The sequence below is a fragment of the Aquabacter sediminis genome, assembly GCF_028863665.1.
Classification (GTDB): Bacteria; Pseudomonadota; Alphaproteobacteria; order Rhizobiales; family Xanthobacteraceae; genus L1I39.
This window is the reverse complement of record NZ_JARBFX010000015.1, coordinates 57,116-97,800: the sequence shown is the minus strand read 5'-3', so window position 1 is coordinate 97,800 and position 40,685 is coordinate 57,116. Positions and strand designations below refer to the sequence as shown.

Genomic DNA, 40,685 nt, shown 5'->3' with positions numbered 1-40,685 from the left:
AGGGCGACGGGCCGACGGGCGTGCCCTTCCCGGCGCCCCGGTCCCAGCCGCCGCGTGGCGGCCGGCTGGGGCGCCGGCCGTTGGGGTGCCGTCGCGCCTCCCCTCGCGCCTTTCGTCCCCTGCTGCCCCCTGCTGCCCCCCTTTCCTCCACTCCGCTTCGGCCGGCGCATGCTCCGGCGGTCCCCGGCCGCCTCTGCTCCGCTCCCCCGTTGCCCCGTTGCCCCGTTGCCCCGTTCCGAAAGCACACCGCGTGCCGAAGGTCGCCTGCGCGCCCAGCCTTCGGCACGCTGTTCCGTCTGGTGCCCTGCGCGCGGCGGCGCTCCCTTTCGGCTGCGCGCGGGAGACGGTCGGCTCCGCCACCACGCCCGGTGCTCGCGCCGCAGCCGCTCCCTTTCGCCCGCGCGCGGGAGACGGTCGGCGCTCGCGACGCCGTGGTCACGTCTGTTGGCCTTACGCTCATGGCCAAGGCCCTGCCGGCCGGGGAGCCGCGGCCGTGAGCGCCCAAAGGCCCATAGCTCCCTTTCTCCCAGGGACCGGAGGGGGAGCGGCTCCGCGCCCCCGAAGAGCGCCGCGTGCGCCATTGAGCCCTCCCGCCGGAGGCGCCCCATGACCCCCCATCCCGCGCCCCCGCCTTATGTGGAACTGGCGGTCACCACCAATTTTTCCTTCCTGCGGGGCGGGTCGCATCCGGAGGAATATGTGGTGGCGGCGCAGGCGCTGGGGCATGCGGGCCTCGGCATTGCCGATCGCAACACGCTGGCCGGCGTGGTGCGCGCTTATGCCCAGGCGAAGGCGGTGGGCCTGCCGCTGGCGGTGGGCGCGCGCCTCGCCTTTGCGGACGGCACGCCGGACATCCTCGCCTATCCCGCCGACCGGGCCGCCTATGGCCGGCTCTGCCGCCTGCTCACCACCGGCAACATGCGGGCGGACAAGGGGGATTGCCTGCTGACCCTGGCCGATCTCCTGGACTGGCAGGAGGGCCTGTGCCTGGCCGTGCTGCCGCCCCGCCGGCTGCCGGAGGCCTTTGCCGGCTTCCTCGCCCGCCTGAAGGAGGCGGCGCCGGACCGGCTCTGGCTCGCCGCCACCATGCCCCGCCTCGGCGATGACGGGCGGCGCCTCGCCCGCCTGGCGGAGACCGGGCGCCGGGCCGGCCTGCCGCTTTTGGCGGTGGGCGATGCGCTCTATCATGCGGGCGAGCGCCGGCCCTTGCAGGACGTGCTCGCCTGCATCCGCGCCCATGTGACCCTGGAAGGGGCGGGGCGGCTGCTGGAGCCCAATGGCGAACGGCACCTGAAGCCCCCGCGCGAGATGGCGCGCCTGTTCCGCGCGCTGCCGGAGGCGGTGGCCGAGACCTTCTCCTTCTTCTCCCGCCTCGGCTTCTCGCTGGACCAGCTGAAGCCCACCTATCCGCGCGAGGCACGGGAAGGCTTTGCCAGCCCCCAGGAGGCGCTCGCCGCGCTCGCCTGGCGGGGTGCCGCGCAGCGCTACCCGCAAGGTGTGCCGGAGAAGGTGCGCCGGCTGCTCGCCCACGAGCTCGGCCTTATCGGCCAATTGGGCTATGCGCCCTATTTCCTCACCGTGAACGAGATCGTCGCCTTTGCCCGCAGCCGGGACATTCTGTGCCAGGGACGGGGATCGGCGGCCAATTCCGCGGTGTGCTTCTGCCTCGGCCTCACCGAGGTGGACCCCATGAAGAGTTCGCTCCTGTTCGAGCGCTTCATTTCCGCCGACCGCAACGAGCCGCCCGACATCGACGTGGATTTCGAGCATGAGCGGCGCGGCGAGGTGCTCCAATTCATCTATGAGCGCTATGGCGCTGCCCATGCGGGCCTTGCCGCCACCACCACCACCTATCGCACCCGCTCGGCGGTGCGCGAGGTGGGCAAGGTGTTCGGCCTGTCGGAAGACACGGTGGGCGCGCTGGCCGGCACGGTCTGGGGCTGGTCCTCGGGCGGGGTGAGCGCGGAGGAGACGCGGCGGCTGGGCTTCGACCCCACCGATCCGCGCCTCGCCCAGGCGCTGGCCCTCTCGCGCGAACTGAACGGTTTTCCCCGCCACCTGTCCCAGCATGTGGGCGGTATGGTGGTGACCCATGACCGGCTGGACGAGACCGTGCCGCTCACCCGCTCGGCCATGGAGGAGCGGCCCATCATCGAATGGAACAAGGACGATCTGGAGCAGGTGGGCCTGCTGAAGGTGGACATATTGGCGCTTGGCATGCTCACCGCCCTGCGCAAATGCTTTGCCTTGCTGGACCAGCGCTATGGCCGGCATTTCGCGCGCATCAGCGACGTGCCGTGGGCGGACGAACGGGTCTATGCCATGCTGAAGCGGGCGGATTCGGTGGGCGTGTTCCAGGTGGAAAGCCGCGCCCAGCAGACCATGCTGCCGCGCCTGAAGCCGGAGCGGTTCGAGGATCTGGTGGTGGAGGTGGCCATCGTGCGGCCCGGCCCCATCCAGGGCGGCATGGTGCATCCCTATCTGCGCCGCCGGCAGGGGCTCGATCCTGTCTCCTACCCGTCGCAGGAATTGCGGGAGGTGCTGGAGCCCACTTTGGGCGTGCCCTTGTTCCAGGAACAGGCCATGCAGATCGCCATCGTCGCCGCCGGCTTCACCCCCGGCGAGGCCGACCAGTTGCGCCGCGCCATGGCCACCTTCAAGCGCGTGGGCACCATCGGCACCTTCCACGACAAGCTCATCGCCGGCATGGCCGCAAAGGGCTATTCCCGCGACTTCGCCGAGAGCTTGTGGAAGCAGATCGAGGGCTTCGGCTCCTATGGCTTCCCGCGCTCCCATGCGGAGAGCTTCGCCCTGCTGGTCTATGCCTCGGCCTGGATCAAATGCCACTACCCGGATGTGTTCCTGGCCGGCATGCTCAATGCGTGGCCGCTCGGCTTCTACGCCCCCGCCCAATTGGTGCGCGATGGGCAGGAGCATGGCGTCGCCGTGCGCCCGGTGGATGTGAACGCCTCCGCCTGGGACCATGGCCTGGAGCGGGAGGCGGGGGATGAACCGGCCACCGCTCTGCCGTCCCGCGCCCGGCTCCATCCCCGCCATGGGGACATGATCGGGGACCTCAACGCCGCCCATGCGGTGCGGCTCGGCCTGCGGCAGGTGGAGGGCTTGCGGGAAGCGGACGGGCGCCGCGTGGCCGAGCGGCGCGGACGGGGCTATGACAGCGTGCGCGACCTGTGGCTGCGCACGGGCCTGCCCCCCTCAAGCCTGGAGCGGCTGGCGGAGGCGGATGCCTTCCGCTCGCTGGGGCTCGACCGGCGCTCCGCGCTCTGGGCGGTGCGGGGCCTGCGCCGGTCCGGCGACAAGGACGATCTGCCCCTGTTCCGCGCCGCCTCCACCCCCCGCGAGCCGGACGTGGACCTGCCCATCCTGCCGCCGGGCGGGCAGGTGGTGGCGGATTATCGCCATCTCAAGCTCTCCTTGAAGGCGCACCCGGTCTCCTTCCTGCGCCCGCGTCTGACGGAGCGGGGCGTCACCCCCTGCGACCGCCTGCCGGCCCTGCGCTCGGGCCGCCGGCTCACCTTGTCCGGCCTGGTTTTGGTGCGCCAGCGGCCCGGCACCGCCAGCGGCGTCATCTTCATGACCATCGAGGACGAGGGCGGCTGGGCCAACATCATCATCTGGCCGCGGGTGTTCGAGACCTTCCGGCCTGAGGTCATGGGCGCCCGCCTGGTGGGGGTGCAGGGCCGGCTCCAGAACGAAGGGGGGGTGATCCACCTGGTGGCTGACAAGGTGGAGGATTGGAGCCCGCTCCTGGAACAGGTGGGGGCCGAGAGCACCCGCATCGCCCCCCTCATGCCCTCCGACGAACTGGGCAAGGCCCGGGGTGGGCGCGCGCCCGGCGGGCGGGCGGCGGAGATCCGGGCGCGGATGGATGGGATGCGGCAAGGGGGGGAAGAGGAGGGCGGAGAGGTGGGGCAGGTTTCGTCGGATCGCCGCCCTCCGAGGGTGGTGGACCCGGCCTCCGTGGGCGCGGCCATGCCGCGCGGGAGGAACTTCCATTAAGGCCGGTGTTATGACCGAGATCACCGCGTCCTCCGCGGTCACTTCACCGCAGTTCAGCGCCCCCCGACAGCGTTGACTTGACCTGGCTCGTCCGCCTTAACTTGGCCATGACCTACCTCCTCCTGTTCATCGCAATCTGCGCGGAAGTGATCGCCACATCGGCCCTGAAGGCGTCCGAGGGCTTCACCAAGCTGTGGCCGAGCGTGATCGTCGCGGTCGGCTATGTCATTGCTTTTTATTGCCTTTCTCTGACGTTGCGGACCATGTCGGTGGGGGTGGCCTATGCCATCTGGTCGGGAGTGGGCATCGTATTGGTGGCGGGCGCAGGCGTCATTCTCTACGGCCAGAAGCTGGACATGCCGGCCATTGTGGGCCTCGGCCTGATCATTGCTGGTGTTCTGGTGGTCAATCTGATGTCGAGCAGCGTATCGCACTGAAATGGCGCGCGACATGACTGGTTTCGAATGTCGATTTCGATAGAAATTTTGTTTCAAGGTGTTTTTGTAGGTAATTTTATTTTGTATTAGGTGGTATTATATTTAATATATCGTCAATAATATAGTGTGGATGGGTGTTTCGGAATTATATTCTTTCCTAGCCGAAGCGGCCTTCCACATAATCCCGCGTACGCTGATCACGCGGCGTGCGGAAAAGCTCCATGGTGGGGCCGAACTCGATGATCTCCCCCAGATACATGAAGCCTGTATAGTCAGAGACCCGCGCCGCTTGCTGCAAGTTGTGGGTGACGATGGCGATCGTATAATCCACCTTCAGCGCGTCAATCAGATCCTCGATCTTGGCTGTGGTGATGGGATCCAGCGCCGAGCACGGCTCATCAAGGAGAATAACCTCCGGCTTGACCGCGATGGTGCGGGCAATACACAGGCGCTGTTGCTGACCTCCAGAAAGGCTGGTGCCGCTCTTCTTGAGGCAATCCTTCACCTCTTCCCAAAGAGCCGCCCGCCGGAGCGCATCCTCCACCCGTCCGTCCAACTCGCTCCGGGAGAGGTCATTGGCCACCCGGATCCCCATGGCCACGTTGTCGAAAATGGACATGGGAAAGGGCGTAGGCTTTTGAAAAACCATGCCAATCTTCGCCCGCAAGGCGATCGGGTCGGTCTGCGCCCCCAGAATGTCCACCCCGTCCATGAACACGTGCCCGGTGGTCCGCTGGTCTGGGTAAAGGTCATACATCCTGTTGAAAATACGCAATAAAGTGGACTTCCCGCACCCCGATGGGCCGATGAAGGCCGTCACCCGCCGATCATAGACCGGCAGGGTCACGTCCTTGAGGGCCAGCTTCGCGCCATAGTAGAAATCGAGATGACTCACATCCAGCTTCACCGCCAGGGATGGTGGCGGGGTCAGCGCCAGCGGGGCGTCCGGCCCCCCTCCCGCGGCCCCTGCGGGGGCCATTCCGGGAGGTGGAAAAGCGGGGCTGTGAAGGGACATGGACCATGCTCCGTGAGCGTCGAAAGGCACCTTAAACCCAAGCGGCACAAGGATCTTTGCGCCATGTCACGTCACTGAACCGTCATCTTTCGCCCGGCTCTGGCCTCTCTCGCCCGCGAGTGCCGGCGCACCCCCGCCGCTTTCCCCTTGGCCCGCCGAAGCGTCCGGCGCAGTTTGGGCCCATGGCTGGCCTGATTCGCATTCTCGGACTCGACCCCGGCCTTCGCCGCACCGGCTGGGGGGTGGTGGAGGCGGAGGGCTCGCGTCTCACCTACGTGGCCTGCGGCACCATCCTGCCCCCGGAAGACGCCCCCATGGCGGAGCGTCTCGCCTGTCTTTACAAAGGCTTGGCCGAAGTGCTCGCCCGCTACCAGCCGGATGAGGCGGCGGTGGAGGAGACGTTCGTGAACATGAACCCGTCCTCCACCCTGAAGCTCGGCCAGGCCCGCGGCGTCGTCCTCCTCGCCCCGGCGCTCGCCGGCGTCTCGGTCGCCGAATATGCCGCGTTGCTGGTCAAGAAGACCGTGGTGGGCACCGGGCGGGGCGAAAAAGCCCAGATTCGCATGATGATAGGCGTCCTCCTGCCGAAGGCGGATCCCAAGACCGAGGATGCCGCCGATGCGCTGGCGGTCGCCGTAACCCATGCCCATCATCGCGGCGCGGCTGCGCTTCTGCGCGCGGCGAGGTAGGATGATGGCCAGGTGTGGCGCACGAGGGATCGTTCATGCTGTGGGGCCATCTGGCTTTGGTGGTGTCGGCCGTTTTTACGGGCGCGGCCTTCTACATCAACGTGGCCGAGCAGCCGGCCCGGCTGATGCTGGAGCCGGCAGGACAGTTGCGGCAATGGAAGCCTGCCTACAAGCGCGGCTTTGCCATGCAGGCAAGCCTGGCGATACTTGGCTGTCTGCTGGCAGCCATCGCTTTTTCCCTCACGCGCGACTGGGCGTTTCTAGCGGGAGCGGTGCTTCTGATCGCCAATTGGCCCTTTACCCTCATCGGCATCATGCCCACCAACCGTCAGCTATTGGCGCTCGGCGAGGAAAAGGCCGGTGCCCACAGCCAGCGGCTCATCGAAAATTGGGGCCAACTGCATATGGTCCGCACCGGTCTCGGGGCGGTGGCGACCGGGGTTCTTCTTTGGGCCTGCTTGAAATGATTGGCTTTTCCGGAGCCCTGGTTTCCGGGGAGGGGGCATGATCGGGAAATTGAAGGGCGTGGTGGACGGCCTCGCGGACGACCTCGTGCTGCTCGATGTGCATGGCGTCGGCTATGAGGTCCATTGCTCCAGCCGCACCTTGCAAAGCCTGCCGCGTATCGGCGAAGCCGCGGTGCTGTTCATCGAGACGATGGTCCGGGAAGACCTGATCCGCCTCTATGGCTTTGCCAGCGAAGCGGAAAGGGAGTGGTTCCGCCTGCTCCAGGGCATTCAGGGCATCGGCTCGAAGACGGCGCTGGCGGTGCTCTCCACCTTGCGCCCCTCGGAACTGGCCGAAGCCATCGCCCGGGGCGACAAGGCCGCGCTGGCCCGCGCTCCTGGCGTCGGCCCCCGCGTCGCGACTCGCATCGTTACCGAATTGAAGGACAAGGGGCCTGCCCTCGGCGGGTTCGAGCCCATCCTGCCCGGCGGGGCGGGCCTTGCCGATGCCCCGGCCGGCCTGCCCAGCGCGGTCAGCGACGCCATTTCGGCGCTCACCAATCTGGGCTATCCCCCCGCCCAGGCCTCCGCCGCCATCGCCGCCGCCGTCCGCGCGGGAGGGGAGGGGGCGTCCACCGAGACGCTGATCCGCCTCGGCCTCAAGGAAATGGCCAAGTAGGCCGCCCTTTGGCGTCAGGCCTCCAAGGCGTTAGATTCCGACGACTCGCAAGCCAAGGACCTCCATGACCCGCCTCATTGCCGGCGAGAAGCGTGCCGAAGACGAAGCCGACGCCACGTTGCGTCCGCAGCGGCTCGCCGATTTCGTCGGCCAGGCCCAAGCCCGCGCCAATCTGGAAATCTTCATCAAGGCCGCCCGCGCCCGCCAGGAGGCGCTGGACCATGTGCTGTTCGTGGGGCCGCCTGGCCTCGGCAAGACGACGCTTGCCCAGATCATGTCCCGGGAAATGGGGGTCGGCTTCCGCTCCACGTCCGGCCCGGTCATCGCCAAGGCCGGCGACCTCGCCGCCATCCTGACGAACCTGGAAGAGCGGGACGTGCTCTTCATCGATGAAATCCATCGCCTTTCCCCGGCGGTGGAGGAAATCCTCTATCCGGCCATGGAGGATTATGAGCTGGATCTCGTCATCGGCGAGGGCCCGGCGGCGCGCTCGGTGAAGATTTCCCTGCCCAAGTTCACCTTGGTGGGCGCGACCACGCGTTCGGGCCTGCTGACCACGCCGCTGCGTGACCGGTTTGGCATTCCGGTGCGGCTGAGCTTCTATACCATTGACGAGCTTGAATTTATCGTCACCCGCGGCGCCCGTGTCTTCGGCATCGGGATCGCGCCGGACGGGGCCCGCGAGATCGCCAAGCGCGCCCGCGGCACGCCGCGCATTGCCGGGCGGCTGTTGCGCCGGGTGCGCGATTTCGCCCTGGTGGCGGGCTCCGAAATCATTGACCGCGCCATCGCCGACCGGGCGCTTTCCGCGCTGGAAGTGGACGATGCCGGGCTCGATGCCATGGACCGGCGCTACCTCACGGTGATCGCCAGCCATTATGGCGGCGGGCCGGTGGGGGTGGAAACGCTGGCGGCCGCCTTGTCCGAGCCGCGCGATGCCATCGAGGAAATCGTCGAGCCCTTCCTGGTGCAGCAGGGCTTCATCCAGCGCACCCCGCGCGGGCGCATGCTGACCGCCGGGGCGTTCCGGCACCTGGGCCTTGCCGAGCCGGTGCGGCCGCCATCGAGCTTGCCTCTCTTCGATGAGGGGGAGTAGGTGCTGCCTTGATCGTACCGTCGCCCCCTTGAGGGCGCGCGAAGCCGCGAGAGAGTTTGCATGAAGAACGACATCAGCGGGGAGCGGGCGACCGCGCCGGGCGAGCTTGAGGCCCATCCCCATCTGGCCGGCCGCCTCATTCCCGGCGGGCACAGCCTCACGCTGCGGGTCTATTATGAGGACACCGACTTCTCGGGCATCGTCTACCACGCCAACTATCTGAAATTCATGGAGCGGGGCCGCTCCGATTATATGCGCCTCCTCGGCGTGGTGCAGGGCGAGCTGTTCGCGGAGGCGGCCAGCGAGGCGCCCGGCTTTCACTTCGTCGTGCGCTCCATGCAGATCGATTTCCTGAAACCCGCCCGCATCGATGACGTGCTGGAGGTTGTGACGCTCTCGAAGGAAGTGGCCGGCGCCTCCATCATGCTGGCCCAAAGCGTCCGGCGGAATGGCGAGGCGCTGGTAAATGCCAATGTGCGCGTGGCCTTCGTATCGCAAGGCCGCGCGCGGCGGATTCCCGATGCGCTGCGCAAGGCGACGTTGGAAGATTCTCTCGCAGCCGGTGGCACCCCGGCACCAACAGCTTAAGCGGTTGTGCCCAGCTTGTTGCGTTGCAGCGATAACGGTGCCTTAACCTTGTTGGTGTGAATTGCGGGGAGGCGGCCATGCTGCTTCGCCGTAAGAACCGTCAAAGTTTGGACAGAGTCAGCCTGGAAAGAGCCGACGGCCGGCGGGCCTGTGCCTGTCCGACCCAACGCCGCGTTGCGCGCGCGGCCTTTCGAATCCGAGGACGTTCGATGAACCCTGCCGACGTGGCACAGAGCGCGCTTGCCGCCCCGGCGGCGGACATTTCCCTCATCGGCCTCTTCCTCCAGGCCCACTTCGTGGTCAAGCTGGTGATGCTGGGCCTGCTGGCGGCTTCCGTGTGGGTGTGGGCCATCATCGTCGACAAGACCTTGCTGTTCGCTCGCAACCGCAAGGAGATGGACCGCTTCGAACAGGTCTTCTGGTCCGGCCAAAGCCTGGAGGACCTCTACCGGTCCTTGGCGGGGCGGCCCAACCAAGCCATGGCCGCCATCTTCGTTGCTGCCATGCGAGAGTGGAAGCGCACCTATGAGAGTGGGGCGCGCTCCTTCGCTGGCCTCAACCAACGTATTGAAAAGGTGATGGATGTGACCATCGCCCGCGAGGTGGAGCGGCTGGAAAGCCGGCTCCTGGTGCTGGCGACGGTCGGTTCGGCCGGGCCCTTCATCGGCCTGTTCGGCACGGTCTGGGGCATCATGACCTCGTTCCAGTCCATCGCCGCATCCAAGAATACCAGCCTTGCGGTGGTGGCGCCGGGCATTGCCGAGGCGCTGTTTGCAACCGCGATCGGCCTCATTGCGGCCATTCCCGCGACCATCTTCTACAACAAGTTCATCACCCAGGCGGGCCGCCAGGCCCAGCGCCTGGAAGGGTTTGCCGACGAGTTCTCGGCGATCCTCTCGCGGCAGATCGACGAGCGGAGCTGACGATGGGCATGTCCGCAGGCGGCGCGGGGGGGCGGCAGGGACGGCGCGGGCGCCGTCGCGGCGGCGCGCCTGTCATGGCCGACATCAACGTGACGCCCATGGTGGACGTCATGCTGGTGCTGCTCATCATCTTCATGGTGTCCGCGCCGCTGATGACGGTGGGCGTACCCATCGACCTGCCGCAGACGGCGGCCAAGTCCATGGACCAGAGCAAGGACCCCATCACGGTGTCCCTGAACGACAAGGGCCAGATCTTCATCGGCGAGAGCGAGGTGAAGTATGAGGAGCTCATCACCAAGATCCAGGCCGTGACCAAGGGCAATTATGACGAGCGCATTTTCGTGCGCGGCGACAAGAAAGTGGATTACGGCGCGGTGATGCGCGTCATGGGGCGTCTGTCGGGCGCAGGATTCAAGAAGGTCGCCCTGGTGACCGAGGCCGAGCAGGGGGGCTGAGCGGGTCGGGATGCGGGTCGGACTTACGGCATCCACCATTGTTCACGGGGCGATCCTCGTCCTGGCCTTGGTGTCGTTCGCGACGCCGAGGCCCTTCGACGTGCCCCCGGAAGCCATCCCCGTGGAAGTGGTGAGCGCATCCGACGTCTCCAAGCTCACAAAGGGAAATGAGAAGGGCAAGAAGGAAGAGCCCCCCAAGGTCATGGCCGAGAAGGTGGACGTGGAAAAGCCCACGCCGGATCCGAACCTGAAGGTGACGGAGAAGGAAGAGGTGGCGCCCACCCAGGCGAGTGCGCCGCCGCCCGCGCCGACTCCCCCGCCTGAGCCCGCGCCCAAGCCGCCTGAGCCGCAGCAGCCGCCCAAGGCCGAGCCCCCGCCGCCGAAGGCGGATGAGGCCTTGAAAGCGCAGCAGAAGCCGGAGGAGGCCAAGCCGACCCCGCCGACCCCGCTGCCGCCGAAAAAGCCGGCACCTCCCAAGGAGCCGCCCAAGCAGCAGGCCGACGCCAAGACGCAGAACAACCAGAAGTTCGACGCCGACCAGATCGCCGCGCTGCTGGACAAGCGTACGCCCCAGCGGCAGGCGGCCACGGGCGCGACGACTTCCCAGATCTCCTCGCTGGGCGCGCCGAAGGGCGATGCGCCAGCGCTCAGCCTGACCGAGCTCGATGCCTTCCGCGAGAAGGTGAAGCAATGCTGGAAGATGCCGCACATCTCGGATGACAAGATCTATGTGTACATCCTCCTGCGCCTCAACCGCGATGGCACCCTGGCGCAGCCGCCGGTGATCACCGACGGGCAGATGAATCCGGACCAGAAGGCGGTGTTCGATGCCTTCGCTCTGAGCGCCCAGCGGGCGCTGATCCAGTGCCAGCCCTATACGATGTTCAAGGCCGAGAAGTACGATTCCTGGAAGGAGCTGGAACCCCGCTTCTTCCCCAACATGTTCGGTGGCTAGCCCCGGCCGGCCCGCTTGCGGGCCGGATCGGCGAACCGTCTGCAGTCGCCAGGACTTGGGTTATGGAGGCCGCAGGGCTTCCACGAGATGGCGGACCCGTCCGGGTCCCGTATCAAGGTGAGACAGAAGGCCAGGCCGGCGGGACGGGGTTCCCCGGTGGTTCGGGAGGCCGATACAGAAGGCGAGGGTCGACGTGCCGAACGAAAAGGATTTCAATCTCTTCCGCCCCAGCCGCCGGCAAGTGGTGCTCGGCGGTTCCGTGGCCGCGGGATCGCTTGGCCTTCTCACCCGCCCGCTGCTGGCCGCGCCCCGGATCGACATCCAGTCCGGCGCGCCGCAGCCCATCCCCATCGCCATCACCGATTTCGTCGGCGAGGTGGAGCAGGGCCGTGCCATTTCCGGCGTGGTATCCGCGGACTTGAAGCGCTCGGGCCTGTTCACGCCGCTGGATCCCAAGACTTTCCTTGAGGTGATCCAGAATCCGGACCTCGCCCCCCGCTTCCCCGACTGGCGCTCCATCAATGCCCAGGCGCTGGTGACCGGCCGGGTCACCCGCCAGGGGGATGGTCGCCTGAAGGTGGAGTTCCGCCTGTGGGACGTGTTCGCGGGCCAGCAATTGCTCGGCCAGCAATATTTCACCCAGCCGGACAACTGGCGTCGCGTCGCCCACATCATCGCCGATGCCATCTACGAGCGGCTCACCGGCGAGAAGGGCTATTTCGACACCCGCATCGTCTTCGTCGACGAGAGCGGCGCGAAGGATCGCCGCGTGAAGCGCCTCGCCATCATGGACCAGGATGGCGCCGACGTGCGCTATCTCACGCGCGGGGATGAGCTGGTGCTGACCCCGCGCTTCTCGCCGACCAGCCAGGAAATCACCTATATGTCGTACGGGCGCAGCGAGCCGCGCGTCCTTCTGCTCAACATTGAGACCGGCCAGCGCGAGGTGGTGGGCAATTTCCCCGGCATGAGCTTTGCCCCGCGTTTCTCGCCCGATGGCCAGAAGGTCATCATGAGCCTGCAGCAGGGCGGCAATGCGAACATCTTCGTGATGGACCTGCGGTCCAAGGCCACCACCCGCCTCACCGACACCAATGCCATCGATACCGCCCCCTGCTATTCGCCGGACGGGCGCCAGATCTGCTTCGAGAGCGACCGTGGCGGGACCTCGCAAATCTACATTATGAATGCGGATGGTTCGGGCGCCCGGCGGATCTCCTTTGGCAATGCCCGCTACAATACGCCGGTCTGGTCGCCGCGCGGGGATGTCATCGCCTTCACCCGCCAGGCGGAAGGTAAGTTTGCCATCGGCATCATGAAGCCGGACGGCTCGGGCGAGCGCGTGCTCACCGAGGGCTACCACAATGAGGGGCCGACCTTCGCCCCCAATGGCCGCGTCATCATGTTCTTCCGCGACCCGGTGGGCGGCGGCGGGCCCAATCTCTTCACGGTGGACGTGACCGGCTATAACGAGTTGAAGGTGCCCACGCCCGGCTATGGATCAGACCCCGCCTGGTCGCCGCTGCGCTCCTAGGACGGGGCGGTGTGTTGCATTTTTGCAGCAGTCGGCCGCCTACGTGCGAACGGCAGAGAACATCGGGCCGCCGGCGGGGTTCTGCCATGAAGACGCCATGTGCGCTGCGCACGTGGGTTTGGAAAGAAGGGCCGATGGCTTTCCTTCAGCGGCGCAGACCCTCATGCGGGCGTCGGGCGGCGCAATAATCTCCTTCCGGCCGGGCGCGTGCCCGGGCGGGAAAAACGCCGTCTCCCTCTTCGGAGCCGTGCGTAAACCCATTGCAAACCATGGCGTGCGGTTGTCTCTCCGGCAGCCCTCGCAAGATCGCTTCCCCGGTGCATCACGGTCTCTGCGGAACCTTCGCTTAACCTTGACGCTGCTAGAGGGAAGCTCCGGTCTGAGTTGAGAAGGGAGTCCACCGGATGCTCAGTTTTGGTTCCGCCCGCGGCTTCCGTTTCGCCGCTCTGTTCGGGTTTGCGCTTGCGCTGGCCGCGTGCGCCAATACCCCGGATCCGAACGCCGCCGGTGCAGGTGCGGGAGCTGCCGGCCCGCCCGGCTCGCCTCAGGAATTCGTCGTCGCCGTCGGCGACCGTGTCTTCTTCGATACCGACCAGACCGACCTGTCGCCCCAGGCACAGTCGACCTTGGACCGCCAGGCCCAGTGGCTGCAGCAGTACAACCGCTACACCTTCACCATCGAAGGCCATGCGGATGAGCGCGGCACCCGCGAGTACAACATCGCCCTCGGCGCCAAGCGTGCCCAGAGCGTGCGCGACTATCTGGTGTCGAAGGGCATCGATGGCGCGCGCATGCGGACCATCTCCTACGGCAAGGAGCGGCCAGTGGCGGTGTGCAATGACATCTCCTGCTGGTCGCAGAATCGCCGCGCCGTCACGGTGCTCAACACCGGCGGAGCGTCCTGAGGCTGCGGGAGCGGTCGCTTGGCGCGCCGCTCCCGGGTCACACTTTGGACGTGATCGAAAGCTAGAGAATCGAGCCGGCCGACCGCTTGCGGTTCGGTCGGTTTACCTTTCTTAATCAGAATGTTAGACCTTCCATCCCGGGTTAGGTCGGAGATGGACAAGCCTCGGCCGCTCTTCAGGAGAAGGGGCCTTGCCGGGCCGCAGGGGCATTCAGCGATGCCGCGGGAATTCGACCTGTTGAAGCCTTCTGTCCAGGCGGGAGTGGCAACCGTGGCAAGCGGCATGTTGGGGAGACCGAAGAGGGAGGCCGCCTGGGCGCGCTGCGCCTCCGGATTGGCTTTTGGTCTCTGCGCGGCCCTCGTCCTGGGAACGGTCGCTGTTCCCGTATCGGTGTCGCCTGCAAAGGCCCAGTCCTCCGGCGGCAACCTGTTCGGCGATCTTTTCAAGCCGCCCGGTACCGTTCAGCAGTCTGACACCCTGTCCGAGGCGCAGGCCGAACTGACGGTGCGCGTGGACCGCCTGGAGAATCAGCTCCGCCAGATGACCGGCCAGATCGAGCAGCTCCAGTTTCGCAACCAGCAATTGGAACAGCAGGTTCGGGCGCTCACCGAGGGTGGGCCGCGCCCCGCCGGCGCGGCAGGGGCTCCCCCTTCTGCCGGCTCCGCCGTCACCGCCCCGCCACGCGGGATCGCGCCCGCAGGAGCGGGCGTTCCGTCTGGGCGCAGGTCAGATGCCTTCGATCCCAGCGAGGTGCCCGGCGCGCCGGGTTCGCCGCAGCCGCTCGGCTCGCCTGCCAGCAGCTCCGCAGGGTTGGTCCGCCCGACCGTTTCCCCCACCGAGCTTACGCCGGGGGCTGCGCCCCCGCCGGCAGGTGGCGCGCAGGTGGCGGCTTTGCCGCCGTCCGGCAGCGCCAGGGACATGTTCGACCTCGCATCGGGCTATATGCAGCGCCAGGATTACGCCGCCGCCGACCCGGCCTTGCGCCAGTTCCTCCAGGCGCACCCCACCGACCGGCTGGTGCCGGAGGCCACCTATCTGCTTGGGGAGAGCCTGTTCCAACGGCAGGACTACAAGGAAGCCGCGGAGAATTTCCTGCAGCTTTCCACCAAATATCCCAATGCGCCGCGCGCCCCTGAGGCCCTGCTGCGCCTGGGCCAGTCCCTCGCCGCGCTGAACGAGCGCGAGGCGGCTTGCGCCACCCTGGGCGAGGTGGACCGCAAATATCCCCGCGCCGCTTCCACGCTCCGTCAGGCGGTGGAGCGGGAGCAGAAGCGTGTCGGCTGCTGACGGCAACCTGCCCTTCGATGCCGCCGAGTTGCGGCAGCTCTTTGCGGCATTTCTTGATCACACGGGCATCGTCCTGGCCGTCTCGGGGGGACCCGATTCTACGGCACTGATGCTGCTGGCCCGCGCTTGGCGATATGGTCTTCTCGACGGGCCAAGCTTTCTGGTCGCGACGGTCGACCATGGATTGCGCCCGGAATCGCGGGCAGAGGCGCTGAAGGTGGCGGCCCTCTGCGCCAATCTGGGGCTGCGCCATGAAATCCTGACCTGGGATGGGGAAAAGCCACGCTCCCGCATCCAGGAGGCCGCACGCATCGCCCGCTACCGCTTGCTGACGCAACTGGCTCGGGAGCGGGGCGCCACCGCCATCGCCCTCGCCCACACCATGGACGACCAGGCGGAAACGGTGCTGCTGCGGCTGGCGCGGGGGTCCGGCTTGACCGGCTTGTGTGCCATGCGCCCGATCTCGCGGACTGGCGAGCTTACACTGTTGCGCCCGTTTCTCGATACGCCCAAGTCACGCCTCGTCGCTGTGGTGGAGGGGGCCGGCATTGACTACGTACGCGATCCCTCCAATGCCGATCCGCGCTTTGCCCGCCCACGCCTGCGCAACCTTGCGCCCGGGCTTGCGCAGGTGGGGCTGGACGCTGCGCGCTTGGCTTTGTTCGCCCAGCGCCTCTCGCGCGCCGAAGCCGCGCTCAATGCGGTGGCCGAGGATGCGCGCCGCAGCGTAAGTGAGGGCCCTTGGACGGAAGACGAGGTCAACCTGAAGGTGGCGCCATTCCTCGAACTGCCCGAGGAGATCTCGCTTCGGCTGCTGATCCAGGCGATCGACCAGTGCGCCACCGAAGGACCCACGGAACTGGGCAAGGCCGAAGACCTCCACCAGGCGCTGCGCTCCGCCGGAACGGGCGGCATGGCGCTGCGCCGGACGCTGGCCGGAGCGCTCGTCACCTTGCGCAAGGGACGCATCGCCATCACCCCGGCACCGCCTCGCGGGGAGGGCGGACAGCGCCGCGCAAGGTCGGTCGCGGCAAATTCACCCGGAGATTGAGGAACCGTCCTTGGCAAGGAAGGGCCCGGCTCCTAGATTAGGGGGCGGACGCAACGGGAGCGACATCGGACGGGTGGCCATTGGCCCGTCTCGGTCGAAGGCGCAGCCGATGTGGACCCCGTGAGGGATCAATGAACGCCAATCTGAGAAATTTCGCCCTTTGGGTGATCATCGTCCTGCTGCTTCTTGCGCTGTTCTCGCTCTTCCAGAGCCCCGGCCAACGCAGCAGTGCGAACGACATTTCCTTCTCCCAGCTGCTGTCGGACGTGGACCAGGGGCGGGTGCGTGACGTGGTGATCGAGGGGCCGAATATCTCCGGCACCTTCACTGACGGCCGCAACTTCCAGACCTATGCGCCCAACGACCCCTCGCTGGTGCAGCGCCTGTATGGAAAGGGCGTGTCGATCACCGCGCGGCCCCCGTCCGACAACGTGCCGTGGTTCGTGAGCCTCCTGGTCTCCTGGCTGCCTTTCATCGCGCTGATCGGCGTGTGGATCTTCCTGTCGCGCCAGATGCAGGGCGCCGGCGGCAAGGCCATGGGCTTTGGCAAAAGCCGCGCCAAGCTGCTGACGGAGGCCCATGGTCGCGTCACCTTCGAGGATGTGGCCGGCATCGACGAGGCCAAGAGCGACCTCACCGAGATCGTGGAATTCCTGCGCGACCCGCAGAAGTTCCAGCGCCTGGGTGGCCGCATCCCGCGCGGCGTGCTGCTCGTGGGTCCGCCCGGCACCGGCAAGACGCTGCTGGCCCGCGCCATTGCGGGTGAAGCCAACGTGCCCTTCTTCACCATTTCCGGCTCGGACTTCGTGGAAATGTTCGTGGGCGTCGGCGCGAGCCGCGTGCGCGACATGTTCGAGCAGGCCAAGAAGAATGCGCCCTGCATCATCTTCATCGACGAGATCGACGCGGTGGGTCGCCACCGTGGCGCCGGCCTGGGCGGCGGTAATGACGAGCGCGAGCAGACCCTCAACCAGCTGCTGGTGGAGATGGACGGGTTCGAGGCCAATGAGGGAATCATCCTTATTGCCGCCACCAACCGTCCCGATGTGCTCGACCCCGCTTTGCTACGTCCCGGCCGTTTCGACCGCCAGGTGATCGTGCCCAATCCGGACGTGGTGGGGCGCGAGCAGATCCTGAAGGTGCATGCCCGCAAGATCCCGGTGGCGCCGGATGTGAATCTGAAGGTGATCGCCCGCGGCACCCCCGGCTTCTCCGGCGCCGACCTTGCGAACCTGTGCAACGAGGCGGCCCTCATGGCGGCCCGGCGCAACAAGCGCATGGTCACCATGCAGGACTTCGAGGACGCCAAGGACAAGGTCATGATGGGCGCCGAGCGGCGTTCGCTGGTCATGACCGAGGAAGAAAAGATGCTGACCGCCTATCATGAAGGCGGGCATGCCATCGTCGCCCTCAATGTCCCGGCCACCGACCCGGTGCACAAGGCCACCATCATTCCGCGCGGCCGTGCGCTTGGCATGGTCATGCAGCTGCCCGAGCGGGACAAGCTCAGCATGTCCTACGAGCAGATGACCTCGCGCCTTGCCATCATGATGGGTGGACGCGTGGCGGAAGAGTTGGTGTTCGGTCACGACAAGGTGACCTCGGGCGCCGCCTCGGACATCGAACAGGCCACCCGCCTCGCCAAGATGATGGTCACCCGCTGGGGCTTCTCTGACCTGCTCGGCCAGGTGGCCTATGGCGAGAACCAGGATGAAGTCTTCCTGGGCATGTCCATGCAGCGTCATCAGAACATCTCCGAGGCGACCGCACAGACGATCGACAAGGAGGTTCGCCGCCTCGTGGACGAGGGCTATGCGGAGGCCACCCGCATCCTCACGGAACGGCGAGAGGATCTCGAGGCGCTCGCCCGGGGCCTTTTGGAATACGAGACCCTGTCGGGCGACGAGATCGTCGATCTCCTCGGGGGCAAGCCTCCCGTGCGAGATACGGTGATCGAGCCGTCCAATCCGCGGGGCTCCGCCGTTCCCACCGCCGGCAAGAACCGCCCCCGGCCGGGTGGGCCGGCCGGCAGCATCGAGCCTCAGCCACAGGCCTGACATCTTTCTCTTGCGAGACCTCCACAAGCGGGCGCCCTGGGCGCCCGCTTTTTTGTATGGTAGCGGATTGCCTGCTTCCGTTGGGCAACCTACAGTTACGGCGTCTTACCTTGAACTGTCTCTTCGCGCGTGCGAAGAGACATGATCGGTTTCGCAGTGCCCGATATCGCGTGAGATGAGGCCCTCCGGGGCGCGAGGCGGGCAGGAGAAGGCTGGAGGTTGCTGCAATGCAAGACGAAACGACGGGTTCGTCCTTTGCGGCTCTCTTGGCCAGTCTGACGCCGGCCCATGTGCTGGCCGAGCCCATCTTCCCGCGAGGGTTGCGCGAACCCAATGGCCATCAGCCTTTCCTTTTTTGGCTGACAGGCCAGTTGCTGCCGCAACGCACTGTGGATTTAACCACGTCGGAGACGGGCGCGGGGACGGCTGTCGCGCAGACGCTAAAGGCTTTGGATGTGCCGGGGCATGTGCTCCTGGCCTTCTCGCCTAGCCAGGACCGCATTCCTCTTCCGATCGCCGACCGCATCCAAATCTTCTCCGCGCCGCCTCAAGAGGCGGTCGAAGACCAGGCTCCCGGGAGCGTGGATCTCCTGCTGCTGGATGGCCGGTGGGGCCTTGCCGCGTTCGCTGTGTTCCAAGCCTGGCGCCCGAAATTGTCGCCGCGCGCTGCCGTGATCCTCCTGGGAACCCGGACCTCGACGGGGGACAGCGAGGTGGGCCGCCTGTTCCTGACCCTCAGTGCCACGCAGCCGGCATTCGAACTCATTGACGGAGAAGGTCTGGGTCTCATCCTTATGGGTGCCGACGCGTCTCGTGAACTCGCCTGCCTCCTGTCTCTGCCTGGCGCGCCCGCCAAGGAGGAGGCGATTCGGCACGTGCGCGACTTCTGCGGTCGCGTGGGGGCGTTGTGGTTCCAAGCTTCGCGGCAAGCCGCCCCGGCGCCGCTCGAGGCCAATGCGCATGCTGCCGAGGGTCTTTCCCTGCGCCTTGATGCGCTGGCGGACGAACTGGAGCGCGAGCGTCGAGCGGGAGCGGCCATGGTGCGCAAGCTCCGCGACACCGCTGCCGCCGCCTCCGAGCGTCACGCCCAACAGATATCGGAGCTTATCGACCGGCTGACCGCCACCGACCGGGACTTGAGTGGTGCACTTTCGGAGTTGCGATCCGTTGCACCTCAGGCGGCGCGCGCCGCGGAACTGGAGCAGGAGTTGGCGGCCGAGCGCCTGCGCATTTCAACGCTTCTGCGCGAGCATGCCGCGGCCATAGCGGAATTGGAGCGCCAGCATGCGGCCTATGCGGGCGCCCTGTCGGATCATGCGGCGTCTGCGCGGGCCGACCTTTCCGTCGAGAGGCTGCGGGCGCAGCGTCTCACCGAACAAGTCTCGGGAACCGAGCGGCGGCTGAACCGGCTGCGCGAGGACATGGCGGACTTGACACTTCGCCTAGAGGCGACCGCTGTGGACGTTGAGGTGGAACGGGCGCGTCGCCGATCATTGGCGGCACTGGCGTCAGGGCGGTATATTGCAGCGCGCCGTGGCCTGCGGGGAGCAATTGGCTTACTCCTGCGGCGGTTCTGGCCGGGAGAACTGGCGCGGCGCTGCCGGATCCTGTCGGATTCGGGGCTTTTCGACCGCGACTTCTATGTGCGGGAGTATCCCGAGGCCGGCGGTCGGCGGGTGGAGCCGGTGGTCGATTTCCTCATCCGCGGGGGGTTCGAGGGATGCCGGCCGAACCCGGTGTTCGACAGCGCCTTTTATCTGACTACCTATCCAGATGTGCGCAGCGCCGGCATCAATCCCCTCTGGCACTATGTTCTCTACGGTGAGGCCGAGGGGCGGTTGCCGAGCCGGCTCTTCGACCCGGTGGAATATCGCGCGACGCATCCCGACCTTCTTCCAGATCAATCCGCGCTTGCCGATTATCTGGCAGTGCACTTCCGCTCGGATGCCGGGATCACCGCGCGGAAGACCCTGGGCGCCCGGATGAGGCGCGCCATGCGTTGGCTGGCGCGCCCCCTGCGCCAGGGCGGAAAGAGTCGGCTTCCGGTCAGCCAGATCGCCGGCAGCTCAAAAGGGGATGCCCGCTTCATCGCCTTCCGTCCTTCCCCCAATCGGCCGGGTGCAGACCAACTCACCTCAGTGGAGGCGGGCACCTACCAGTGGGAGGCCCAAAGCCCAGGCTACACCTATCTTGCGCCTCGTCGCCCCCGGGACCTGGATGAACAGATCGCCGGGATGGCCTCGGCGCCGGTCTTTTCCATCCTGGTTCCGCTCTACAACACCCCGCCGGCGCTGCTGAAGGCGATGATCCGCTCGGTCCAGACCCAATGGTATCCTCATTGGGAATTGGTCCTGGTCGATGACAAGAGCCCCGATCCCCAAGTGAGGGCCACACTGGAGCAGGTGGAGGATCCGCGCGTAAAGGTCCATTTCTCTGCTGAGAACCAGGGCATTTCCGGTGCCACAAACCAAGCACTTGCTTTGGCGAAGGGGGACTATGTGGTCTTCCTTGATCATGATGACGAGCTGACCGAGGATTGCCTGTACGAATTGGCTCTGTGCATCGAACGCGAAGGGGCAGACTTCATCTATTCGGACGAGGATAAGATCTCCAGAGACGGCCAGCTTGTGGATCCGTTCTTCAAGCCGGACTGGTCTCCGGACATGCTGATGAGCCTCATGTATACCTGCCACGTCTCCTGTGTGCGGCGGACGCTTGCGCTGGAGGTGGGCGGGCTGCGCTCGGAATATGACGGCTCCCAGGATTGGGACTTTGTCCTGCGCGTGACCGAGCGGACAGACCGCATCGCTCATGTGGCGAAGGTGCTCTACCACTGGCGGATGATCCCGGGATCGACGGCGGCCAGCTTCGATGCCAAGCCGAAGGCCCTGGACGCTGCGGTGCGCTTACGGCAGGACGCCTTCAAGCGCCGTGGCGTTCAGGGGGAGTGCGAAGCGCTGGATGGTCTGCCCGCATATCAGCGGGTGCGCTACCACGTGGAGGGGAAGCCAAAGGTTTCCATTATCATCCCCTCCAAGAACAATGGCGAGACGTTGCGCAACTGCCTTACCTCCATTCACGAGCGCAGCACCTACCGCCATTTGGAGATCGTGGTCGTCGACAATGGCTCCTCCGTCCCCGACACCTTGTCTTATCTGGAGGAGGTGGCGCTCACCGGTGGCTCGAAAGTGGTGCGGCATGACACGCCGTTCAACTTCTCGGAGCTTTGCAACCTGGGTGCGCGGACGGCGACGGGTGATTTCCTTCTGTTTCTCAATGACGACACGGAAGTGATCACGCCCGACTGGCTGGAGCGGATGCTTGGCTATGCGCATCTGAGGCACGTGGGGGCGGTGGGGGCAAAGCTGCTCTACCCGCAGAATCTTCGGGTGCAGCATGCCGGCGTGATTTGCATCGCCGATGGCCCCAGCCATGCCTTTTTGGGCGCCAATGGTACCGATCCCTGTTATGCGGCGCGCAACGTGCTCGAGAGCAATTGGCTTGCGGTCACCGGCGCCTGCCTTCTGGTGGAACGGTTGAAGTTCGACCGCGTGGGTGGCTTCGACGAGACCTTCCCTGTGGCCTATAATGATGTGGAGCTTTGCTACAGGTTGGTGGAGGCCGGCTACTTCAACGTGGTTTGTCCGGCGGCCCAATTGCTGCATTACGAATCCATGTCGCGGGGCCTTGATCACCAAAGCGGTGAGAAAATGGCGCGCCTGCGGGCGGACAAGCGGCGCCTGGACGCGCGGCATCCACGCTTCTTCATGAATGATCCCTTCTTCAGCCCCAATCTCCATCCCAACGATGTCATGTTCTCCATTCCCGGATGAAAGGGCCTTTGCAACGTGATCCCCCTTTTGGGGGTTACCAAGGGTTGTTCTGGACTGGTACCGTCCTGCCTTGCCGGCAGACCGGTGCGTAAAACTGGCGATGAGATCACCCGCAAGGGTCATCCGAGCGCCTTGTGTTTGCGGTATCGCAGAACGACCTCCATCGCCCGCGCGGCCGGACGGGCGGAGGCAAGCGTCTCGGAAGAAGGGTCAGGCAGCCGGTGGTGTGAGAAGGGGTGAAGGTTTGTCGGGGGGCGTGGATCTCGTGGTTCCATTCAGTCAGGCATCGCAGGATGTCGACTTCGTTTCGTTCGACTTGTTCGAGACGCTGTTGCTGTTTCCCCTGCCTGGACCTGCCCAGATGTGGGAGATGGTCGGCAGCGCCGTAGGCATGCCGGACTTTGCTCTCCTGCGGGGTGGGGCGGAAGCCAAAGCGCTGCGGCGCGCACAGGCGCACGGCCGTCAAACGGTCAGCCATGACGAGATATTCGACTGCCTTGATCTTCCTGCGGCGCCGCGTGAATTCGCCAAGCGCACGGAACTTCTTTATGAAACGGCGCTCTGGCATCCCGATCCCCAGTTGCGGGAAATCTATAAGAACTGGGTCGGAGCCGGCCGCGCGTTGATCATCGCCGAGACAGCGCATTGCAGCGCCTTCATCGCGAGGTTGCTGGCCCGGGTGGGATTGCCCGAGGCTCCGCTTTTTGTCTCAAGTGAAATGGGTGTTTCGAAAGCGGATGGGCGCCTGTTCACGCTGGCGGCGGAAAGGCTCGCAGTGCCGCCTCAACGCATTTTGCATGTCGGGCGGCGGGCCCGGGAGGATCTGGAGCCAGCTGCCGCTGCGGGATTTCGCACCCACCCAGTGGATCGCCTGGCCGATGCCCCCGCCGCCGGCACGGGGGCTTCGGTCCTGAGCTATGGCCTGCGGCGACTGGGACCTGATCGGCGGCAGGACCCCATTCGGTCTCTCGGTTTCCAGATGCTGGGGCCGCTTTATTGCGCCTTCCTGCGCTGGATGGAATGGCATGCGCGTATCAACGCCATCGACACGATTCTGCTGCTGCCGGGCTTCGGGCAAAGCCTTGAGCAGCTTGCATCAACCCTGGGCGTATCCGCTTTGCCTCCGCGGGCGGTGCTGAGGACGTCTGAGTTGGCCCTGATCCTGGCGGGGATATCGGACCGGACCTTTGACGAGAAGATCGGTTTTCTCCTCCGGGAGGCGGAGGGCCAGCCGGTGAGCGACCTCCTGAGCCGGCTTGATGTCCCCATTCCCTCCGAGCGGGTCATGGCGGACCTGGGCCTGGGCGACGACGTGATCATCGGCGTAGAGCAGCACCCGCTCCTGCGACGTTTCCTGATGGCCTATCGCTGGCCCATTCTTGCCGCCGCCCGGCGAAGCCGCAGGGAAATCTTCCAGGCGCTGCTTGCGCAAGGCGTAAAGCCCGGCGCCCGAGTCGCGCTGGTGGCTGCGGACTGGGATGGAAGCCTTCAGGAAGCCTTCGAGCAGGCCATGGACGGCGTCCTGGAGATCGAGGTGTATGGCTATTCCCTCGGCCTCCTGGATCTGCCGGAGACACGCCGCAGGCAGGCGCGCATGCACATCAAGGCCATGCTTGGGCGAGACAGCGTCAGCGGCCCGACCCTTGACCTGCTCGCGCGCCGCCAACGTGAGGTGGATGCGCTCCTACTCGCGCCCGACGGCTTCCACCTTCGCCGGGCCGGGCCGCAAGCCGAGGAGGCGCCCAGTGCCCGAACGGAGCTAGAGGGCCAGCGCCTCAAGGAGGTTGCCCGGAGCTTGGCGGAGGGGACAGAAGCCTTCTCGCGCCTGTTCAACAGCTTTATTGTGGCCACAGGCTATCAGGCAGAACCGCTGGACATTGCCGTGCCCTTTCTGGAGGGCCTTGCGGACCTTCAGGCGGAAACCGAATTGATGCGGGAAGGACTCGGCCCGGCATCGGTCCTACCCGCCACATCTCCCTCTTCCGGAGCACACCTTCAGAGCACCTGAGCGGATCCGTGCGGGTGGACCCGTCTCGTGCGAAGGTCGGTTGATCAGGCGGGCGTGCGGATGACCCAATGCTTGCGCATGGGCTCTGTCACCTGCCAGGTGCCGGTGAAGCCTGGCTCGATCACGAATGAATCCCCCGGACCGGCCTTCACCACCTTTCCGTCATCCCCGGTCACCACACAGCGGCCGGAAACGACGAGGCAATATTCCCATTCCTCGTAATTTACCCGCCACGTGCCCTCGGTGGCCTCCCACTCGCCCGTACACAGGCGCTCGCCTGGCGCATCATAGGTGACCCAGACGCGGGTCTCAGGCGTGCCTTCGATCAGGACGGCAGTGTCCACCGGTCCAATGATGGGCTCGATCAAGTCTCTCTTCAGCGCATGCAAGGTCATGGTGATGCTCCCCGTCTATGGCTCTAAACAGTGCGGGGAAAAGGTTCAACGGCTGCACGGCGGCTTGCGCTGCGTGCGTCAGGCGGCGTCCTGCCGCAAGGCGCTTTCAAGTCGGTTGCCCGCTGCTTGCATGGAGAGGATCTGAAGAGCCTTCTCGGCGATGATCCGGCCCGCCTCGGCAGGGGGCAGGCCGCCCTCGTGGATGTTGGAAATCACCGTATATTCGTAACGGATGTTCGGGTTTCCGCTATAGGCGGCCGCACGTGCCCGCGTGTCTTCGTCTGCAATGCGATAGGCAAGATATGCCGAGAGCGAGCGCGAGGCCTGCGCATCGCCGCCCGGCCGCTCACCGATCAGCGTGACGACAAGGCGCGCCTGCAGCGCATCGCCCACCGGCTCGGACACCTTCACCCTGCCGAACGGCAGCAACAGCGGATCGCCCAGGCTGGCGCCTGCGGCCTGCAGTCGATGCTGAAGCTCCGGCAGGAGACGGGGCACGTTGTGATGGACCGCCTCGGCGCTGAGGCCATCCGAGACCACGACCTGCACGTCCCGGAACTCCGCGGCGAGCGCGGCAAGGGCCTGCGCATCCAGGTCCGCCCCGATGTCCGGGTGGCTGAGATGGGCGTCCCGGCTGTCGGCCCGGGAGGCAATGCGGCGAAACGCGATGCCTTCCAGCCGGGCCGGGTCCAGGTCCGCATAGATGGCCTCGCGGGCGATGGCGAGATTGGCCTTGATGGTCCGCGAGATGCGGTCGGCCGGGCGCGGGCCGGCATTCTCGAAGCCGGGCATGGCGGGTGTCCCGGCCAGGAGCGCCGCGCGGATCTCCGGCTCCGGGCAGAAGAGCGAGGGGTCGCCCCACCGGGGCCCCCGCAGGACGCTGCCGTCCTCATAGCGCGCGAAGATGCCTTTCTCAATCCCCCACGCCAGATAATCGGCCGCTGGGGCAAGGTCGTGGACTTCGCGCAAGGTCTGGTCGTCGTGGCCGGAGGTGTCGAAATAGGCCAGCATCCGGTCGGTAGACAGATAGACATCCATGAAGAAATTGGCGCCTGCGGCGGCCAGCAGCTGCGTCGCCACCTGCTGGCCTTCCATGGTGATCTGCGAATGCAGCGTGTAGCAGGGCGCCATGCCCATGGGCAGGCCGAGAATTTTGCCCATGAAGTGATCCTGGAGATTGGACAGGATCATCTCGAAATTGTCGCGGTGCGTCTCCGGGCCGATGAAGCCGGTGACATTGTTCACCATGAACGGGTCGTAGCGCCGAGCAAGGCCGTAGCACAAGGCCTCGCAAGTGGTCATGTCCAGCCCGTCATGCTTGCCATAGGTCAGTTCGCTGCCTTGCCCGGTCTCGAAATACATGAACTGGCAATCCGGCCCCAAGGGTCCGCGCGCCGCCATCAGGTCATAGGCCTCGTCAAGAAGGGCGACGGTGACGTCGAACTCCTCCGTCAAGGTGCGCTCCGTGCCGGCGAGGCTCTGGAACATGATCTCCACAGGCGCCCCGCGCTTCAGCGCCGCCATCTGCGTCTTGATATGGGAGAGAACGCAGATCTGGGTGGGGACGCCTGTCTCGCGCCGGAGCATGTCGGCATGGGCAAGGAGCGCGGAGACGTTCTCCAGCGTGTCCACGGCAGGGTTAATGCCGATCAGCGCATCGCCCGTGCCCATGGAGAGCCCCGTATAGACGAGCGCCGAGACGGCCGACAGGTCGTCGGTGGGGTGGTTGGGCTGGAGCCGCGAGGACAAGGTGCCAGCTGCGCCCACGAGCGTTCGGGCGCGCGCTGCCCGCTTGGCCTTCTTGGCCACTAGCACAAGCTCGTGCACGTCCATGATCTTTGCCAGCGCGGCGGCCATGACGCCGGTGAGGGCCGGACCGAGCCGGCGCACCTCAGCAGGCGTCGCGCGCAGCAAAACGTCCTTCAGGGCGCCAAGTGTGAGTGGCGCGATCGTAGCGAAGACATCCAGGTCGATGTCGTAGTTGACCCGCATCACGTCATCGACGCGGCCGGAGGCATCGGCGAGGGGGCGGTCATAGAGATGTTGGAGGGTGAGCCCGGACAAAAGGCTGCGCGCCGCCTCGCGCGCTACCTCGTCGGTTGCCGCCAGGCCGGCATTGCGGTCGCCGGCCTTGGAATGGTCCGCAGCCCCAAGCAGCGCCTTCAGGCCGACAAAGGCGAAGGGGCGGTCGAGAAGCGTGATCTCGTACCGCGTATCGGGCGCCGGATGGGGAACGGGAATGGCTGCAAGGGGCGTGACCGAGCGCATGGAGCCTCCGGAGATGCGTGCGCGACCCGCTGGAAGGGGGCGAGCGGTCATCCGCTCGCCTCATCTCCTTAGATATTCCCTTAAGGAAAATCTTTTGCCAATCCCATTTTGCGCGACAGGACGGATCAGGCTTCCTTGAAGCCGTATTCCGGCGTGCCCTGCTCGGCGCCATAATATTTGTAGGGCAGGAACTTACCGGTGAAGGTCATCTTCACCCGGTCGCCCTTGGGGTTTTCCTGGCGCGAAATGTCGATGTCGAAATCGATGGCGGACATGATTCCGTCGCCGAACTCTTCTTCGATCAGCGCCTTCCAGGCCGGGCCGTTCACCATCACCATTTCATAGAAGCGGTAGATGAGCGGGTCCGTCGGGGGCATGGGCATGCCACGGTAGGGAACCTCGTTCAGCATGCGCTCCTCGACCTCGCTGAGGCCGAACAATTCGGCGGCGGCCTTGGCCAGCGGCTTGACCAGCTTCATCTGGCCGAGCAGCGCGCCCACCACCAGGACCGGGGACATGCCGCCGATCTCATCGGTGATGTATTTCCAGGTCCATCCCTTCTCGCGCTTGATGTCGAGGATCTTCTCGGTGAGCTGTTCGCGCTTCATGGGTCACTCCTTGAGGTCTTGCAGGTCTTGGACGGATCAAGCGGCGGCGATGTCGCCGCCGGAAGGAGGAGGGGGAGCGGCCACCGGGCGCACCACGGGTGGGATGCGGTGGTCGTAGCCGGGCGGCAGCGCCGACTTGAAGGTCTTGGAGCGCTCCACCAGGAAGTCGATGAGATGGTTGCGGACCGCGTAGAAGTCCGGCTGCTTGTGGATGTCGAGCCGCCGCCGGTCGCGCGGCAGCGGGTTCTCCACGATCTCCGCCACCACTGCCTCCGGGCCGTTGGTCATCAGCACGATGCGATCGGCGAGATAAATGGCCTCGTCCACGTCGTGGGTGATCATGAACACGGTCTGCCCGGTCTCCAGGCAGATGCGGCGCACCTCGTCCTGGAGCGTGCCGCGGGTGAGGGCGTCGAGGGCCGAGAAGGGCTCGTCCATGAGCAGCATCTTGGGCTCGATGGAGAGCGCCCTTGCGATGCCCACGCGCTGCTTCATGCCGCCCGAGAGCTCCGCCGGGCGCTTCAGTTCAGAGCCCTTCAGACCCACGACCTCGATGAAACGCAGCGCATGGGCGCGCACCTGCTCGCGGCTCCAGCCGGGATGGCGGGAGGAGACGGCGTAAGAGACATTCCCCAGCACGGTCCGCCAGGGCAGCAAAGCGTGGCTCTGGAAGATCACCGCCCGGTCGAGGGCGGGCCCTTCGATGGCCCGGCCATCCACCACCGCCGCGCCGGAATCGGGCAGATCGAGCCCGGCCAGGATGTTGAGCACGGTGGTCTTGCCGCAGCCGGAATGGCCGATGATGCAGGCAAAGTCGCCCTTGTTCATGGAGAACCACAGGTCGTCGAACACCGTGGTGGTGCGCCCGCCGGCGGCCTTGTAACGGCGGGAGATGCCTTCGATGGAGACATAGCGGCTGGTCATCGCCTCACTCCGGATAGGTCACGAGGCGGGCGATGCCGGCAAGGATCTGGTCGAGAACCATGCCGACCACGCCGATCACCAGGATGGAGACGATCACATTGGTGATGGAGAGGTTGTTCCACTCGTTCCAGACGAAGTAGCCAATGCCCGTTCCGCCAACCAGCATCTCCGCCGCCACGATGACGAGCCAGGCGATGCCGATGGAAATGCGCATGCCGGTGAGGATTGTGGGTGCGGCGGCCGGCAGGATGACGGTGAAGGCGCGGCGCAAAGGGCCGACCTCCAGCGTGCGGGCGACGTTCAGCCACTCCTTGCGCACATTGGCGACGCCGAAAGCGGTGTTGATCAGCATCGGCCAGAGGGAGCAGATGAAGATTACGAAGATGGAGGAGAGCGTGGAATCCTTTATGGTGTAGAGGGCGAGCGGCATCCAGGCCAACGGCGAGATGGGCTTGAGCACCTGGATGAAGGGATCGAGGGCCCGGTTCATCAGCGGCGACATGCCGATGAGAAAGCCGAGCGGGATCGCCAACAGGGCCGCCAGGAAATAGCCCATCATCACCCGCGCCACCGAATAGGCGAGCTGGATGCCGAGGCCCTTGTCGTTGGGGCCGTTGTCATAGAAGGGGTTGGCGAGATGCTTCCACAGCGTCTCGCCCACCGCCAGCGGTCCCGGCATAGCCGACTTGCCGCTGGTGGCGGCGGCGCCCATGAGCTTGGCATATTCGGGGTCCATGCCGGTCGCCTCCTGGCCTCCCCGCACGGCGAGCTGCCAAGCGAGGAGGAAGGCGGCCAGCAGGAGAACCGAGACGACCAGGGCGCGCGCCCGGAGGCTCAGCGACATGGATCAGCTCCGGCGGATGGCGAAGCTCGCCACATAGTCTTCGGGCTTTGCCGGATCGAAGGGCTTGCCCATCACCACGATGGTCTTGGATGAGGTGGGCGGGGTCTGGCCCAGCTCCTTCATCAGGCCGGCGGTCTGCGTTTCCAGGAACACCTTGCGGGCAATGCCGGCATAGTCCACGTCGCCCTTGATCTGCCCCCAGCGCTTCATCTGGGTCAGGATCCACACGGCGAATGCCTGGTAGGGGAAGGGATCGAAGGCGATGCGGTTCGGCACCTTCTCCACCTGTCCCAAGCCATTGGCGAAGGTGCCGGTGAGCACCTGCTCCACCACGATAGGCGGCTGGTTGAGGTAATTGGCCGGGGCGATGGCCTCGGCGATTTCCTTGCGGTTCTCGTTTTTCTGCGCGTAGCCGGTGGCATCGATGATGGCCTTGGTGAGGGCGCGGAAGGTGTTGGGCGCCTTGGTGGCCAGCTCCTCGCTGGCGGCGAAGGAGCAGCAGGGATGCCCATCCCACAGCTTCAGGGAGAGGATGTGGATGAAGCCCACCCCGTCATAGACCGCGCGCTGGTTGAAGGGGTCAGGGCCGAGATAGCCGTCAATATTGTCCGCCCGCAGGTTCGCCACCATTTCGGGCGGCGGCACGGAGCGGATCTGCACGTCCTTGTCCGGGTCGAGGCCGGCCTCGGCCAGATAATAACGCAGCAGGTAATTGTGCATGGAATAGTCGAAGGGAACGGCGAACTTGAAGCCCTTCCAGTCCTTCGGGTCCCGCTTGTCCTTGTGCTTCATGGCCAGGGTGATGGCCTGGCCGTTGATGTTCTCGATGGCCGGGATGGTGTAGGGGGTCGAAGGCGAGCCGATGCCCATGGAGATGGCGAGCGGCATGGGCGCCAGCATGTGGGCGGCGTCATATTCCCCGTTTAGCGTCTTGTCGCGGATTACCGCCCAGCCGGCGGTCTTGATGACCTCCACGTTCAGGCCGTAGCGGGAATAGAAGCCCAGCGGGTGCGCCATGATGATGGGGGTGGCGCAGGTGATCGGGATGAAGCCGATCTTCAGGTCCTTCTTTTCCAGCGTGCCTGCGGTCTGGGCGAAGGCGTCGGTGATCTGGCCCAGCGGCAGGAATTGCGAGATGGCAGCCAGCGCCGTGGAGGCGCCCACCGCTTTCAGGAAGGCTCGGCGGGCGGGCGCCTCCGGAATGAGCGCCCGCATGACGGTCGCCTCGACGGCGCTGGCATAGCGCTCGTCCTCTCCGCCGGTGGCGACGCAGGAGAGGTCATGCTCGTCCTGGGAGGCATGTTGCCCGCAGGAGCAGCCGGAGGACAGGAAACGGGAACCGCGCCGGAAGGGATCGAAGCTCGCCATGGATCGCCTCGCGTGATGGGGCCGAAAGGGCCGCGGGAAGATGGCTTCCCCAACGCAAGTGCTGTGCCACACGGTGGCAGCGGAGTTTTTCCTGAGATCCCAACGTCCCAGTTCGGAACGGCCATGTACGAATTTTCGTCAATTACGAATTTTCGTGTTACAGTTACGAAAAATCGTCACCTATCGGAGTGGGCATGAGCCAGGGTCTCCCCGAGCCGGTCTCTCATTTCGGCCCCTTCGGTCCTGCCTTCGACACCGCCATCGAAGCTCAATTGGCAGTGGATCTGGAGACCGGCGCCATCCTCGATGCCAACGGCGCGGCCGCGCTCCTGCTCGGCTATGAGCGGGGCCGGCTGAAAGCCATGCAGATCTTCGACCTCCATCCCGGCCAGGCGCCCGCACTCATCGCCTTCACCCAGGCGGTGGAGGCACGCGGCACCTATTGGGCGCGCACGCTCTCCCCCCGGCGAGCCGATGGTACGGGCGTGCGGGTGGAAACCGGAGGCGTGCTCGTGCGCACACCTCGTGGTCGCCGCCTTCTGATGACGCTGTGCGATCTTGATGCCCGCCAGCGCCGGGACATCGATGCCGCTGCGGATACCTTCATGCGCGAGGGGGTCGCCGAATGGCAGCGGGTGGACCGCGCCTTTCGCGACATCGAGCGGGAGAACCGCCTCATCCTGCGGGCGGTGGGCGAGGGCATCTATGGGGTGAATGCGGAGGGCAAGACCACGTTCGTCAACCCCGCCGCCGAGCAGATCCTGGGCTGGACCGCAGAGGAAATGATCGGCCAGGACATGCATGTGATGGTGCACCATCACCACCCCGACGGCTCCCATTATCCCCACGAGCATTGCCCCATCTATGCGGCCTTCCGGGACGGGGCGGTGCATCAGGTGGAAAACGAGGTGTTCTGGCATCGCTCGGGCAAGCCGGTCTGGGTTGAATATACGTCCACACCGCTGCGCGACCGGGGCGTGCTCATCGGTGCGGTGGTGGTGTTTCGCGACGTGACACAGAAGCGCGAAGCCAACGAGCAATTGCGGGCGGCGCTTGCCGAGGTGGACAGCCTGCGCGAGCGGCTGGAATTGGAGAATGCCTATCTGCAGGAGGAGATCCGGGCCGAGGGCAGCCATCGCGGCATCATCGGCCGTTCGGAGGCCATCCAGAAGGTGTTGCGGCAGGTGGAACTGGTTGCGCCCACCGATGCCACCGTTCTGGTGACGGGGGAATCGGGCACCGGCAAGGAGCTGATCGCCCGCGCCATCCACGAGGCGAGCGAGCGCCATGAGCGCCCCCTCATCCGCGTCAATTGCGCCGCCATTCCCCGCGAACTGTTCGAGAGCGAGTTCTTCGGCCATGTGAAGGGTGCCTTCACCGGCGCCCTGCGCGATCGAATCGGCCGCTTCGAGCTGGCGGACCGGGGCACGCTCTTCCTGGACGAAGTGGGGGAGATCCCCTTGGAACTTCAGAGCAAGCTCTTGCGCGTGCTGCAGGAGGGGCAGTTCGAGCGGGTGGGGGAGGAGCGCACGCGGCAGGTGGATGTGCGCATCATCGCCGCCACCAATCGCGACCTGCGCGGCGAAGTGAAGGCGGGCCGCTTCCGGGAGGATCTCTTCTACCGGCTCAACGTCATGCCCATCGAATCCGTGCCTCTGCGGGAACGGCGGGAGGACATCCCGTTGCTCGCCCTCCATTTCCTGTCCGCCAGCCGCAAGCCGGCGGATCGCTCGCTGCAATTGAGCGAGGGGGATATGCGGCGCCTCTCGGCCTATGACTGGCCGGGCAATGTCCGTGAGCTTCAGAACGTGATCGAGCGCGGCATCATCCTGGCGAGGCATGGCCGGCTGGCCATCGACCTGCCGGGGGCGGAGCGTCGCGTCGCCGTGCCCTCAGCGCCTGTGGCCGCCAGTCCGCTGGAAACGGAGGAGGAGCGGCGCGCTCGGCTGCGCGACAGCATCCTGAAGGCGTTGGAGGCAGCGGGGGGGAAGGTTTCCGGACCTGGAGGCGCGGCCGAGCGCCTGGGCCTTAAGCCGACGACACTCGCCTCGCGCATGAAGGCCATGGGCATCGCGCCGCCCCGGACCCGTTGAAAGGCGCCGTCAGTAGTCCCATTGGGCCCCAATGCCCACTGACGCGTTGCCGTCGGCACCTGTCGCGCCCTGCAGGCGGATGTTGCGGGAGAGGTCCAGGTCGATGGTGGCTTGCGAGGAGTTGGGCGTCGTGCCTTGCCGAACGCCCAGGTAAAGCCGGTCATTGATCCGTCGGCCGATGCCGATCTCGCCGCCCGTGCCGGCCGCGTTGGTGCCGACGCTCAGGCTGTCGACGCCGAGCGAACGGCGCAGATTGCCCAGCAATGCATTGCCCTGGCCGGACAATGCCGTCACCGCCTGCGCCACCTGGAGCGCCTGGCCGGCGGAGAGCTGGCCGGCCGAGCGCCCGAACAGCAACCGCGCCACCACTTCGTCCTGAGGCAATTCCGGCGTGGACGTGAAGGTGATCTCCGGCTGCGAGGCGCGCCCCGCGATGATGATGCGCGCGGTCACGTCGGAGGCCGTGCTTTCGGCAACGAAGTCCAGGTCGGGATCCGTGTCGCCATTGAAGGTCAGGCGACCCCGGGTGAAGTCCAGACGGCGGCCGATGATTTCCAGACGCCCGCGCAGCAATTCGAAGCCGCCCACGGTCTGCGGCGCGGCGCTGGTGCCGCGCACCTGGAAGGTGCCGGCCAATTCCGCGTCCAGCCCCATTCCGCGCACAAACACCCGGTTCGGCGCATTGATGGTCAGGTCCAGCGTGGCGACGAATGGGCTCGGTGCCCCGCGACCCGGCCGCTGCGGCGGTTGGCGCAGGCTTGCAGGCTTGGGGCTGCCGGGGGGCAGGTTCACATGCCGCACATTGAGCGCCTTCGCGCCACCGGGCAGGCGGTCGGGAATGTTCACGTCCAGCTCTCGCACCTCGATTGTGCCTGAAACCGCTGGCGTGCGGATCAGGGCGCCAGAGAGCGAAATGCGCCCGCCGGCCACCAGGCGGATCAGCTCGCTATTGGCGAGCTGCGCATTGTTGAGCGTCAGTTCGATGCGGCCCGGGAAGCCGGCGGCCGGATCAAGGCCGATCGTGCCCTGGCCCTGGATGTTCCCCCCGTTGGGGGTGAAGGCCTGGAAGGACGAGACGGTAAGGCTGCGGTCCGTCCCTGTAATCACCGCCTGGATGCGCTCCAGCGTCACGCCGGTGACGGCGTCCTCATAGCGCCCGCCAGTGAGGCGGATGGTGCCACCGGCGCGCGGCTCCTCGAAGCTGCCGCGCAGGGTCAGATCCAACGCCGCGGTGCCCGCTGCCCGAGCGCCGGAGGTGGCCAGCACGGCATTGGCGATGGCCAGCGAGACCGACCCGCGAATGGTCAGGTCCAGCGCGCCGTCGGAGACGGGGATGGAACCGTTGATGGTCATGCCCGACAGGGAGGGACCGGAAAGCGTCGAGGCGATGCTCGCCCGTCCGTTCGCCAGCGTGCCATTGGCCCGGAAGTCGAAGGGCCCTGCTCCGGCGGCGGTGATCTGGGGCATGGTGGCGCGCGTGACCGTCAGGTCGTAGCGGCCGGTGGGGACTGAGGGAGTGCCGGTGATGCGCGCGTTGGCGGCGAGCGTTCCGCTGGGCGACAGGCTGGGATCCACCAGGGCGGCGAGCGCCAGCGGCACCGCGCGGGCTTCCAGCGTCAGGTCGAGCGTGTCGCCTGCACGTCCTTGTGCCATCACGGTGCCGCCCCCGGACAGCGCCAGGGCAAAGCGGTCGACGCTGGCGCTGCCGGCAGCATAGGTGAGGGTGGCGGGCGCGCTGAGGGTGGCGGTGGTGCGGTCGCGCGCCAGGCGCAGGGTGTCGAGGCGCAGTGTCTGGGCGTCTCCTTGCCGGGCCAGGAGCGCGCGGGCGGCAAGGCTCGCACCCTGGGCGTCGGCGTCGAGGACAAGCCGCGTCCCCGCGCCTTCCGGCTGCGCGGACAGGCTCGCCCTGGAGATGACGAGGCTGCCGGCCTCGATGCCGGTGGCGTCCACCACCCCCTGGATGGCGGCCGAGACGCGCGGGTCGGTCACCGAAAGATCAATCCGAGCATTGGCCACGCGCTGCCCCGAGGCCAGAAAATTGGCAAATGTGCCGCGCACCGTTACCCGCTGGACGCCGTTGGGCGTGTCGAGGGTGACGGTCCCGTCAGCGCGGCCACCCAGTTCGGTCAGGGTCAGGGCTGAAATATCGGCGAGATTTCCGGCGGCCAGGGAAAGTTCGCCGGTGGCAAGGCCGGAAGGCGCCAGCGTGACCGCGCCCCGCGCCGCGACACTGCCGACCGCAAGGTCGAGCCCGGTCAGTGCACGGGATCCATCCGCCCCCGTCGCAAAGGCCAGACTGCCGCGGGATGGCTTGCCGCCCACTTGGCCGGCGAGTTGGCCGGTTCCCGAGATCCGGCCCGTGAGGTCCTTGGCGGTGACATCAATGGTGAGGCCTTCAATGGCGTGGCCCATGGCCTTGCCATTGGCGATGGTGGCCTGCGCGGTCATGTCGAGGGCAGCGAGGCGCCCCGAAAAGGCGGCTTTTGCCCGTGCCGCTCCCTCAAGCCGCCCGTCCAGGCGCCTCAGGTCCGGCAAGGTGAGCTGGGCGGCGAGATCGGCCGTGCGGGTGTCGATGCGCCCGTTCACCGCGAGCGCGGCGCCCGGGGCGTCGAGGGTGAAATTGTCCACCGCCACAGATCCGTCGGGGGCGACGGAAAGGCCTCCCTTGAAGCTGGATGCGCCTCCCGCGAGACCGTCCAGGGTCGGCTCGCCCGTGGCCACGTCCTTGGCGGTGCCAGCAACCGACAGGGTCAGGGCGCCCTGGGCGCTGGCGCGCTTCACATCGGCAGTGAGGGCGACAAGACCGGCCAGGGGGCGTCCCGCGAAGGGGGAGAGGGCGGCAAGATCAAGCCGCGCCACGTCCAGCCGGCCGTCAATGGTCTCAAGATCCGCCTTGCCGGCAAAGCGCAGGTCGGCGCCGGTGAGGCGGACCGTGGCTTCGGTCAGCCGGGGATCCTCCCCCCGCGCCCGGACGCCGCGCACCGAGAGGGTGCCGCGCGGGCCGAGGGCCGCGGCGACCTTCGGATCGGTGGCGGAAAGTCCCTCCCCTGTGGCGTCCGCCTTCAGGGCGAAGGTGCCCGCCGAATCCGGCACGGCGCTCGCCTCGGCCTTAAGGACGGCGATGCCATAGCCAAAGCCCGCCACCTTGGTGGCGTTCACCTGCACCTGCATCTGCGGGGCAAGGAGGGTGCCGGAAATGCCACCCTCGAGCCGGGCTTCGTCCCAGGCGAGGCCCGGCAGCAGGGCGGAATAGCGCTCGGCGGAGCCCGTGCGGGCCTGGAAGGTGAGGGTGATCGGGCCGTTGGTGGGCACGCCGCCCCGCGCCGAGAAGCTGAAGCCAGCGGAGCGCAGATCGAGCACATCCACCTGGAAGCCGCCATCCTCGGCCATGACGATGCGGCTCGAGAGGTCGCTTTCCCCTTCGAAGAGGCGGGAATAAGCCTGGGGAAGCGCCCGTCCCACATCGCCGCGGGCGGTCAGTTGGACCACGCGGGCATTGCCCTGGGCACGCACGGACGCCGCCCCTTCGAGGCGGGCAAGATCGCCCGCCTTCGCTTCCAACGTCCCCGCCCAGGCGTCCAGCGTGCCCGCGCCCTTCACCTGGGCATCGAAGGCGGGCAGGCCTTCAAGGCCGGCGAGGCGGGCGAAGATGCCGCCCTCCGGCTCCCGGGCGGTGATGTCCACGTCAAGGGCTGCCGTTTCCGGCGCGTAGCGCACGGTGCCGGCGGCGAAGCCCTCGGCATCCCTGCGGTTGAGGTTGAAATTCAGCGAGAGCCCCTGGCCGGGGCCGTCGATGCGAAGCCCGCCCTCAAAGCCGAAGCGGGCCTTCTGGCCGAACACCGGCTCCTCAATGTCCACGGCCGGTGTCTCGATGCGGTCCACCAGCACCCGCAGGTTGCGCCCGAAGCTGGAGCCCTCGGAAGCCTTCGCCGGTGCCGGCGGCAGATCGGGCTTGCGTTGCACGATGACGCGATCTGCGCTGACGAGCCCCACATTCACGCTGCCCGACAGCAGCGCCAGCGGGCTCCAGTGAACAGTCAACCCTTCGATGCGTGCGAACGAACCGTCCGGGTCGGAAAGGTCGATGCTGGCCACCCGCATGCTGGATGGGATGAATCCCGACAACCCCTCGATCTGCACCTTCAGCCCGTCTGCGGAGGCCATCCGGCTGGCGAGCGAGGCGATCATGGCGCGGCCCGGCGGCGTCTGGATGAGGCCGAAGCCAGCCAGCAGGAAGCCGATCAGGAAGATCGCCAGATAGAGGAGGGAGCGCGAGGCGAGATGGAGCGCGCGCATCAGAAGGACTGCCCCAGGCTGACATACAGCCCGTAATTGGTGCCGGCCACCTGGGCGTCGCCGGGGAAGGCGAGGTCGAGCCGGATCGGCCCGATGGCGGTGTAGTAGCGCAGACCGATGCCGTAGGAATATTGCAGATTGTTGAAGTCTGGCACGTCGGATGCGAAGGCCGCGCCCAGATCGAAGAAGGGCACGATGCCGATGGTATCGGTGATGCGGATGCGCGCCTCCGCCGATGCGGTGAAGAAACTCAGGCCGCCGACAATGATGCCCTGGGCATTGCGGGGGCTCGCCGCCTGATATTCGTAACCGCGCAAGGTGCCTCCGCCGCCCACATAGAACAACCGCTGGGGCGGGGCGTTCTCGTACTGGACGCCAAAAATGGAGCCCGCCGCCACTTTGCCCGCCAGGATGATGCGGTTGTCCTCGTCCAGCGCCTTATAGGTGGAGATCGAGGCTTTCATGAGAACGGGACCTGCGCCTTCGCCGCCGAAATAGGCAAAGGGCTCCACCGTGGCGCTGGCGCGCACGCCGCGCGAGGCATCCAGCAGGCTGTCCGTATTGTCGAAGTTGAAGTCGAATGGAACGCCGGCAATGGGATAGTCGCGCCAGCCGGTGCTGTCCTCCACCTTGGAGGCTTCCAGATCCAGCCCCACCTGGAGGCTCATATAATCGTCGAACCTGTGCCGCACGCCGCCGAGGAAGGTGACGGCCTCGCGGACATAGGCATTGGTCACTTCGCGCAGCACCGCCGCCTGGGCGACCAGGTCGTCATTGGGGGTGAAGATGCCCGGCTTCATGAAGGTGGCGGAAACCTTGTAGCCGAACGGGTCGGCATCGGGAACCGCGTCGGACTTCTCGCCGAACCAGGAAGCCTGCGCGTCGAGCCGCAAGGTCTCGCCGCCGCCGAACAGGTTGCGGTGACCCCAGAAGGCATTGGCTGAGGAGCCATCCGTGCTCGAATAATTGGCCGAGAAGCCCACATAGCGCGGCTTGCGCTCGCCGATCTGCACCTCGATGGGCAGCTCGCCGCGCGCATTCAGCCGGTCGGCCTCGACGAAGCGCACCGAACCGATGATTTCATAGGTGAGGAGGCGGCGGCGCAGCCGCTCCAGCCGATCCGGCGAGAAGGGCTCGCCGGGGCGGATGTCGATCCGCTCTGAAACGAAATTGGGCGGCAGGCTCTCCCCGCCGCTCACCGTGAACGGGCCGAAGGTGGCCACTGGCCCTGGCGCCACCAGGAAGGTGACGTTGAGCATGCGGGTGGCATGGTCCGCCACCACGTCCTTCGCCGTGATCTTGGCGAAGGGATGGGCCTCGTCCCGTAGGCGCGCCACGATCCGCCCCTCGGCTGCGATCACCGCCGTGGACCGTGCGGGTTCGCCGGCCACCAGGTTCAGGCTGCGCAGGGTCGGCATGGAGGGCAGGGGCTTGCGGGTGGCGGCATCGAGGATCTGCACGGTGCCGAAGGTGAAGCGCGGGCCGGTTTCCACGCGCACCACCACCGGGACAGGGCCGGCCTTGCGCGCCGCGTCCACGGCCGCGAACACGTCCGGCGCATCCGGCGGGCGGCCGGCAACGGTGATTTTCAGGCTGCCGCCATAATAGCCCTGACTGAACAGTGCGGCGACGATCCGGTCATTGTCCGCCAGCGCCCGGCGGACCAGGCCGGCCGCGCCGGAGGGAGGGGCGCGGCGCAGCGTCTCCAGGTTCGACGCTTGGGTCACCGCTGTGCGCGCTGCGCCATCCCCGATTACGTCGAAGGTGACTCCATAAGGCACGGCATCGGGTGCCGGCGCTTCGTCCCGAGCGGCGTCCGGATTGAACCATGCCATCGCCTGGTCAAAAAAAGTGGGGTCATCGGCCCGGGCGGGAGACGTGCAGAACAGGGCGCCCGCTCCCGCGAGAGCGAGGGAGACGCATGAGAGGCGGACAAAGACCTCGCCGGAAGTGCTGCGTGACGTCAGACGCCGGTGGGTAGGTCGCAACGATGCTCCGCCTCGGTGGAAATCCAGGGTCAGAGCAATCTTAGCGGCCGGGCTCCCGCGCGTCCATGCGCGCGGCGTGGCGTCGTTAAGGGAGTGTGAGCCTAAGCCTCTGATTTCATGAAGCCAAGCTTGGGAAATGGCTGGACCTGCAGGCATTCGAGCCGGCAGATGACGCAGCGACAGGCCTGGAGGGACAGCTGCCTGCAAATTCTGCAGCCGGGATTTGCCATGCCTAGAACAGACGCTCGACACATTTCGGCCGAAATGCGAGGGTGCCCGCAACGGGGAGGCTGTTTGAAAACTCATTGTTCCGCCGCAGCTTGGATGGTGCCGGGCTCCCGCACGGAGGCCGGCCCGATCCACGTGTAAATCCGACCCCATGGCGCATGCGTCGACACGCATTCCATGGCTTCGACCGCGCAGGGATAAACCCCGCATGCTGGGGTGAGTTTTCAAGCAAGCAGAACGGACGGGGGACCAGAGTGAAGCACAAGCTGACTTTGTATATCGTTATCGCGCTCATCCTGGGCGTCATTGTCGGATATGCCAATCATGTCCTCTGGCCGGACCCCAAGGTCGCCGAGAACATCGCCAACCACATCTCGTTGATTACCGAGATCTTCCTGCGCCTGGTGAAGATGATCATCGGCCCGCTGGTCTTCACCTCGCTGGTGGCCGGCGTGGCGCATATGGGTGACATGAAGACCATCGGCCGGGTGGGCGGAAAGGCCATGCTGTGGTTCATCACGGCCTCTCTGGTCTCGCTCTTCATCGGCATGGTGATGGTGAACCTGCTGGCGCCGGGCAAGGACCTCAATATGCCCCTGCCGCCGCTGGACGCCTCCTCCGGCATCCAGGCGGGCTCCTTCTCGCTCGACGAGTTCATCAAGCACGCTGTGCCCAGCAGCGCGGTGGGGGCGCTGGCCAACAATGAAGTGCTCCAGATCGTCATCTTCTCGATCTTCTTCGGGGTGGCGGCGGCTTCCGTGGGGCACAAGGCGCGCGTGCTGGTGGCGCTGATCGAGGAGGCCTCGCACGTCATCCTCAAGATCACCGGCTATGTGATGTCCCTGGCGCCGCTCGCGGTGTTCGCGGCCATCGCCTCCATCGTGACGGAGCACGGGCCGGGCATCCTTCTCACCTATGGGAAGTACATGGCCTCCTTCTATCTGAGCCTGGCCATCCTGTGGTGCGTGATGTTCGGGGCCGGCTTCCTGTTCCTCGGCAAGACGGCGATCCGTGTGGTGTCGCTGCTGCGGGCGCCCTTCATCGTCGCCTTCACCACCGCCTCCAGCGAGGCGGCCTATCCCTCCATGATGCGCCAGCTGGAGCGGGTACCGGTGAGCGAGAAGATCGTCAGCTTCGTGCTGCCGCTCGGCTATTCGTTCAACCTGGACGGCTCCATGATGTATTGCACCTTCGCGGTGCTCTTCATCGCCCAGGCCTATGGCATCGAGCTGAGCTGGAGCCAGCAGATCGTCATGCTGCTCGCCCTCATGGTCACGTCCAAGGGCATGGGCGCGGTGCCGCGCGGCTCCCTGGTGGTGGTGGCGGCGACGCTTGAGATGTTCAAGCTGCCATCAGCCGGCCTGCTCCTGGTTCTCGGCGTCGACCAGTTCCTGGACATGGGGCGGTCCGCCACCAACGTCATCGGCAACGGCCTTGCCACCACCGTGGTCGCCAAGTGGGAGGGCGAGAATGTGGATGTGGGCAAGGACGACGATGACGAGGAGCTGGCCATCGCAGCCTGATCTCTCACCCCCCGCGCCTTCGGGGGCGGGGGGATTGTTCTATGGGGGCGATGGAGGCGGCCGGCTCACTCGCAGCGGTAATTGCCCTTCAGCCCCGTGCCGCCGCCGCTCGCCATGCCGATGGTCGGACTGTCCAGGTTGCCCTTCACCGTAAAGCTGTAGCCCGCCGCCC

General features: G+C 66.3%; 29 protein-coding genes (1 of these 29 cut by a window edge). 19 read left to right on the top strand and 10 right to left on the bottom strand.

All coding sequences use genetic code 11. From position 1 onward, the window contains the following. Positions 1 to 606: 606 nt before the first annotated feature. Both PV781_RS22150 and PV781_RS22145 read left to right on the top strand, forming a co-directional pair. Complete coding sequence (locus tag PV781_RS22150; protein ID WP_274777791.1) at positions 607 to 4,020, top strand: error-prone DNA polymerase; 3,414 nt, start codon at positions 607 to 609, stop codon at positions 4,018 to 4,020. Between the two features lie 107 nt (positions 4,021 to 4,127). Further along, positions 4,128 to 4,457 carry a DMT family transporter gene (locus PV781_RS22145; RefSeq protein ID WP_274777790.1) on the top strand — a complete coding sequence of 110 codons (330 nt, stop codon included), beginning with the start codon at positions 4,128 to 4,130 and terminating at the stop codon, positions 4,455 to 4,457. Between the two features lie 157 nt (positions 4,458 to 4,614). Here the strand turns inward: PV781_RS22145 and pstB are convergent, their stop codons facing one another. Then, positions 4,615 to 5,436, bottom strand: a complete 822-nt coding sequence (gene pstB, locus PV781_RS22140) for a phosphate ABC transporter ATP-binding protein PstB (protein WP_425532450.1) — start codon at positions 5,434 to 5,436, stop codon at positions 4,615 to 4,617. 218 nt (positions 5,437 to 5,654) lie between these two features. Between pstB and ruvC the strand changes: the two genes are divergently transcribed. From ruvC to PV781_RS22065, 15 genes are all read left to right on the top strand, one after another. After that, positions 5,655 to 6,161 (top strand): crossover junction endodeoxyribonuclease RuvC, encoded by a 507-nt coding sequence (gene ruvC / locus PV781_RS22135; protein WP_274777788.1) that lies wholly within the window; start codon positions 5,655 to 5,657, stop codon positions 6,159 to 6,161. A gap of 35 nt (positions 6,162 to 6,196) precedes the next feature. After that, the gene (locus PV781_RS22130) at positions 6,197 to 6,628 is read left to right on the top strand and encodes an anthrone oxygenase family protein (protein ID WP_274777787.1); all 432 of its coding nucleotides are present in this window, start codon (positions 6,197 to 6,199) and stop codon (positions 6,626 to 6,628) included. 37 nt (positions 6,629 to 6,665) lie between these two features. Then, positions 6,666 to 7,286, top strand: coding sequence for a Holliday junction branch migration protein RuvA (ruvA, locus tag PV781_RS22125; protein WP_274777786.1), 621 nt, complete (start codon positions 6,666 to 6,668; stop codon positions 7,284 to 7,286). A gap of 64 nt (positions 7,287 to 7,350) precedes the next feature. Then, the gene (gene ruvB / locus PV781_RS22120; RefSeq protein WP_274777785.1) at positions 7,351 to 8,382 is read left to right on the top strand and encodes a Holliday junction branch migration DNA helicase RuvB; all 1,032 of its coding nucleotides are present in this window, start codon (positions 7,351 to 7,353) and stop codon (positions 8,380 to 8,382) included. Positions 8,383 to 8,442: 60 nt separating this feature from the next. Beyond that, positions 8,443 to 8,970, top strand: coding sequence for a tol-pal system-associated acyl-CoA thioesterase (gene ybgC, locus PV781_RS22115; protein ID WP_274777784.1), 528 nt, complete (start codon positions 8,443 to 8,445; stop codon positions 8,968 to 8,970). Positions 8,971 to 9,179: 209 nt separating this feature from the next. Then, on the top strand, positions 9,180 to 9,893 hold the full coding sequence (gene tolQ / locus PV781_RS22110; protein WP_274777783.1) for a protein TolQ: 714 nt from the start codon (positions 9,180 to 9,182) through the stop codon (positions 9,891 to 9,893). Between the two features lie 2 nt (positions 9,894 to 9,895). Continuing rightward, positions 9,896 to 10,348: a protein TolR gene (gene tolR, locus PV781_RS22105; protein WP_274777782.1), complete on the top strand. Its 453-nt coding sequence runs from the start codon at positions 9,896 to 9,898 to the stop codon at positions 10,346 to 10,348. A gap of 10 nt (positions 10,349 to 10,358) precedes the next feature. Continuing rightward, positions 10,359 to 11,303 (top strand): hypothetical protein, encoded by a 945-nt coding sequence (locus tag PV781_RS22100; protein WP_274777781.1) that lies wholly within the window; start codon positions 10,359 to 10,361, stop codon positions 11,301 to 11,303. A 193-nt stretch (positions 11,304 to 11,496) separates the two neighbouring features. Beyond that, positions 11,497 to 12,837, top strand: a complete 1,341-nt coding sequence (tolB, locus tag PV781_RS22095; protein WP_274777780.1) for a Tol-Pal system beta propeller repeat protein TolB — start codon at positions 11,497 to 11,499, stop codon at positions 12,835 to 12,837. 404 nt (positions 12,838 to 13,241) lie between these two features. Then, positions 13,242 to 13,742 carry a peptidoglycan-associated lipoprotein Pal gene (gene pal, locus PV781_RS22090; protein ID WP_274777779.1) on the top strand — a complete coding sequence of 167 codons (501 nt, stop codon included), beginning with the start codon at positions 13,242 to 13,244 and terminating at the stop codon, positions 13,740 to 13,742. A gap of 333 nt (positions 13,743 to 14,075) precedes the next feature. Further along, entirely contained in the window at positions 14,076 to 15,029 is a 954-nt protein-coding gene (ybgF, locus tag PV781_RS22085) for a tol-pal system protein YbgF (protein ID WP_274777778.1), read from the top strand. Then, positions 15,016 to 16,080, top strand: coding sequence for a tRNA lysidine(34) synthetase TilS (gene tilS, locus PV781_RS22080; RefSeq protein ID WP_274777777.1), 1,065 nt, complete (start codon positions 15,016 to 15,018; stop codon positions 16,078 to 16,080). Before ybgF ends, tilS begins: the two co-directional genes overlap by 14 nt. 131 nt (positions 16,081 to 16,211) lie before the next feature. Then, on the top strand, positions 16,212 to 18,137 hold the full coding sequence (ftsH, locus tag PV781_RS22075; RefSeq protein WP_274777776.1) for an ATP-dependent zinc metalloprotease FtsH: 1,926 nt from the start codon (positions 16,212 to 16,214) through the stop codon (positions 18,135 to 18,137). Positions 18,138 to 18,364: 227 nt separating this feature from the next. Next, positions 18,365 to 21,970, top strand: coding sequence for a glycosyltransferase (locus PV781_RS22070; RefSeq protein ID WP_274777775.1), 3,606 nt, complete (start codon positions 18,365 to 18,367; stop codon positions 21,968 to 21,970). A 256-nt stretch (positions 21,971 to 22,226) separates the two neighbouring features. Then, positions 22,227 to 23,978, top strand: a complete 1,752-nt coding sequence (locus PV781_RS22065; protein WP_274777774.1) for an HAD family hydrolase — start codon at positions 22,227 to 22,229, stop codon at positions 23,976 to 23,978. Between the two features lie 44 nt (positions 23,979 to 24,022). On the opposite strand, the gene PV781_RS22060 is transcribed toward PV781_RS22065, so the two are convergent. From PV781_RS22060 to PV781_RS22035, 6 genes are all read right to left on the bottom strand, one after another. Further along, complete coding sequence (locus PV781_RS22060) at positions 24,023 to 24,373, bottom strand: cupin domain-containing protein (protein WP_274777773.1); 351 nt, start codon at positions 24,371 to 24,373, stop codon at positions 24,023 to 24,025. Positions 24,374 to 24,451: 78 nt separating this feature from the next. Further along, the gene (gene eutB / locus PV781_RS22055) at positions 24,452 to 26,641 is read right to left on the bottom strand and encodes an ethanolamine ammonia-lyase subunit EutB (RefSeq protein WP_274777772.1); all 2,190 of its coding nucleotides are present in this window, start codon (positions 26,639 to 26,641) and stop codon (positions 24,452 to 24,454) included. A gap of 125 nt (positions 26,642 to 26,766) precedes the next feature. Continuing rightward, positions 26,767 to 27,249 carry a cyanase gene (gene cynS / locus PV781_RS22050; RefSeq protein ID WP_209104034.1) on the bottom strand — a complete coding sequence of 161 codons (483 nt, stop codon included), beginning with the start codon at positions 27,247 to 27,249 and terminating at the stop codon, positions 26,767 to 26,769. A 36-nt stretch (positions 27,250 to 27,285) separates the two neighbouring features. After that, on the bottom strand, positions 27,286 to 28,173 hold the full coding sequence (locus tag PV781_RS22045) for an ABC transporter ATP-binding protein (protein WP_274777771.1): 888 nt from the start codon (positions 28,171 to 28,173) through the stop codon (positions 27,286 to 27,288). Between the two features lie 4 nt (positions 28,174 to 28,177). Then, positions 28,178 to 29,017, bottom strand: a complete 840-nt coding sequence (gene ntrB, locus PV781_RS22040; RefSeq protein ID WP_274777770.1) for a nitrate ABC transporter permease — start codon at positions 29,015 to 29,017, stop codon at positions 28,178 to 28,180. 3 nt (positions 29,018 to 29,020) lie between these two features. Further along, positions 29,021 to 30,385, bottom strand: coding sequence for a CmpA/NrtA family ABC transporter substrate-binding protein (locus PV781_RS22035; protein ID WP_274777769.1), 1,365 nt, complete (start codon positions 30,383 to 30,385; stop codon positions 29,021 to 29,023). 194 nt (positions 30,386 to 30,579) lie between these two features. Between PV781_RS22035 and PV781_RS22030 the strand changes: the two genes are divergently transcribed. Beyond that, complete coding sequence (locus tag PV781_RS22030; protein ID WP_274777768.1) at positions 30,580 to 32,478, top strand: sigma 54-interacting transcriptional regulator; 1,899 nt, start codon at positions 30,580 to 30,582, stop codon at positions 32,476 to 32,478. Positions 32,479 to 32,487: 9 nt separating this feature from the next. On the opposite strand, the gene PV781_RS22025 is transcribed toward PV781_RS22030, so the two are convergent. After that, on the bottom strand, positions 32,488 to 36,774 hold the full coding sequence (locus PV781_RS22025) for a translocation/assembly module TamB domain-containing protein (RefSeq protein ID WP_274777767.1): 4,287 nt from the start codon (positions 36,772 to 36,774) through the stop codon (positions 32,488 to 32,490). Beyond that, positions 36,774 to 38,609 (bottom strand): autotransporter assembly complex protein TamA, encoded by a 1,836-nt coding sequence (locus PV781_RS22020; RefSeq protein ID WP_274777766.1) that lies wholly within the window; start codon positions 38,607 to 38,609, stop codon positions 36,774 to 36,776. Before PV781_RS22020 ends, PV781_RS22025 begins: the two co-directional genes overlap by 1 nt. A gap of 635 nt (positions 38,610 to 39,244) precedes the next feature. Between PV781_RS22020 and PV781_RS22015 the strand changes: the two genes are divergently transcribed. After that, complete coding sequence (locus PV781_RS22015) at positions 39,245 to 40,513, top strand: dicarboxylate/amino acid:cation symporter (protein ID WP_274777765.1); 1,269 nt, start codon at positions 39,245 to 39,247, stop codon at positions 40,511 to 40,513. A 65-nt stretch (positions 40,514 to 40,578) separates the two neighbouring features. Here the strand turns inward: PV781_RS22015 and PV781_RS22010 are convergent, their stop codons facing one another. After that, a protein-coding gene (locus PV781_RS22010; protein ID WP_274777764.1) for an AsmA family protein crosses the window boundary here: on the bottom strand, positions 40,579 to 40,685 show its 3' portion. 2,440 nt of this gene lie beyond the right edge of the window; the window shows 107 of its 2,547 coding nt (coding positions 2,441-2,547); its start codon lies beyond the right edge, outside the window; it ends in the stop codon at positions 40,579 to 40,581.

What these genes read in the sequence shown, in the direction of transcription:
- PV781_RS22100 (WP_274777781.1), top strand. Translation starts at nt 10,359, where the DNA reads ATGCGGGTCGGACTTACGGCATCCACCATTGTTCACGGGGCGATCCTC.
- ftsH (WP_274777776.1), top strand. Translation starts at nt 16,212, where the DNA reads ATGAACGCCAATCTGAGAAATTTCGCCCTTTGGGTGATCATCGTCCTG.
- cynS (WP_209104034.1), bottom strand. Translation starts at nt 27,249, where the DNA reads ATGAAGCGCGAACAGCTCACCGAGAAGATCCTCGACATCAAGCGCGAG.
- eutB (WP_274777772.1), bottom strand. Translation starts at nt 26,641, where the DNA reads ATGCGCTCGGTCACGCCCCTTGCAGCCATTCCCGTTCCCCATCCGGCG.
- PV781_RS22070 (WP_274777775.1), top strand. Translation starts at nt 18,365, where the DNA reads ATGCAAGACGAAACGACGGGTTCGTCCTTTGCGGCTCTCTTGGCCAGT.
- ruvB (WP_274777785.1), top strand. Translation starts at nt 7,351, where the DNA reads ATGACCCGCCTCATTGCCGGCGAGAAGCGTGCCGAAGACGAAGCCGAC.
- ybgC (WP_274777784.1), top strand. Translation starts at nt 8,443, where the DNA reads ATGAAGAACGACATCAGCGGGGAGCGGGCGACCGCGCCGGGCGAGCTT.
- PV781_RS22045 (WP_274777771.1), bottom strand. Translation starts at nt 28,173, where the DNA reads ATGACCAGCCGCTATGTCTCCATCGAAGGCATCTCCCGCCGTTACAAG.
- PV781_RS22025 (WP_274777767.1), bottom strand. Translation starts at nt 36,774, where the DNA reads ATGCGCGCGCTCCATCTCGCCTCGCGCTCCCTCCTCTATCTGGCGATC.
- tolQ (WP_274777783.1), top strand. Translation starts at nt 9,180, where the DNA reads ATGAACCCTGCCGACGTGGCACAGAGCGCGCTTGCCGCCCCGGCGGCG.
- ntrB (WP_274777770.1), bottom strand. Translation starts at nt 29,017, where the DNA reads ATGTCGCTGAGCCTCCGGGCGCGCGCCCTGGTCGTCTCGGTTCTCCTG.
- PV781_RS22035 (WP_274777769.1), bottom strand. Translation starts at nt 30,385, where the DNA reads ATGGCGAGCTTCGATCCCTTCCGGCGCGGTTCCCGTTTCCTGTCCTCC.
- PV781_RS22060 (WP_274777773.1), bottom strand. Translation starts at nt 24,373, where the DNA reads ATGACCTTGCATGCGCTGAAGAGAGACTTGATCGAGCCCATCATTGGA.
- PV781_RS22150 (WP_274777791.1), top strand. Translation starts at nt 607, where the DNA reads ATGACCCCCCATCCCGCGCCCCCGCCTTATGTGGAACTGGCGGTCACC.
- tolR (WP_274777782.1), top strand. Translation starts at nt 9,896, where the DNA reads ATGGGCATGTCCGCAGGCGGCGCGGGGGGGCGGCAGGGACGGCGCGGG.
- pstB (WP_425532450.1), bottom strand. Translation starts at nt 5,436, where the DNA reads ATGGCCCCCGCAGGGGCCGCGGGAGGGGGGCCGGACGCCCCGCTGGCG.
- PV781_RS22145 (WP_274777790.1), top strand. Translation starts at nt 4,128, where the DNA reads ATGACCTACCTCCTCCTGTTCATCGCAATCTGCGCGGAAGTGATCGCC.
- PV781_RS22130 (WP_274777787.1), top strand. Translation starts at nt 6,197, where the DNA reads ATGCTGTGGGGCCATCTGGCTTTGGTGGTGTCGGCCGTTTTTACGGGC.
- ruvA (WP_274777786.1), top strand. Translation starts at nt 6,666, where the DNA reads ATGATCGGGAAATTGAAGGGCGTGGTGGACGGCCTCGCGGACGACCTC.
- PV781_RS22030 (WP_274777768.1), top strand. Translation starts at nt 30,580, where the DNA reads ATGAGCCAGGGTCTCCCCGAGCCGGTCTCTCATTTCGGCCCCTTCGGT.
- pal (WP_274777779.1), top strand. Translation starts at nt 13,242, where the DNA reads ATGCTCAGTTTTGGTTCCGCCCGCGGCTTCCGTTTCGCCGCTCTGTTC.
- ruvC (WP_274777788.1), top strand. Translation starts at nt 5,655, where the DNA reads ATGGCTGGCCTGATTCGCATTCTCGGACTCGACCCCGGCCTTCGCCGC.
- PV781_RS22020 (WP_274777766.1), bottom strand. Translation starts at nt 38,609, where the DNA reads ATGGCATGGTTCAATCCGGACGCCGCTCGGGACGAAGCGCCGGCACCC.